Annotated in this window: 50 protein-coding genes and 1 riboswitch (2 of these 51 cut by a window edge); of the genes, 24 read left to right on the forward strand and 26 right to left on the reverse strand. The window is 73.8% G+C overall.

Annotation, left to right across the window (positions count from 1 at the left end; genetic code table 11):
• Positions 1-343, forward strand: partial view of an excinuclease ABC subunit UvrA gene (locus SHK17_RS10170; protein ID WP_322921975.1) — the 3' end only. The gene continues 2021 nt to the left of window position 1, outside the view; 343 of the gene's 2364 nt are visible here — the last part of the coding sequence; its start codon lies beyond the left edge, outside the window; it ends in the stop codon at positions 341-343.
• Positions 343-1035, forward strand: coding sequence for an alpha/beta fold hydrolase (locus SHK17_RS10175; protein WP_172273694.1), 693 nt, complete (start codon positions 343-345; stop codon positions 1033-1035). Before SHK17_RS10170 ends, SHK17_RS10175 begins: the two co-directional genes overlap by 1 nt.
• A gap of 37 nt (positions 1036-1072) precedes the next feature.
• On the opposite strand, the gene SHK17_RS10180 is transcribed toward SHK17_RS10175, so the two are convergent.
• Complete coding sequence (locus SHK17_RS10180) at positions 1073-1864, reverse strand: Fpg/Nei family DNA glycosylase (RefSeq protein WP_172272275.1); 792 nt, start codon at positions 1862-1864, stop codon at positions 1073-1075.
• Positions 1865-1936: 72 nt separating this feature from the next.
• On the opposite strand from SHK17_RS10180, the gene mmuM reads away from it, so the two are divergent.
• Positions 1937-2869 (forward strand): homocysteine S-methyltransferase, encoded by a 933-nt coding sequence (gene mmuM / locus SHK17_RS10185; RefSeq protein ID WP_322424231.1) that lies wholly within the window; start codon positions 1937-1939, stop codon positions 2867-2869.
• 45 nt (positions 2870-2914) lie between these two features.
• Here the strand turns inward: mmuM and helR are convergent, their stop codons facing one another.
• Both helR and SHK17_RS10195 read right to left on the reverse strand, forming a co-directional pair.
• Positions 2915-5134, reverse strand: a complete 2220-nt coding sequence (gene helR / locus SHK17_RS10190) for an RNA polymerase recycling motor ATPase HelR (protein ID WP_322922019.1) — start codon at positions 5132-5134, stop codon at positions 2915-2917.
• Between the two features lie 423 nt (positions 5135-5557).
• The gene (locus SHK17_RS10195) at positions 5558-5770 is read right to left on the reverse strand and encodes a hypothetical protein (protein WP_322921976.1); all 213 of its coding nucleotides are present in this window, start codon (positions 5768-5770) and stop codon (positions 5558-5560) included.
• Positions 5771-5932: 162 nt separating this feature from the next.
• Here SHK17_RS10195 and SHK17_RS10200 point away from each other — a divergent pair, with 162 nt between their 5' ends.
• Positions 5933-8341, forward strand: coding sequence for a M1 family aminopeptidase (locus SHK17_RS10200; RefSeq protein WP_322921977.1), 2409 nt, complete (start codon positions 5933-5935; stop codon positions 8339-8341).
• Positions 8342-8443: 102 nt separating this feature from the next.
• Positions 8444-8851, forward strand: a complete 408-nt coding sequence (locus SHK17_RS10205; protein WP_322921978.1) for a YiiD C-terminal domain-containing protein — start codon at positions 8444-8446, stop codon at positions 8849-8851.
• Between the two features lie 40 nt (positions 8852-8891).
• Here SHK17_RS10205 and SHK17_RS10210 read toward each other — a convergent pair whose 3' ends face one another.
• Both SHK17_RS10210 and SHK17_RS10215 read right to left on the reverse strand, forming a co-directional pair.
• A complete protein-coding gene (locus SHK17_RS10210) occupies positions 8892-9758 on the reverse strand; it encodes a carbohydrate kinase family protein (RefSeq protein WP_322921979.1) in 867 nt (288 codons plus the stop codon).
• The gene (locus SHK17_RS10215) at positions 9755-10510 is read right to left on the reverse strand and encodes a hypothetical protein (protein ID WP_322921980.1); all 756 of its coding nucleotides are present in this window, start codon (positions 10508-10510) and stop codon (positions 9755-9757) included. The genes SHK17_RS10210 and SHK17_RS10215 overlap by 4 nt, the downstream gene beginning before the upstream one ends.
• A 73-nt stretch (positions 10511-10583) precedes the next feature.
• Between SHK17_RS10215 and SHK17_RS10220 the strand changes: the two genes are divergently transcribed.
• The gene (locus tag SHK17_RS10220) at positions 10584-11210 is read left to right on the forward strand and encodes an SGNH/GDSL hydrolase family protein (protein WP_322921981.1); all 627 of its coding nucleotides are present in this window, start codon (positions 10584-10586) and stop codon (positions 11208-11210) included.
• On the opposite strand, the gene SHK17_RS10225 is transcribed toward SHK17_RS10220, so the two are convergent.
• Positions 11198-12406 (reverse strand): SPL family radical SAM protein, encoded by a 1209-nt coding sequence (locus SHK17_RS10225; RefSeq protein ID WP_322921982.1) that lies wholly within the window; start codon positions 12404-12406, stop codon positions 11198-11200. The genes SHK17_RS10220 and SHK17_RS10225 overlap by 13 nt on opposite strands.
• 71 nt (positions 12407-12477) lie before the next feature.
• Here SHK17_RS10225 and SHK17_RS10230 point away from each other — a divergent pair, with 71 nt between their 5' ends.
• From SHK17_RS10230 to SHK17_RS10240, 3 genes are read left to right on the forward strand one after another with little or no spacing between them, the layout of a single operon-like run.
• Positions 12478-12900, forward strand: a complete 423-nt coding sequence (locus SHK17_RS10230; RefSeq protein ID WP_322921984.1) for a hypothetical protein — start codon at positions 12478-12480, stop codon at positions 12898-12900.
• 35 nt (positions 12901-12935) lie between these two features.
• On the forward strand, positions 12936-13775 hold the full coding sequence (locus SHK17_RS10235) for an aldo/keto reductase (protein ID WP_322921986.1): 840 nt from the start codon (positions 12936-12938) through the stop codon (positions 13773-13775).
• A gap of 25 nt (positions 13776-13800) precedes the next feature.
• A complete protein-coding gene (locus SHK17_RS10240) occupies positions 13801-14526 on the forward strand; it encodes a peptidylprolyl isomerase (protein WP_172272256.1) in 726 nt (241 codons plus the stop codon).
• Here the strand turns inward: SHK17_RS10240 and SHK17_RS10245 are convergent.
• Positions 14513-14947 (reverse strand): OsmC family protein, encoded by a 435-nt coding sequence (locus SHK17_RS10245; protein ID WP_322921987.1) that lies wholly within the window; start codon positions 14945-14947, stop codon positions 14513-14515. The two genes, SHK17_RS10240 and SHK17_RS10245, sit on opposite strands and share 14 nt — an antisense overlap.
• A 98-nt stretch (positions 14948-15045) precedes the next feature.
• On the opposite strand from SHK17_RS10245, the gene SHK17_RS10250 reads away from it, so the two are divergent.
• Positions 15046-17115, forward strand: a complete 2070-nt coding sequence (locus SHK17_RS10250) for an MSCRAMM family protein (RefSeq protein ID WP_322921988.1) — start codon at positions 15046-15048, stop codon at positions 17113-17115.
• A 24-nt stretch (positions 17116-17139) separates the two neighbouring features.
• Here the strand turns inward: SHK17_RS10250 and SHK17_RS10255 are convergent, their stop codons facing one another.
• Positions 17140-17283 carry a hypothetical protein gene (locus tag SHK17_RS10255; RefSeq protein WP_322424241.1) on the reverse strand — a complete coding sequence of 48 codons (144 nt, stop codon included), beginning with the start codon at positions 17281-17283 and terminating at the stop codon, positions 17140-17142.
• A gap of 169 nt (positions 17284-17452) precedes the next feature.
• Here SHK17_RS10255 and SHK17_RS10260 point away from each other — a divergent pair, with 169 nt between their 5' ends.
• On the forward strand, positions 17453-18283 hold the full coding sequence (locus tag SHK17_RS10260) for a formate dehydrogenase accessory sulfurtransferase FdhD (RefSeq protein WP_322921989.1): 831 nt from the start codon (positions 17453-17455) through the stop codon (positions 18281-18283).
• 521 nt (positions 18284-18804) lie between these two features.
• On the opposite strand, the gene SHK17_RS10265 is transcribed toward SHK17_RS10260, so the two are convergent.
• Positions 18805-20229 (reverse strand): HNH endonuclease signature motif containing protein, encoded by a 1425-nt coding sequence (locus SHK17_RS10265; RefSeq protein ID WP_322921990.1) that lies wholly within the window; start codon positions 20227-20229, stop codon positions 18805-18807.
• A gap of 361 nt (positions 20230-20590) precedes the next feature.
• On the opposite strand from SHK17_RS10265, the gene SHK17_RS10270 reads away from it, so the two are divergent.
• From SHK17_RS10270 to SHK17_RS10285, 4 genes are all read left to right on the forward strand, one after another.
• Positions 20591-21775, forward strand: a complete 1185-nt coding sequence (locus SHK17_RS10270) for an exonuclease SbcCD subunit D (protein ID WP_322921991.1) — start codon at positions 20591-20593, stop codon at positions 21773-21775.
• On the forward strand, positions 21772-24753 hold the full coding sequence (locus tag SHK17_RS10275; RefSeq protein WP_322921992.1) for an SMC family ATPase: 2982 nt from the start codon (positions 21772-21774) through the stop codon (positions 24751-24753). The genes SHK17_RS10270 and SHK17_RS10275 overlap by 4 nt, the downstream gene beginning before the upstream one ends.
• Positions 24754-24834: 81 nt before the next feature.
• On the forward strand, positions 24835-26355 hold the full coding sequence (locus tag SHK17_RS10280) for a TldD/PmbA family protein (RefSeq protein ID WP_322921993.1): 1521 nt from the start codon (positions 24835-24837) through the stop codon (positions 26353-26355).
• Positions 26355-27767, forward strand: a complete 1413-nt coding sequence (locus SHK17_RS10285) for a metallopeptidase TldD-related protein (RefSeq protein WP_322424247.1) — start codon at positions 26355-26357, stop codon at positions 27765-27767. Before SHK17_RS10280 ends, SHK17_RS10285 begins: the two co-directional genes overlap by 1 nt.
• Positions 27768-27801: 34 nt before the next feature.
• On the opposite strand, the gene SHK17_RS10290 is transcribed toward SHK17_RS10285, so the two are convergent.
• The 13 genes from SHK17_RS10290 to SHK17_RS10350 form a co-directional block, all read right to left on the reverse strand.
• Complete coding sequence (locus SHK17_RS10290; protein WP_322424248.1) at positions 27802-29088, reverse strand: serine hydrolase domain-containing protein; 1287 nt, start codon at positions 29086-29088, stop codon at positions 27802-27804.
• A 31-nt stretch (positions 29089-29119) separates the two neighbouring features.
• The gene (gene gcvP, locus SHK17_RS10295; RefSeq protein ID WP_405030410.1) at positions 29120-31888 is read right to left on the reverse strand and encodes an aminomethyl-transferring glycine dehydrogenase; all 2769 of its coding nucleotides are present in this window, start codon (positions 31886-31888) and stop codon (positions 29120-29122) included.
• Between the two features lie 178 nt (positions 31889-32066).
• Positions 32067-32174, reverse strand: a riboswitch (glycine riboswitch).
• Positions 32175-32268: 94 nt separating this feature from the next.
• Positions 32269-32880 carry a MerR family transcriptional regulator gene (locus SHK17_RS10300; protein WP_322424249.1) on the reverse strand — a complete coding sequence of 204 codons (612 nt, stop codon included), beginning with the start codon at positions 32878-32880 and terminating at the stop codon, positions 32269-32271.
• Between the two features lie 212 nt (positions 32881-33092).
• Complete coding sequence (locus tag SHK17_RS10305; RefSeq protein ID WP_172272225.1) at positions 33093-33560, reverse strand: bifunctional nuclease family protein; 468 nt, start codon at positions 33558-33560, stop codon at positions 33093-33095.
• 252 nt (positions 33561-33812) lie between these two features.
• Positions 33813-34553, reverse strand: a complete 741-nt coding sequence (ftsR, locus tag SHK17_RS10310) for a transcriptional regulator FtsR (protein WP_322424250.1) — start codon at positions 34551-34553, stop codon at positions 33813-33815.
• Positions 34554-34556: 3 nt separating this feature from the next.
• Positions 34557-35069 carry an FHA domain-containing protein gene (locus SHK17_RS10315; RefSeq protein WP_172272219.1) on the reverse strand — a complete coding sequence of 171 codons (513 nt, stop codon included), beginning with the start codon at positions 35067-35069 and terminating at the stop codon, positions 34557-34559.
• A gap of 107 nt (positions 35070-35176) precedes the next feature.
• A complete protein-coding gene (gcvH, locus tag SHK17_RS10320) occupies positions 35177-35563 on the reverse strand; it encodes a glycine cleavage system protein GcvH (protein WP_172272216.1) in 387 nt (128 codons plus the stop codon).
• Positions 35564-35608: 45 nt separating this feature from the next.
• Complete coding sequence (locus SHK17_RS10325; protein WP_172272213.1) at positions 35609-36376, reverse strand: DUF881 domain-containing protein; 768 nt, start codon at positions 36374-36376, stop codon at positions 35609-35611.
• Positions 36369-36701, reverse strand: coding sequence for a DUF1290 domain-containing protein (locus SHK17_RS10330; protein ID WP_172272210.1), 333 nt, complete (start codon positions 36699-36701; stop codon positions 36369-36371). The genes SHK17_RS10325 and SHK17_RS10330 overlap by 8 nt, the downstream gene beginning before the upstream one ends.
• On the reverse strand, positions 36698-37597 hold the full coding sequence (locus SHK17_RS10335) for a DUF881 domain-containing protein (protein ID WP_172272207.1): 900 nt from the start codon (positions 37595-37597) through the stop codon (positions 36698-36700). Before SHK17_RS10335 ends, SHK17_RS10330 begins: the two co-directional genes overlap by 4 nt.
• Positions 37590-38189 (reverse strand): CDP-alcohol phosphatidyltransferase family protein, encoded by a 600-nt coding sequence (locus tag SHK17_RS10340; protein WP_405030400.1) that lies wholly within the window; start codon positions 38187-38189, stop codon positions 37590-37592. The genes SHK17_RS10335 and SHK17_RS10340 overlap by 8 nt, the downstream gene beginning before the upstream one ends.
• A gap of 20 nt (positions 38190-38209) precedes the next feature.
• Positions 38210-39271 (reverse strand): CNNM domain-containing protein, encoded by a 1062-nt coding sequence (locus SHK17_RS10345; RefSeq protein ID WP_172272204.1) that lies wholly within the window; start codon positions 39269-39271, stop codon positions 38210-38212.
• Positions 39261-40625: a CNNM domain-containing protein gene (locus SHK17_RS10350; protein WP_172272201.1), complete on the reverse strand. Its 1365-nt coding sequence runs from the start codon at positions 40623-40625 to the stop codon at positions 39261-39263. Before SHK17_RS10350 ends, SHK17_RS10345 begins: the two co-directional genes overlap by 11 nt.
• A 232-nt stretch (positions 40626-40857) precedes the next feature.
• On the opposite strand from SHK17_RS10350, the gene SHK17_RS10355 reads away from it, so the two are divergent.
• The 3 genes from SHK17_RS10355 to SHK17_RS10365 are packed head-to-tail and all read left to right on the forward strand — an operon-like array spanning position 40858 to position 44411.
• The gene (locus tag SHK17_RS10355) at positions 40858-42351 is read left to right on the forward strand and encodes a sulfatase family protein (protein WP_322424252.1); all 1494 of its coding nucleotides are present in this window, start codon (positions 40858-40860) and stop codon (positions 42349-42351) included.
• Positions 42352-42356: 5 nt separating this feature from the next.
• Entirely contained in the window at positions 42357-43442 is a 1086-nt protein-coding gene (locus tag SHK17_RS10360; protein ID WP_322424253.1) for an ArsB/NhaD family transporter, read from the forward strand.
• 42 nt (positions 43443-43484) lie between these two features.
• Positions 43485-44411, forward strand: coding sequence for a threonine/serine dehydratase (locus SHK17_RS10365; protein ID WP_322921994.1), 927 nt, complete (start codon positions 43485-43487; stop codon positions 44409-44411).
• 32 nt (positions 44412-44443) lie between these two features.
• On the opposite strand, the gene SHK17_RS10370 is transcribed toward SHK17_RS10365, so the two are convergent.
• The gene (locus SHK17_RS10370) at positions 44444-45577 is read right to left on the reverse strand and encodes a CDP-glycerol glycerophosphotransferase family protein (RefSeq protein ID WP_322921995.1); all 1134 of its coding nucleotides are present in this window, start codon (positions 45575-45577) and stop codon (positions 44444-44446) included.
• A 57-nt stretch (positions 45578-45634) separates the two neighbouring features.
• The gene (locus SHK17_RS10375; protein ID WP_322921996.1) at positions 45635-47113 is read right to left on the reverse strand and encodes a glutamine synthetase family protein; all 1479 of its coding nucleotides are present in this window, start codon (positions 47111-47113) and stop codon (positions 45635-45637) included.
• Positions 47114-47258: 145 nt separating this feature from the next.
• On the opposite strand from SHK17_RS10375, the gene SHK17_RS10380 reads away from it, so the two are divergent.
• From SHK17_RS10380 to SHK17_RS10395, 4 genes are read left to right on the forward strand one after another with little or no spacing between them, the layout of a single operon-like run.
• The gene (locus SHK17_RS10380; protein ID WP_322921997.1) at positions 47259-48170 is read left to right on the forward strand and encodes an ATP-binding cassette domain-containing protein; all 912 of its coding nucleotides are present in this window, start codon (positions 47259-47261) and stop codon (positions 48168-48170) included.
• Entirely contained in the window at positions 48167-48853 is a 687-nt protein-coding gene (locus SHK17_RS10385; protein ID WP_322424258.1) for an ABC transporter ATP-binding protein, read from the forward strand. Before SHK17_RS10380 ends, SHK17_RS10385 begins: the two co-directional genes overlap by 4 nt.
• 10 nt (positions 48854-48863) lie before the next feature.
• A complete protein-coding gene (locus tag SHK17_RS10390) occupies positions 48864-52073 on the forward strand; it encodes an FtsX-like permease family protein (protein WP_322424259.1) in 3210 nt (1069 codons plus the stop codon).
• Positions 52073-54769, forward strand: coding sequence for an FtsX-like permease family protein (locus tag SHK17_RS10395; protein ID WP_322921998.1), 2697 nt, complete (start codon positions 52073-52075; stop codon positions 54767-54769). The genes SHK17_RS10390 and SHK17_RS10395 overlap by 1 nt, the downstream gene beginning before the upstream one ends.
• A 35-nt stretch (positions 54770-54804) precedes the next feature.
• Here SHK17_RS10395 and SHK17_RS10400 read toward each other — a convergent pair whose 3' ends face one another.
• Positions 54805-55269, reverse strand: a complete 465-nt coding sequence (locus tag SHK17_RS10400) for an SRPBCC domain-containing protein (protein WP_322424261.1) — start codon at positions 55267-55269, stop codon at positions 54805-54807.
• Between the two features lie 62 nt (positions 55270-55331).
• A complete protein-coding gene (locus SHK17_RS10405) occupies positions 55332-56246 on the reverse strand; it encodes an EamA family transporter (RefSeq protein ID WP_322424262.1) in 915 nt (304 codons plus the stop codon).
• A gap of 73 nt (positions 56247-56319) precedes the next feature.
• Between SHK17_RS10405 and SHK17_RS10410 the strand changes: the two genes are divergently transcribed.
• Positions 56320-57249: a LysR family transcriptional regulator gene (locus tag SHK17_RS10410; protein ID WP_322424263.1), complete on the forward strand. Its 930-nt coding sequence runs from the start codon at positions 56320-56322 to the stop codon at positions 57247-57249.
• Positions 57234-57671, forward strand: the beginning of a protein-coding gene (locus SHK17_RS10415) for an acyl-CoA dehydrogenase (RefSeq protein WP_322424264.1). It continues 1320 nt past the right edge of the window; the window shows 438 of its 1758 coding nt (coding positions 1-438); the start codon lies at positions 57234-57236; the stop codon falls past the right edge of the window. Before SHK17_RS10410 ends, SHK17_RS10415 begins: the two co-directional genes overlap by 16 nt.

Consider the following 57671-nt stretch of genomic DNA (forward strand, 5'->3'; position numbering starts at 1 on the left):
GACCACGCTGTCGGGCGGCGAGCGCCAGCGCCTCAAGCTGGCCACGCAGATGGGGGAGAAGGGCGACGTCTACATCCTCGACGAGCCCACCACCGGCCTGCACCTCGCCGACGTGGAGAACCTCCTCGGCCTGCTCGACCGCCTCGTCGACTCCGGCAAGTCGGTCATCGTCATCGAGCACCACCAGGCCGTCATGGCCCACGCCGACTGGATCATCGACATCGGCCCCGGCGCCGGCCACGAGGGCGGCACGATCGTCTACGAGGGCCCGCCGGCCGACATGGTCGCGGCGAAGGAGCCGACGCTCACGGGCAAGCACCTGGCTGCGTACGTCGGCGCGTGATGCTGCTCCTCCACGGGCTCGGCGCCACCGGCGGGGTCTGGCGCGGCGTCCTCCGCCCGCCGCGGGCGCTGGCGCCCGACCTGCCCGGTCACGGCGGCGCTGCCTGGGACCCGCCCTACACCTTCGAGCGGCACGCCGAGGCGGTGCGACCCCTCCTCGAGTCCTTCGACCACCCGGTGCCGGTGCTCGGACACTCGATGGGCGGCGTGGTCGCGCTCGCCCTGGCCGCGCTGGCGCCCGAGCGGGTGACCGCCGTGGTGGCGCTCGGCGTGAAGGTGTCGTGGCCGCCCGAGGACGCGGCGCGGGCGGTGGCGACGGGCGAGCGTCCGGTGACGGCCTACGACACGCGCGAGCAGGCGGTCGACCGGTTCCTGCGCGTCTCCGGCCTCGCCGGGCTGGTGCCCGCCGACGACCCGATGGTGGACACCGCCGTCGTGGACCGCAGCGCCGCGGGAGAGGGGAGTGGCTGGCGGCTCGCGCAGGACCCGCGCACGTTCGCCGTCGGCGTGCCCGACATGGCCGGCCTGCTCGCCGCCGTCGCGTGCCCGGTCGTGCTCGCCCGCGGCCAGCACGACCCGATGGTCACCGCGCAGGACCTCGAAGGGCTGGTGACCGACCCGGTGAGCCTGCCGGGGCTGGGGCACAACGCCCACGTCGAGGACCCGTCGGCGGTGCTCGCCCTGGTCCCGTGAGCACGACTGACGGCCCGGGCGACTGCGCAGCAGGGCCTCAGACCTGGCAGACCGGGCACCAGTAGAGCCGGCGGGCCGCGATCTCGCCGTCCTGGACCGGCGTGCCGCAGATGCGGCAGGGCAGGTCGGTGCGGCGGTAGACGTAGTGCGCGTCCTCGCGGCGCGGCCGGCCCGAGGGGCGTTCGCGGTCCTCGGGGAGCGTCGTGACGATGCGACCCGCGCGGACCCCGGCGCGCAGCAGCACCACCAGGTCGTCCCACAGCGCGTGGAGGACGGCGGCGTCGTGGTCGCGGCCGGGCCGGAACGGGTCGAGGCGGTGGCGGAACAGGACCTCGGCCCGGTAGACGTTGCCGACACCGGCGACGACCGACTGGTCCATCAGCAGGGTCGCGATCGGGGCGCGGCTGCGCAGCACCCGGGCCACGAACGCCTCGACGTCCGGGCGTCGCCGCAGCGGGTCGGGACCGAGGCGGGCCAGGATGCGCCCGCGCTCGTCGTCGGTGAGCACCTCGCACGCCGTCGGGCCACGCAGCTCGAGCCAGTGACCGCCGCCGACCAGCCGCAGCCGCAGGGCGCCCCGGGGCGCCGGTGCGGGCAGCGTGCCGTCCCGGAACGTGCCGTAGAGGCCGAGGTGGACGTGGAGCCACAGGTCGTCGTAGCGGTGGAAGAGGTGCTTGCCCCAGGCGTCGGTGGCGCTCAGCGCGCGGCCGTCGAGCAGGCGCGCGCCGTCCTCGAACCTGCCCTGGGGGCTGTCGGCCGAGACGTGCCGGCCCCCGATGAGGCGGGCGTGTCGTCGGGCGAGTCGGTGGATGGTGTGTCCTTCTGGCACGGACCGATCGTTGCCGACGCCGACAAGCGAGCAGCCACCGGCGCCCGCCCCGGGACCTGCGAGCATGGCTGCATGAGCCCGACGGACCCCGCTCCCGGCGACACCTCCGACCTGCGGTCGACGGTGGCGACACGTCCCGTCGTCCTCGACGGCGGGCTGGCGACCCTGCTCGAGCGGCACGGCCACGACCTGTCCAGCCACCTCTGGTCGGCGCGGCTGCTGCGCGACGACCCGGCCGCCATCGAGGACGCCCACCGCGAGTTCTTCGCCGCGGGCGCCGAGGTGGCCACGACCGCTTCCTACCAGGTGTCGTTCGAGGGCTTCGGCACCGAGGGCGTGGACCGTGGCGAGGTCGAGCGGCTGCTGCGCCGCAGCGTGGCGCTGGCGGCTGCGGCGCGCGACGAGGCCGCACCGGGCGGCTGGGTGGCCGCCTCGGTCGGGCCGTACGGCGCCGTGCTGGCCGACGGCTCGGAGTACCGCGGCGACTACGGCCTGGACGTGGCCGCGCTGCGCGCGTTCCACCGGCCCCGGCTCGACGTCCTGGCCTCGACCGTCGGTGCGGGCGCCGACGTGCTGGCGGTCGAGACTGTCCCGTGCCTCGCCGAGGTCGAGGCCGTGCTGGCCGAGCTCGACGGCAGCGGCGTGCCGGCGTGGCTGTCGCTGTCCGCGAGCGAGGGTCGCACGCGGGCGGGGGAGCCGCTCGAGGAGGCGTTCGCGATGGCGGCCGACGTCGCCGAGGTCCTCGCGGTGGGCGTCAACTGCACGACCCCGGCCGACACGGGAGCCGCCGTGGAGGCCGCCGGTGCGCACAAGCCAGCCGTCGTCTACCCCAACTCGGGCCAGTCCTGGGACGCCGAGGTCCGGGCCTGGACCGGTCGCTCGGCGTTCCACCCCGAGGACGTCTCGGCGTGGGTCGCCGCCGGCGCCCGGCTCGTGGGCGGCTGCTGCCGGGTCGGCCCGGAGGACATCGCGTCGCTGCGGGAGGCGCTCGCCGGCTCCGCCTGAGCCGCCCGTCGGTGTCGCGGGAGTCGGTCCGAGGTCGGCCCGACGTCAGTCCGAGGTCAGCACGACGAGCTGCTGCGTCGCGCGGGTCATCGCGACGTACCGGTCGACCGCGCCGGTGATCCCGTCCCCGAGCCGCTCCGGGTCGACGAGCACGACCATGTCGAACTCCAGGCCCTTGGCGGTCTCCGGCGTCAGCGACCGGACCCGACCGCCGAACGCCCGCTCGAGCGTGGCGTCCCGGCTGTTGTCGCGGGATGCGTCGATGACCACGGCGGTGCCGTCGTGCGCGGCCAGCCAGCCGGCGAGGATCGCGTCGAGATCGGCGGCGGGGGAGTGGAGCACCGGCACGCCGCTCTCGCGGATCGACGTGGGGACGTTGGCCTCCGGCAGCGCGGCGCGGATGACCGGCTCGGCCTCGGCCATCACCTCAGCGGGCGTGCGGTAGTTGACGGTCAGTGGGGCGACCGTGGCGTGCGGCAGGCCGATCCGTGCGAGCCGTTCGCCCCAGGACTCGGTGAAGCCGCGGCGCGCCTGCGCGCGGTCGCCGACGATCGTGAAGCTGCGCGACGGGTTGCGCCGCAGGAGCACCTGCCACTCGGCGTCGGTCAGCTCCTGCGCCTCGTCGACCACCACGTGCGCGAACGGCCCGGCCAGCAGGTCGGCGTGGGCGGTGGGCAGCGCGCCGTCGTCCACGAGGGCCGTGCGGAGGTCGTGGTGGACGAGCATCGACACCAGCCCGTCGCCGTACTCGTCCGCACCGCTCTCGCGCGCCGTCGTGCGCAGGTCGTCGACGACCTCGTCCATCCGGGCGCGCTCGCGCGCCACGGCAGCGTGCGTACGACGCCGGCGGCGCGACGCCTCGGGGTCGCCGAGCCGCAGCCGCGCGGCGTCGAGCAGCGGCAGGTCGGCGTACGTCCACGCCTCGCCCTCGGCCCGGCGCAGCGCGGTGACCTCCTCGGGCGCCAGCCAGGGCGCGCAATGGCGGAGGTAGGCGGGGACGGACCACAGGTCGCCGACCACGTCGGTGTGCTCGAGCAGCGGCCACGCCCGGTCGACGGCGTCGCGCAGCGCGCCGTGCCGGTCGAGCACGCGCCGGAGGGCGTCGGGGGAGACGTCGTCGAGGGCATCGCCCAGCTTGTCCACAAGGATGGTGAGGACGGCGTCCCAGACGTCGTCGCGAGCCAGGTTGTGCGGTGTGCCCGGATCGGGGGAGGCGAAGGCCTCGGCCCACTCCGCGACGGTGAGCCGGACGTCGGCCCACGGCGTCTCGACCAGCATCGGTTCGGTGGGCGGCTCCTCGTGCAGCGCGACGGCCGGCTCGATGGCGGCGACCATCCTGACGTCGGCCTTGAGCGACGCCACGTGCGGGTCGGCCTCGGGGACGGCGCCCGCGGACTCGGGGACGAGGTCGCGGACGGTGCAGGTCTCCACGCCGTCCTCGCCGAGGCTGGGCAGGACGTCGCTGACGTAGGCGAGGTAGGGCTGGTGGGGCCCGACGAAGAGGACGCCACCGCGGCGGTGCCCGAGCCGGGGGTCGGCGTGGAGCAGGTAGGCCGTGCGGTGCAGCGCGACGACCGTCTTGCCGGTGCCCGGCCCGCCGTCGACCACCAGGGCGCCCCGCGAGCCGGCGCGCACGATGGCGTCCTGGTCGGCCTGGATGGTGGCGAGCACGTCGCGCATCCGTGGCGTCCGGCTGCCGCCCAGCGTGGCGATGAAGGCGGACTGGTCGTCGAGGGCGGCGGTGTGGGCGAGTCCCTCCTCGGTGAACGCCTCGTCCCAGTAGTCGACGATCCTGCCGGCCGTCCACCGGTAGCGACGGCGGCTGACAAGGCCGTGGGGCTGCGCGTGGGTGGCCGCGAAGAACGGCTCGGCGGCGGGCGAGCGCCAGTCGACCAGGAGCCGCCGGCCGCCGGGGTCGGCGAGGCCGAAGCGTCCGATGTACGTCGGCTCGTCGCGGTCGGCGTGCACGATGCGGCCCAGGCAGAGGTCGAGGTCGTAGCGCCGCAGGGCGCGCAGCCGGGCGGTCAGGCGGTGCACCTCCTGGTCGCGCTCCAGCGCGGCGGTGCCGTGGCCGGCGGGCATGCGCCGGGTCTCGGCGAGGCTCGTCTCGAGCTCGGTGACGGCGTGCGACAGGCTGTCGGCGACCGCCGCGAAGTGGGCGCGGTCCCGGTCGATGAGCGCGGGGTCCGCCTTGGCGGCGAGGGAGTCGGGGAGGGCGAACGGAGCGGTGTGCTGGTGGGGATCCGGCGAGGTCTCGGGCTGCATCACGCCGTGCAGTGTGGGGGAGCGACGGGGTCTTGCGGCAAGCCCCCGGATGGCCTATACGTTGAGAGTGGAGGCGGTCGCCTCCACGTCGTCGTGTTACCGCCGCGTTACTTTTGTGGCACGCGCGAGTACGTGTCGGGCGATTCCGCCCACGCCCCCGGTCCTCCGCCACTACGTTCCAGGAGCGGGGCATCGGGCCCCGCACCGACGAGTGAGGGAACGCATGGCGACGAGTGACGTGAACGGCCGGTCGACGTGGTGGCGGCGGGTCGCCGCCCGAGCCGTACCGGTCGCGATGGTGGCGGGCAGCATCGTCGTGACGGCCACCCAGCCGTCCTTCGCGGCGGACCCCGTGGACGGCGCCCGGACCGCCGGGGACCCCATGTTCCCCCACGTCGGCAACGGCGGCTACGACGCCCTGCACTACGACGTCGTCCTGGACTGGAACGCGACCGGCGTCGTCGGCACCTCCATGACCGGCGTCCTGGACTCGGCCAGCACCACGATGCGGGCCAGGACGACGGGCGCTCCGCTGCGGTCGTTCTCGCTCGACTTCGAGGGCCTGACCGTCGACTCCGTCACGGTCGACGGGGTGCCGGCGACGTACGAGCGGGTCGTCGACCCCGCGACCACCACCTACAAGCTCGTCGTGACACCGGCCGCACCCTTCGAGGGCGACTTCACGACGGTCGTCACCTACCACGGCGTGCCCAACCACCACGTGGACCCGGACGGCTCGTGGGAGGGCTGGGCCGCGACGTCGGACGGCGCCACCTTCATGGGTCAGCCGGTGGGGCCATGGCGGGCATCCCGCACAACAACATGCCGGGGGACAAGGCCACCTGGAGCTTCACCACCACGATCCCCAGCACCATCACCTCGGCGACCGGTCCCGGCGACAGCGCCGTGGTCGGCAACGGCGAGCTCGCCTCCAGGACCGTCAGCGAGGACGGCACCCGCACCACCTGGCGGTGGGTCCAGCAGGAGCAGATGGCCAGTGAATTGATCATCATCTCGATCGGCAAGTACGACGTCATCGAGTCGCAGGTGACGCTGTCCGACGGCCGCGTCATCCCGGAGTGGTCGTTCATGGACTCGTCGCTGTCGGCGGCCAACAAGACGACGATCACCAACCGCCGCGCGCTGCTCGGCACGATCATCACCCGGCTGGAGCAGCTCTACGGCCCCTACCCGGGCAACAGCACCGGCGTCGTCGTCGACACCGTGCCGAGCGGCATCAACTACGCCCTCGAGACGCAGGACCGCTCGTTCTTCCCGAGCACCGGCTCGGTCAACGGCAACACGCTGATCCACGAGCTCGCCCACCAGTGGAACGGCGACAACGTCACGCCGCAGCTGTGGACCGACATCTGGATGAACGAGGGCATGGCCACCTGGGGACCGAGCTGGCACACCAACGTGCTGGCGCCAGCCACGCCCAACCCGGGCGCGACCGAGACGACGTACTTCAACAGCTGGAACAACACGGCCTCGACGAGCGCGAACTGGGCCACCCCGCCCGGCGCGCAGACGAATCCCGCGAACATCTACGGCTACCAGACCTACACGCGCGGCGCCCAGTTCTGGGAGGCGCTCCGCACGGCGCTGCGCAACGACGACTTCCTCGAGGTCGTCCGGGAGTGGCAGACCCGGTACGCGGGCGAGAGCCGCAGCGGTGAGGACCTGAAGGCACTGGCCGAGGAGGTCTCGGGACGCGACCTCGACGCGTTCTGGCAGGACTGGATCCTCGACGGCGACAAGCCGGCCTGGCCGAGCAAGTACGACCTCACCCTGGCCGGCGAGCCTGCGTCGACGCCGCAGCCGGGAGGCACGCTGACCTACCAGCTCACCGCGGCCAACGTCGGCAAGGTCGCGCTGACCGACGGCATCGTGGAGGTCGACCTGGCCGACGTCCTGGACGACGCGAGCCTCGGCACCCTGCCCGACGGCCTGGTGCTCGACGGCACCACGCTGACCTGGACCATTCCCCCGACTGCGGTCGGGTCCTCGGCCACCGCGACCTTCGACGTCGTCGTCGACGGCGACGTCTCCGACGAGACGCTGCGGGCGACCGCGGTGCCCACCGGCCTCGGCGGCCTGTGCTCGACCGCAGGCTGCGCCAGCGAGGCAGCCGTCGGCGTGCAGCCGCTCACCCCGTCGGGCACGCCGGAGGTCACCGGCACGTTCGCGGTCGGTGGCACGGTCACCGTCAGCACGCCCGGCTGGCGTGACGGCACGAGCTTCTCCCACCAGTGGCTGGTCGACGGCACGCCCGTCGAGGGCGCCACCGCGTCGAACTTCACGCTCCGCCCCGACGACGTGGGCAGGACGGTCTCGGTCGCGGTCACCGGCAGCCACCCCGACTACTCGCCCGTGACCCGGACCAGCGCTGCGGCGACCGTCGCTGCGGGCACGCTCGCCAGCACCCCGACGCCGACCATCCAGGGCGACGCGGTCGTCGGCGCCACCGTCACGGCGCAACCGGGTGCCTGGGACGACGGCGCCGCGCTGACGTACGAGTGGTTCCTCGACAGCGAGCCGGTCGGCGCAGGCGCCAGTCGGACCCTCGGCGCGGCCGACGTCGGCAAGCAGCTCGAGGTCGCGGTGACGGCGACGAAGGCGGGTTACACCGGTGTCACCCGGCGGAGCGCCGCGGCGACGGTCTCCGAGGGCCGCCTCCTGGCCACTCCCGCACCCGTGGTGTCCGGGACGGCGAGGTTCGGCGAGACGCTGACCGTCAGCCCCGGCACGTGGGACGGGGGAGTCTCGGTGGGCTATCAGTGGCTGCGCGACGGCGTCCCGGTCGGCGGCGCCACCGGTGCGTCGTACGTCCTCGGGCTCGACGACGTGAGGACGCGCATCAGCGTGGCGGTGACGGGGACCAAGCCGGGCTACGCCGCGGTGACCACGAGGAGCGCCACGACGTCGGCCGTCGCCCGGGCCCGGTTCGGCACCGTGGTGGCGAAGATCGCCGGGAAGGCACAGGTCGGCCGCACGCTGAAGGCGCGGGTCCGGGGCATCGGCACGGATCCGACCGTGCGCTACGCGTGGTACGCCGGCACGAAGAGGCTCGGCAGCACGCCGACGCTCGAGCTGCGCAGGGGACTCCTCGGCAGGAGGGTGACGCTGCGCGTGACCGTCCGCGAGGCGGGCTTCATCACCACGACCGTGAGGAGCGAGCCGACCACGAAGGTCACGCACAGGTGATCCGCGTGTGTCCCCCGGGCGCCCGTGGGTGCCCGGGGACACACGGTTCCCCGCATCGTCCACACATTGCCGCACGCCGCCGGATGGCCTATACCTGCGTGGGTGGAGGCATCCTCGTCCCTGGCATCGGTCCCGATCCTCGAGGCGATGGGGATCCGGGTCGTCGAGCTGCGGCCCGGCTTCGCCGCCGCCGAGCTCCCGCCCGAGCCCAACACGAACCACTTCGGTGTGACCTACGCCGGCTCGCTGTTCAGCGTCGCCGAGATGCTCGGCGGCGTGCTCAGCCTCGCGACCTTCGACCTGGAGGGTGAGCTCGCGGGGTTCGTGCCGCTGGTGAAGGAGTCGACGATCCGGTTCCGGCGACCCGCGCTGGGCGTCGTACGCGCCACGGCGTCGCTGGCCCAGGACGAGGTCGACCGGGTCCGCCGCGACGCGTGTCGGGACCTACCAACTGCGGCGCTGCTGAACGGTCCCGGGAGGTCTCCACCCACATCGGAATATCGCCGATAACTGACATTATGTCAACAAGCGTCGATCGAGGACGCCCAGGTCAGCCCTCCTCCAGTCCCCCCACCTCGCCGGCCAGGTGCGGACCACTGAGGCAGACGACAGCCCGCGCTGCTCCCGCGTCCAGCGACGCACGCAGGTCGGAGCCGTTCCACCGGGCGACGAGGAATCCGGCGAAGAACGCGTCGCCGGCGCCGTTGGCGTCGACGACCTCGACGTCCTGAGCCTCCGCATCCACCCACGCGCCGTCCGGGCCGACCGCCGACGAGCCGTCCGCGCCGTGCGTCACGACGACGGTCCTGCCGTCGGCGGCGACCCGCTCGGCGTACGCCCGCCAGTCCGGCATCCGCTCCGACGACAGCTGCAGGTGGTCCGCGTGGCTGAACGGCTCGTGGAAGGCGGACGCGCCGTCGTAGTCGTGCAGGTCGCTCCACGTCGGCACGCCTGCATCGCGCGCCCATGCCACCCACGGCGCGGACGCCTCGGACAGGTCGACGACGACGAGATCGGCGTCGAACAGGTGTTCGTCCGCGTCCCGCGTCGTCCACGGCTCTGCCGGCGAGGGCAGGTGGGTGTAGATGGAGACGCGCTCCCCCGCGTCGGTCATCAGGTTGACGTGCCGCTCGCACCGCCCGCTGCGACTCGGTCGCGCGACCACGCGGACCCCCGCCGCCTCGAGGCTCCCCCGCACCCGCGCGCCCACGTCGTCGGTGCCGAGCACCGTCAGCAGCGCCACCCGGGCACCGAGGGCGGCGAGGTTGAGCGCCTTGCCCGCGGACGTGCCTCCGAGGGTGCTCCAGGAGCGCTCGGCGAAGTGCGTGCCCGGCACGGGGTCCGGGAGGGCGGCGAGGTGGATGATCTCGTTGGCGCTGGCCGGGCCGACGACCAGCACGCGCGGCGCGGTGGTCACCGGACCTCGCGCCGGGCCGCGAGCGTACGGCGGCTCACGACCGCTGCTCGCCAGAGGATCACCAGGAAGACGATCGTCACCGCCCGGACGAGCCACGCCAGCCACGGCTCGCGCGGCTCGGTCGTGCCGACGACGACCCCGATCCACTCGGCCAGGTGGTCCCCCCGCGTCATCGGCTCACCGGTGTCGGGAACCGCCCCTGCCAGCGACGACGCGAGCACGGCGACCCACGGCATCAGGGCCGTCATCGCCGCGACGTCGTACCACCGCGCGTCGACTCCGGGCCGTCGCACGTCGGTGAGGAGCACGACCGGCCCGACGACGAGCAGCAGGGTCGGGATCGGGAGCAGCATCGTGCCGATCCCTGCGCTGATGAGGAGCACGCTGCCCCACGACGTGCCGTCGGTGAACAGGCTGGCGATCGTCAGGACGACGCCGATGGCGAAGACGAAGAGGAGCTGCCAGCACGCCCGGAGCCACGCCGCACCCTCGACCGGTGCGCGGTCCTGACGACGCGGCCACCACGCGGCGACGATTCCCCCGGCAAGTGCGATCACCGCGCTCGCGGCTCCGGCGACGTCGGCCCACCACGGGGCGTCGAGGCCGTCGTCGTACCAGTCCGACCACAGCACGGCGGCTGCAGCGACCGCTGCCAGCTGCAGCGCCAGCCCGCCCCACAACGCGGGGTGCCACGGCTCGCGTGCGACGAGGCCGAGATCGGTGTCGCTCGCCGTCGTGGTGGTCTCGTGCATGCTCTCCCCCGCCGACTTCCGGAGGCGCCAGCGTGCCACAACGGGCCTTGGTCGCGTCTGCTGTGCTGGGGCCATGACGGCTCGGCTGGCGCTCCTCGGTGACTCCATCGCGTGGGGGCAGGGCGCTGCCCGCGAACGGGACCGGCTGGGGCCCCGCCTTGTGGAGGGCCTGGCCGTGCGCGCGATCGACGTCGAGCTGCGCACCTTCGCCGTTCCCGGGGCGCGCAGCTCCGGGCTCGCCGCCCAGGTCGACTCGGCCCTCGGGTGGGCCCCCGACGTCGCCGTGGTCGTGATCGGTGCCAACGACCTCACCCACCGCGAGCCGGTCGCCCGGGCCGTGCGCGCGCTCGCGGACGCCGTACGACGCCTGCGTGCGGCCGGCAGCGAGGTGGTCGTCGCCCCGGCTCCCGACCTCAGCGCCGTCCCGCACGTCCCCGTGGCGCTGCGCGGGGTGGTCCGTGCCGCGGGCGACGCCTTCCGTGCCCAGCAGGCCGCGGCCGCGACCGCTGAGGGCGGCCTGGTGGCCGACCCCGACCAGCGCGCGTCGCACGCCTTCGCCGCCGACCCCTCCCTGTTCTCGGCCGACCGCTTTCACCCCTCGAGTGCCGGCTACGCCGTGATCGCCGACGCGCTGCTGCCGGCCGTCGTGGGCGCCGCGTCGGAGGTGGGCGCCGGCGGCGGTCGGAGTCAGGTCCAGTAGAGGACCCGGCACTGCGGCAGCCGTTGCGCGAGCTGGTCCTCGAACCACCGGCGCAGCTCGCTCATGACCTCCTTGGGGTAGACGTGCTTGCTCGTGCCGAACCGGCCCCTCTTGACGGACCTCCGGGCCTCGTCCATCTCGAGGGTGGTGCGGGGGTACCAGCCGAGCAGCACCTCCTTGCTGCTGGCGGTGAACCGGTGCGTGATCAGCTCGGCGGTCAGGTCGAGCTCGGGCACCTCCGCGACCGCGGCTTCCACGAGGTCGAGCAGGTGGCCGTAGTGCGCGCGCCAGCCGTCGAGCGGCATGATCGGTGCGATGGTGAGCCCGACCGGGTAGCCCGCGGAGGCGAGCCGGCGCAGCGCGGCGAGGCGCTGCTCGAGGGTGCTCGTCCCGCCCTCCCACCGACGTGTGACCGGCAGGCAGTTCACGCTGAACCGGACCCGGGTGCGGCCCGCGTGGGGCAGGTCGACGAAGCGGTCGACGTCGCCGTACTTCGTCGTCCACCGCAGCTGCACCGGCGCGTCCCAGGCGCCGAAGTACTCGACCGCACGCTGCCAGCTGCCGGTGAGGTGGTCGAGCGCCAGGGGGTCGGTGTAGCAGGACGCCTCGAACGTCGTCCCCTCCGCGATGCGTGCCCGGGACCGGCTGGTCACCGTCCCCGTGCCGACGTAGTCGGTCAGGCCGGCGAGGATCCCGTCGAGGTCGGCGTACACGCGGGTGACGGGTGGACCGGACAGCGAGCCGGCCAGGTAGCAGTACTGGCAGTGCGCCGGACAGCCCTCGGCGAGGTCGACGCGCCAGTCCGCGCTGGGGGCGATGGGCTGCAGCGTGCGACGGCTCGGCGGGCTCACGACCACGGCCAACGTCGACTTGGCCCGCGCGTACGTCTCCCGGTCCGTCTCGCCGCGCACGCCCGTCAGCCGGTTGGCCTTGAGGCGCTCGACCTCGATGCCGAGCGCCTCCACGCGCTCGACGATCCGCCGTCCGTGCTCCTCGTCGAGGGCTGCGGGGGTGACCACCACTCGCTTGGGGGTCCAGCGCCGCGCGGGGCGGCTCGGCGGCGCCAGCGCCGACAGGTCCGTCTCCGCCGTGACCTCACCGCTCGCGCTGTGTGGCAGCGGCTGGTCATCGCGCGCCAGTGGCTCGGTCAGGTCCACCTCCGCGTCGGTGGCGGGAGTCACTGCGTCGTCGGGCATGTCCGGGCCGTTCCCCTCCGCGGGCTCGGCATGCCCCCGCGTGATCGTCGCGCCACGGGGTACCGGGCCCCATGTCGACGCTCGTGATGATGCTCCTGGTCGTGCAGGTCGTCGGTGGCGCCTACCTCTTCGGCGCCGTCTCCACGGCGGGTGCCAGCTTCAGCACCGCACGCGCCACCCGGCTGCCACCCCTGCTCGTGTTCGGCCACGCCATGCTCGGCCTGGCCGCCCCGACGTTGTGGATCGGCTGGATGGTCACCCGCGCAGACCCCATGGTGTGGGTGACGCTCGGGTCCCTCCTGCTGAGCATCGCCGGTGGCCTCGTCATGCTCTCGCGCACCGCCGGCCACTCCACGACGCTGGAGCGACCCGCGACCGATCCCGCCGACGTGGCGGTCGTCGAGAAGCAGATCCCCAAGCCGGTGCTGGCCGGCCACGGCCTGCTCGCGGCGGTGCTGGTGGCCTGCGTGGTGGCCGTCGGCCTGGGCGTCTGACCCTCCTCCTCGCCTGTCCCCCTAGGTTGGGGCGCATGGCTGAGATCCCGACCCACACCCTCAACGACGGCACCACGCTGCCCGCTATCGGCTTCGGCACCTACCCGCTCCGCGGAGAGGACGGCACCGCCTCGATCGTAAGTGCGCTCGAGGCCGGCTACCGGCTCGTCGACACGGCGGTCAACTACGAGAACGAGACCGAGGTCGGCGAGGCCCTCCGCCGGTCGGGGCTCTCCCGCGACGAGGTATTCGTGACCAGCAAGATCCCCGGTCGCCACCACGGCTACGACGACGCCGTCGCGTCGGTCAGGTCCTCGCTCGAGCGGCTGGGGCTCGAGCGCACGGACCTCCACCTCATCCACTGGCCGAACCCGGGCCAGGGCAGGTACGTCGAGGCGTGGCGGGCCCTGGTCGCGCTCCGGGACGAGGGCCTCGTCCGATCCATCGGCGTCTCGAACTTCACCGAGGAGCACCTCGAGCGGATCATCGACGACACCGGTGTCACGCCGGCGGTCAACCAGGTCGAGCTGCACCCCCGCTTCCCGCAGGAGCACATGCGGGCGGTCCACGACCGGCTCGGCATCCGCACCGAGGCGTGGAGCCCGATGGGCAAGCGCCGGGCCCCGCTGGAGGAGGACGCCGTCACGTCCGCGGCGCAGTCGCACGGTGTCTCCCCGGGCCAGGTCATCCTCCGCTGGCACGTGCAGCTGGGGTCGCTGCCGATCCCGAAGTCGGCGGACCCCGGCCGGCAGGCGCAGAACCTCGACGTGTTCGGCTTCGAGCTCACTCCCGAGCAGGTGGCGGCGATCTCCTCGCTCGCCGAGCCCGACGGCCGGCTGTTCGGCGGGGACCCCGACACCCATGAGGAGATGTGACCCGCGGCTCGTTACGATCGGCGCCATGCTGAAGCGACTTGCCGCCGTGGCGACCTGCCTGTCCGTCCTCGCCCTCGCCGGGTGTGGCACCGAGAACGACGTGGCGGACGACGTCGCGGAGGACACCTCGAGCGCCTCGCCGTCCGAGAGCGAGTCGCCGGAGGCCTCGGAGACCGCCGCCGGTGAGACCGCGACGTGCGACTACCCCGCCGACGGCCAGCAGCCGGCGCGCGAGGTGGAGGCTCCCGACACCGAGGCGCAGGCCGAGGGCACGGTGGCAGCGACCATCACCACGAACTTCGGCGACATCGGCCTCACCCTCGACGCGGCGGCCGCCCCGTGCACGGTGAACTCGTTCGTCTCGCTGGCCGAGCAGGGCTTCTACGACGACACCCCGTGCCCGCGCATCGGTGACCAGGAGGGCTTCGGGATCCTGCAGTGCGGCGACCCCACGGGCACCGGCTCGGGCGGCGCGGGCTACTCGTTCGCCGACGAGCTCACCGGCGACGAGACCTACCCCGCCGGCACCCTGGCGATGGCCAACGCCGGGCCGAACACGAATGGCTCGCAGTTCTTCCTGGTCTTCCTGGACTCGCAGTTCCCGCCGAGCTACACCGTGTTCGGCACGATCGACGAGGCCGGCATCGGCGTGATCGAGGACATCGCAGCGGAGGGCAACGACGCCTCCAGCCCGGCCGGTGGCGGTGCGCCCAACAAGGACGTCACCATCGAGAAGGTCACGGTCGGCTGACCGGGTCGTAGACGACCTCCTCGCCGAGCTGCACGGTCCTCGAGACCGAGCAGAGCCGGTCGCGCGACATCTCGATCGCCGCCTGCACGCGGTCGCAGGCGGCGTCGCCCTCGGGTCCGTCGGGGAACCGCACGTCGAAGGACACGCGCAGCCCGGTCATGTGGTTGCCGAGGTCGTCGCGCACCTTGTGGCCCTCGGCGTGCACCTCGAACGTCGTGCTGGTGGTCCGCTTGTGCGTGATCGCCTCGACGTCCAGCGCGCTGCACCCGGCGATGGCCGCCAGCAGCAGCTCGACCGGCGTGAAGTCGGGGTCGTCACCCCCGGTGCCGAAGAACGTCTCCCCGCCGCGGGCGTTCGTGGCCTTGAACCGGGCCGGTCCGATGCGGGTGAGCTCGATGCTGCGCAGGCTGTCGTCCGTCATGGGCGCCACCCTGCCAGAGCCGCGGAAGCGCGCGCTTCTCGCCACGGCGGTGCCTCGCTACCCTCCTCGGGAGGCAGGTCCATCGGGGGGAGCCGCACATGGCACGCAGGTCCGCATCGCTCCTGGCTGCGCTCCTCGCCGGGCTCCTGGTCGTCCTCGCGGTGGGTGCACCCGCGCTGGCCCTGACGGACCGGTGGGCTGCCTGGGCCCCCGTCCAGGGGTCGTCCAACGCGTTCCGCACCACGATGACGCAGCAGTCGCCGGGCTTCCCGGCCGCCGCCGTCGCGTCGGACTCGCGCTCCCCCGTGTCGCTGCCCGCCGGCACCAGCGCCGTCCTCGGCGCCGGCACGCCGCCCGGCCAGAAGTACGGCACGAGCAGCGGCAACCCCTACCTGCTGCTGCGACCGAGGGCCGACACGGCGACCTCCCCCTCCACGACGACCTACACCTTCGACGCCCCGACGCCCGACACGGGCTGGGCGTTCGTGCTCGGGGACGTCGACGCGGACGCCGTACGCGTGGGCGCCACCGACGCCGAGGGTGACGCCGTGCCGGCCGCCGAGGTCTCCTCGTGGTTCGCCGGCGCCTTCAACTACGCCGGCGGGACCGACGTGCCGACCTGGGACCCCGCGACGTCCACCCTCGGCGGCAACGCGGCGGCGACCGACACCGACGGTGCCAGCGGCTGGTTCGAGCCCGACATCCGGCTCACGAGCCTCACGCTCACCTTCACCCGACGCGCGGGGTTCCCGGTCTACCAGACCTGGTTCGTCAGCCGTGCCCGTCCGGTCGGCGGCACCGTGACGACGCCACCCGGTGACGCCTGCACCCCGGACCGGACCACGCTCACCCTCCTCTCGTCGTACGGCGAGGTGCTCGGCACCACGACACCCGCTACCGGCGGGACCTACTCCTTCGGGGAGGTCGCGACGCAGGCCGGCTACGTCGTACGCCTCGACGCGCCGGACGACTGCGCGGTCGTGGGTCCGGCGGAGCGCACGGTGTCCAACCGGGGCAACGACGACGATCCCGCATCGCGCGCGGCTTTCGCCGTGCGGGACATCGTGCCGCAGCCCGTGAGCGGCACCGTCCGTGACGCCGCCGGCGGGGTGGCGGGTGTCGTCGTCAGCCTCACCGCACCCGGGGGCGGCGTGGTCACCACCACGACGGGCGCGAACGGGACCTACCTCTTCGACGCCAACGCCGTGGGCACCGGCTACACCATCTCCGTCGGCGTGCCGGCCGGCTACGGCGCCGGTCCGGCCGGGACCAGCATCACCGGCGTCGAGGTCGCCACCCAGCCGGTCGAGGACCAGGACTTCGTGCTCGTCGACCTGCCGTCCGTCACCGGCACCGTGACCGGCGGCGGCCAGGGGCTCGGCGGGGTGCAGGTCGTGCTGACCCCGGCCGGCGGAGGACCTCCGTTGACGGTGGCGACCGCCGGCGACGGCACCTACGAGCTCGACGGCGTGCCGCCGGGCGACTACACCCTGGCGGTCGTCGCACCCGCGGGGTACGACGCTCCTCCCCCACGCGCGATCACCGTCCCGGCCGGCGGCCTGGCCGCGCAGGACGTCGCCCTGACCCGACCCGGTGCCGTGGGCGGCACGATCACGCGCGACGGGACGCCAGTGGCCGGCGTCGAGGTGGTCGTCGACGGCCCCGGTGGGCAGCAGGTCCTGGTCACGGACGCGGCGGGCGGCTACTTCCTCGACCAGCTCGGGGCCGGCACCTGGACGGTGACCGTGCGCGCCCCCGACGGCACCGTCGTGACGGGCGCGTCGGCGCAGACCGCGTTGATCACCGCGGCGGGCGAGGTGCGCGGCGGGCTGGACTTCGTCCTCGCGACCGCTCCGACGACGTCTCCCTCCCCCACGACGTCGCCGACGCCCACGCCGAGTCCGACGACCGCCGGCCCGTCACCGACCGCATCTCCGACTCCCACCCCGGAGCCGACCCCGGAGTCCACGCCGACCGTCGATCCCACCGACGAGCCCACTGACGAGCCCACGGACGAGCCCACGGACGAGGACGGCGGCGACACCGACCAGCCGGTCGTGCTGCCGGACACCGGGGGCCCCTCGCGGTGGCTGGGGGTCGCCAGCGCCGGGCTCGTCCTCCTCGGGCTCGCCCTTCTGGTGGTCAGCCGACGCGGGCTGCGTCCCTGACCTCCGTCGCTTACCTCCCCAGGATCAGCGGGTGGCGCGGCGTGCGGCGCGGCGGGCGCGACGCTCCTCGCGACGGGCGAGCTCCACGTCCCGCAGGAGTGCACGGTCCTCGGCCGAGCGAGCCCGCGCGTCGACGAGGCTGAGGGCGAGGTGCACTTGCGTGGTCATGGAGGTCGATCCTTCCGAGGGCTGGTGGCCCTCGCGTCGTGAGCGGAGATGTAAGAAGCGGCCGCACCGTTGCGGCTCTTACATCCTAGGAGTGCCGCTCCGCCCGACCGGCATCCCCGACGGGGTGACGTCGACCACCACCCACCGCCCCACCGGATAGTCTCGTGGAGTGACGAGCGAGCGTGGGCGGCGGCCGGGACCGTCGGTCCGGACGCGCGTCGTGGAGCACACGGCCGACGCGGAGATCCCGCGCGAGGACCGGCTCATCACCGAGGAGCCCCTCGAGATCCGCGTGCGCGCCGGGGTGCTGGAGCCGCGTCGCGCATGGGTGACGATGCGGACGCCGGGACACGACTTCGAGCTCGCTGCCGGCTGGCTGGTCAACGAGGGGCTCGCCACGGCGGACTCGCTGGCCCAGGTCGCCTACTGCACCGACGAGGACCTCGCCCCGGAGCAGGAGTTCAACGTCGTGACGGTGTCCGTCACCAGCACCGCCGCCGACCTCCCCCACCGCCACGTGGCCGCGTCCGCCGGGTCGTCGGCGTGCGGCGTGTGCGGCAAGGACAGCGTCGCGGAGGCGCTGGAGACCCGGTCGGGGACGGCCTGGCCCGGCCCGCGTCCCGGTGCGGACGTCGTACGACGCCTGCCGGAGGCGCTGCGGGAGCGACAGCAGCTGTTCGCGAAGACGGGCGGCGTGCACGCGGCCGGGCTCGCCGCAGCGGACGGAAGCATGTTGGTGGTCCGCGAGGACGTCGGGCGCCACAACGCCGTCGACAAGGTCGTGGGCGCCCGGGTGCTCGCCGGCGAGCCTTCAGCGGCCGCCTGCTTGGTCCTCAGTGGACGGGTGGGCTTCGAGCTCGTGCAGAAGGCCGCGGCCAGCGGCATCGGGTCCATCGTCGCCGTCGGCGCCCCCACCAGCCTCGCGGCCCGGCTGGCCGCCGAGGCGGGCATCGACCTGTGGGGCTTCACCTCGCCGGGGCGGACGGTCCGCTACTGCTGAGGGACCGGTCGGTCGGCTGGCTCTCGGCTGATGCGCGGCCGCTTTGGCCGCCACCATCGACTTGGCGGCTCGGTCGTCAATCTCACCGACGCGTGTCGGCGCGCCAGGCGCCAACGCTGTCCGCCAGCGCTGCGAGCTGGTCCTCCCTGTGACCGCCTCCCACGACCGGTGTCGACCGCGTCGAGGCGTGCCGTCGCCGGCGAGAACGGTACGGCTGCCGTCCCCATCACCGCGTTCGTCTTCCGCGCGGCTGTTCCGCCGGTTGGCGGCGAAGGCGCCGATCGTGCTGCCGTACCTCACTTGACGTCTTCGAGCGTCACCAGAACGGTCTCTGTTGGTTGCGTTGGCGAGCCGGACCTCGACAATCGCGACTACAACGACCGCCACCCGTGCTGTGGTCCAGCAGGCAAGAAGTGCACCGCTGTCTTCGGCCCGCGTTGTGTCGCCATGCCGGACTTCGGGCGGATCAGAGCGCCACGAAGCCCCCGCCGGCAGGTTGCTCGGCGGGGTGTGGAGCGGGGTCATGGTCGGTCGGGCGGGTCGGCCCCAGCAGCAGCGCCACTGATCCGGGTGGTCCCGGTGCGGTCGCGTCGGTAGCGATTGCCGTGGGGGCTGGTCCACTCGTAGACACCTATTCCGGTCACCTCGTAGCGCCAGCCAGTGTGGGTCTTGAGCCGGTGGTGCCAGCGACACTCCGGGGCGAGGTTCGAGCTGACCGTCGGACCCGGTTGTGGGCGGCCCTCGGCGGCGGCGTCGTGGTCGTAGGGAACGACGTGGTCGATGTCGCAGGCTCGGGCTGGTCGGGTGCACCACGGGAAGACGCACGTGCGGTCGCGCAGGGTCACCTGTTCGCGGATCCGGTCGGGGATGTCGTAGCCGGGTGCGGTGAGCTCGGCGGTGAGGTCGATGACCGGCTTGACGGTGACCGTGGTCCGGGAGTCGCCGCACCAGTCCTGCACCTGCTCGAGGAGGACGAGACGCTGGCCCTCCTCCATCCGGCCGGTGGGTCCGAACACGGTGTCCGGCCCGTCGAGCCCGTCGAGGCCGGCGTCGGAGTGGGCGTGCAGGACGACTTCCCGGGCGATGGGCAGGCCGTCCTCGCTCCGGGTGGCGGTCGAGCCTTGCGCGTGGAGGTCGAGCGCGGTCTGGGTGCGGGCCAGGTCGCCCAGCGCTTGCGAACGGCGGGAATCCAAGGGTGCGACTGATCCCAACGCCGCGAGCGTCTCGGCGCCGTGGGCGAGGGCTCGGTCGAGGTCGAGGGCGTCGGCGATGTCGAGCTCGGCCTCGAACCGCATGGTCCCGGCGTAGTGCACGTCCTCGGAGTGGAGGGTCGCGTGGCGCGGGTCGACGTGCTGCCAGCCGTCGTCGAGATCACTCGTGGGGTCGTGGGCGTCGAGGTGGTGGCGCTTGATCGTCTCCGCGACCAGCCGGTCGAGCTGCGCGGGTCCGATGCGTCCGGCGACGGCGGCGACCTGGGTGTCGACCCACCGCGCTGCCTCGACCGTGAGGGACGGGGTGGCGTGGATGGTGGCCTCGGCGACCGTGCGGGCGCGCCAGGCCGGGACCTGACCGGCGTGGACCTGAGCCCACAGGCGTGGGAGCCGGTGCCGTAGCTCGAGCGCGTGCCCGATGAGCCGCTTCGCCGAGGTGGAGGAGATGCCAAGGACGGCGCCGAGCTCGGCGACGCAGAACTCCGCCACCGCCGGACAACCCTCGCCGGCGATGGGCTCCTCGTGCTCCAGGCCGTAGCGGCCACCGTCGGTGAAGGTCGCGGCGGCGTGGATCGACTCCGGCGGGTGGAGGTCGGCCCACCGCGCGGCGAGGTCGAGCTGTCGTGCAGCCGCGGCCGCTTCGTCACTGCGAGCGGAGCGGATCGAGGCAAGCAGCGCCGAGGCGGAGAGGTCCTCGACCTCAGCTCCGGGTGCCGCTGCCAGCGTCTCGATCATGTGTTCGATTCTACGGACTACCACCGACAACGGCCCGCCGTCCTTACACCTGTTAATGCACCCGGATCGAACCCGCGGAACATGCGGGAGACGTCCAGCACAAGCGGTCCCGGGCGGCCGCTTGCCACCCGAGCGGGGCGTCCAATGCCGGTCTTCGGAACACGTCGATCACGGGTGGTGGACAGCCCCGATCGATGGCACTGAAGCGCATGCGTGCGGCACGCAGGACTCGGGACAACCGGGTGGCTGCTGCACGCAACACGACCCGGCGCAGGCGAGAGTGAGCCGGCCCTCCCACACCACACCCCCGGCCCGGCGTGGTGAGCCGACGGGTGTCGGTGCGGCGATCTACGGTCGGCGTGTGCGCATCCTCCACACCTCTGACTGGCACCTGGGGAGGTCCTTCCACCGCGAGGACCTCCTGGGGCACCAGGGTGCGTTCATCGACCACCTGCTCGAGGTGGTCGAGTCCGAGAGGGTGGACGTGGTCGTCGTGTCCGGCGACGTCTACGACCGCGCGCTCCCCCACGTCGACGCCGTCACCCTGGCCGACGAGGCGTTCTCGAGGTTGGCCGCCTCGCGTGCCCGGGTCGTGGTGAGCAGCGGCAACCACGACAGCGCCCGGCGGCTGGGCTTCGGGTCGCGGCTGATGGACGCCGCCGGTGTCTTCGTGCGCACCGACGCCTCGACCGTCGGCACGCCGGTCGTACTGGGCGACCGTCACGGCGACGTGGCGATCCACGCCATCCCCTACCTCGATCCTTCCGCGCTGCTCCACCCGTGGGGCCTCGGGCACCGCAGCCACGAGGCCGCGCTGAGCGAGGCGATGACCCGCGTACGCGCTGACCTCGCCGCGCGTCCCCCGTCCACCCGCTCGGTCGTCCTGGCTCACGCGTTCGTCGCCGGCGCCACCCCGTCGGAGTCCGAGCGCGACATCAGCGTCGGCGGCGTCTCACGGGTCGCCACGAGCGTCTTCGACGGCATCCACTACACCGCACTCGGGCACCTCCACGGTCCCCACGTGCTCTCCGACGCGCTGCGCTACTCCGGCTCCCCGCTCGCCTACTCCTTCTCGGAGGCCGACCAGGCCAAGGGCACGTGGCTCGTGGAGCTCGACGCGACCGGCGTCTCGTCCGCGACGTGGATCAGCGCGCCGGTGCCGCGCCGGTTGTCGCGGATCACCGGCACCCTCACCCAGCTCCTCGAGGACGCCTCGCTCGCCGACGTCGAGCAGCACTGGGTGCAGGCGACGCTCACCGACGAGCGCCGACCGGCGCGCGCCATGGAGCAGCTCCGCCGCCGCTTCCCGCACACCCTCGTCCTGCAGTTCCCCACGCCCCCGGCCGAGCCGCCGGAGCCGACCCGGCCGGCCACCGGCACGAGCGACCACACCATCGCGCTCGACTTCGTCCGCCACGTACGTGGGTCCGCGGCGACCGACGCCGAGACGGCCCTCCTCCAGGAGGCCGTCGACGCCTGCTGCCACGACCCCGACCAGGACGTGCTGGTCGGGGCGCCGAGTCGTCGCGCGGGTGAGGCGACATGAGGCTGCACCGCCTCGAGGTCGAGGCGTTCGGGCCGTTCGCCGACCGCGCCGAGGTCGACTTCGACGCGCTCTCCGACGCCGGCCTCTTCCTGCTCAGCGGACCGACCGGTGCCGGCAAGTCCAGCGTGCTCGACGCCGTCTGCTTCGCCCTCTACGGCGACGTGCCGGGCGACCGCTCGGCGGCCAAGCGGCTGCGCTCCGACCACGCGGCAGCGGACGCCGTCCCCCGGGTGGTCCTCGAGGCCACGCTCGCGGGCCGACGGTTCCGGATCGACCGGTCGCCCGCGTGGACCCGCCCCAAGAAGCGGGGCGTCGGCACCACGACAGAGCAGGCGCGCGTCGTCATCTCCGAACGGCGTCCCGCCGCCGACGGCGCCGTCGAGTGGCAGCCGCTCAGCACCCGGCTCGACGAGACCGGCCACCTGGTCACGCGCCTGGTCGGGATGACGCTCCCCCAGTTCTGCCAGGTCGCACTGCTCCCCCAGGGCCGGTTCCAGGCCTTCCTCCGGGCCCGGTCCGAGGAGCGCCACGCCCTGCTCCAGCAGGTGTTCCAGACCGAGCGCTTCGACCGGATCGAGAAGTCGTTGCGCGACCGTCGGGTCGAGCTGCGGCGCGCGTCCGAGTCCCACCACACCACCGTCGCCGACCTCGTCAGCCGGGTCAGCGAGGTCGGTGGTGACGACGCACCGGCCGAGTGGCCCACGGACCCCGAGCTGCTCAGCGGCTGGATCGAGGCGCTCGGGGCCGCCGCTGGCGCGGCCTCGGCGGCGCAGGCCGCCGAGGTCGAGCGAGCCGCCTCGGCCGAGGTGGCCGCGGCCTCAGCCTCCGCCGCCGGCATCGAGCTCGCCGGGCTGCGCGCCACGCACGCTGCCGCCCACCGTGCCCGGTCCGACCTCGAGGCCGCCGCTGCAGGGCACGCCGAGCGCCGACGACGCGTCGACCGGGCGCACCGGGCGCGCGCGGTCAAGCCCCTCCACGAGCTCGCCGTCCGCGCCGGGGCGGACGTCGCCGACCTGCAGATGCGACAGTCGACCGCACACGCCGCGCTCGAGGAACTGGTCGGCACGTCCCTCGACGACCAGCAGGTCGCCGAGCACCGGACCGCGGCGGCGCGCACCCTCGCCGAGGTCGTACGCCTCCGACCGCTGCAGCGCCAGGCTGCCGACCTCGAGCGCGAGCTGGCGCGTTGCACGCGCCGGAGTGCCGAGACCGACGCCGAGCTCCTCCGGGTCGCGGCCCGGGCCGACGCCGTCCCGATCGAGCTCGAGCTCGCCCAGCCCGCACTGACGGCGGCACGCGACGCCGAGGTCCTCGCCGCGGCGCTGGCCGGTGAGCTCGAGGTGGTCCGCACCCGGATCCGGGCTGCGCGGTCCGCCGAGGCCCTCGACTCCGAGCTGCGCGCCGCCGAGCGGTCCCTCGCCGAGGCGATCGAGGCGCGCCTGCTGGCCCGTGAGGCGCTGGTGGAGATCCGCGAGCAACGCCTCGACGGCATGGCCGCCGAGATCGCGGGGCGGCTGGCGGTCGGCGCGAGCTGCCCGGTCTGCGGGTCGGCCGACCACCCCCACCCCGCGGCGCCCGCGCCGGGCGCGCCCGACGAGGCCACCGAGCGCGAGGCCCGACGGGAGGTCGACGACCTCGAGGTCGTGGTGGAGGCCCACGCCCAGCAGGTCCGCGGCATCGAGTCCCGGCTGGCGGCCCTGCGCGCCGAGGCGGGCGCGACGGCCGCGCACCTCCTCGCCGAGGAGGAGGACGTCCGCACCCGTGTGCAGCGCGCCCGTGCCGAGGCATCGCGGGTCGGCGACCTCGCGGCCCGCGTCGAGGCCCTCCTCGCCGAGCGCGAGTCCCTGGCCCGGGACCGCGAGTCGCTGGGAGCGACGGCGGCAGCGCTCGAGACCGAGGCGGCGGTCATCGCGTCCCGCCAGGCGTCGCTGCGCGACCAGCTCGCCCGGGTCGTTCCGGACGGGTCCGACCTCGACCGCGTCACCGCCTTCCACCAGCGGGTCGAGGCACTGGCCCACCAGTGCGCCGACCTCGCCGCCGACCTGACGCGGGCCCGGTCCACGTCCGACAGCACCCAGCTGGCAGCCGACGAGACGGCCGCGCAGGCGGGTTTCGAGTCCTCGGTCGCAGCAGCCGCCGCGTGGCTCCCCGACGACGCGGTGGCGGACCTGCAGCAGCAGGTCGAGCGACACGAGCGTGAGGCCGCACGACTGGCCGAGGTGCTCGCGGACCCTGAGCTGACCCGGGCAGCGGCTGCCGAGGAGCCCGACCTCGAGGCGCTCGCCCGGGCCCACCACCGGGCCAAGGAGGAGCTGGCCACTGCTCGCCTCGAGGAGCTCGGACTGCGCGAGCGCGTCGAGCGGCTCCGCGGGCTCGCGGCGATGGTCGAGGCGGCACTCGCCGCCTGGTCGCCCGTCCGGTCCGAGCTCGACCTGGTCGCCGACCTCGCCGCCCTGGTGGAGGGCAAGCACCCCGACAACCGGCTCCAGATGCGGCTCTCGGCCTACGTCCTGGCGCACCGCCTGGGGCAGGTCGTCGACGCGGCCAACCTACGCCTGTCCTCGATGAGCGACCAGCGCTACTCCCTCGTGCACACCGGCCGCCGCGGCGCCGGGGAGACGCGCGGCGGGCTCAGCCTGCTCGTCCGCGACGACTGGACCGGCGACACCCGCGACCCGGCGACCCTGTCGGGCGGTGAGACGTTCGTCGTCTCGCTCGCCCTGGCGCTCGGGCTGGCCGACGTGATCACCGACGAGGCGGGAGGCACCGACCTCGACACCCTCTTCGTCGACGAGGGCTTCGGGTCGCTCGACGCCGAGACCCTCGAGGACGTCATGGACACCCTCGACACGCTGCGCGACGGTGGTCGGGTGGTCGGTGTGGTCAGCCACGTGCCCGAGCTCCAGACCCGCATCCCGACCCAGCTGCGGGTGCACCGGGGCAGGGCGGGCAGCCGGACGACGCTCAGCCTGGCCTAGCGCCGACGGCCCACGGCAGTCCCGCACGACACCCCGGCCACCCGTCGTGCGGACCACGTGGCTCGGGATAGGTTCGTCCGCATGAGTGCGCCCGGGCTCGACCCGACCTTCAGCGACCTGCCGCACCGTCGCCTCGGCGACGTCGCCCTGGCCCGAGCGCAGGAGCTCGGTGCCAGCCACGCGGACTTCCGCCTGGAGCGCAACCGCTACCAGTACCTCGGCGCCCGCGACGGCGTCCTCCAGACCGCCAGCGACGCCGAGGACCTCGGCTTCGCGGTGCGCGTCGTCCACGACGGCGCCTGGGGCTTCGCCTCGGGCGTGGTGCTGACCGACGACGAGGCCCGCCGCGTCGCCGAGACGGCCGTCGCGGTGGCCAAGGTGGCCGCGGCGATGACCACGACGCCGGTCGAGCTCGCGCCCGAGCCGGTCCACGACGACGTCACCTGGATCTCGGCCTACGAGACCAACCCCCTCGACGTACCCACCTCCGAGAAGGCCGCCCTCCTCGTCGACTGGACGCAGCGGCTGCGCAGCGGTGCCGCCGTCGCCCACGCGACGGCGTTCCTCCAGCAGGTGCAGGAGAACAAGTACTACGCCGACCTGTCCGGCACGCGCACCACCCAGCAGCGCGTCCGCCTGCAGCCCGGCTTCGAGGCCACCGGCGAGGACGCCGAGAGCGGGATCTTCGACTCGATGGCCTCCATCGCCCCGCCGGTCGGGCGCGGCTGGGAGTACCTCACCGGCGGGCACTGGGACTGGGACGCCGAGCTGGCCGAGGTGCCCGAGCTGCTCGCGGAGAAGCTGAAGGCGCCCAGCGTCGAGGCGGGGACGTACGACCTGGTCGTCCACCCCTCCAACCTCTGGCTCACGATCCACGAGTCGATCGGCCACGCCACCGAGCTCGACCGCGCCCTGGGCTACGAGGCCAACTACGCCGGCACGTCGTTCGCGACCTACGACAAGCTCGGCACCCTGCAGTACGGCTCCCCCGTCATGAACGTGCAGGGCGACCGCACGCAGGAGCACGGCCTGGCCACCGTCGGCTACGACGACGAGGGCGTCCAGACGCAGAGCTGGGACATCGTCCGCGACGGCGTCCTCGTCGGCTACCAGCTCGACCGGTCGATGGGTCACCTCAAGCCGGAGCTCAACGACGGCCGCTCCAACGGCTGCGCGTACGCCGACTCGCCGGGGCACATCCCGATCCAGCGGATGGCCAACGTGTCCCTCGTGGCCGGTGCCGACGACCTCACCACCGACGACCTCATCGGGCGCGTCGAGCGCGGCATCTACGTGGTCGGTGACAAGTCCTGGTCGATCGACATGCAGCGCTTCAACTTCCAGTTCACCGGCCAGCGGTTCTACCGCATCACCGACGGCAGGCTCGACGGGATGCTGCGCGACGTCGCCTACCAGGCGACCACGACCGACTTCTGGGGCTCGATGGAGGCGGTCGGCGGTCCGGACACCTGGGAGCTGCACGGGGCGTTCAACTGCGGCAAGGCCCAGCCCGGTCAGGTCGCCGCGGTCAGCCACGGCGCCCCGACCGCGCTCTTCCGGGGCGTCAACATCCTCAACACCATCGACGAGGCAGGCCACTGATGTCCCCCTCCCTGCAGCCCTCCGCGCACCTCACCGCCCAGCAGCTGGTCGAGCACGCGCTCGCGACGTCGAGCGCCGACGACTGCATCGCCATCGTCCGCGACACCACCAGCGCCAACCTGCGCTGGGCCAACAACACGCTCACCACGAACGGCGTGATGACCGAGGTCTCCATGACCGTCGTCAGCTTCGCCGCCGTCGGCGGAGGCGTCGCCACCGGCTCGGTCTCCGGCAGCGCCTCCACCCTCGAGCAGGTCACCGCCCTCGTGACCGCGGCGGACGCGGCGGCGCGCGCCGGCTCGCCCGCCGAGGACGAGGCGGAGCTCGTGGGCGACGTGACGTCCCCCGACTGGGAGACCGGGCCCGAGACCACCGACATCGGCGTCTACGACGCGTTCGCCCCGGCGCTCGGCGAGGCGTTCGTGCAGGCCACCGCCGAGGACCGGCTCCTCTACGGGTTCGTCAACCACGACGTCGCCACGACCTACCTCGGCTCGAGCCGCGGGCTGCGGCTGCGCCACGTGCAGCCCACGGGCCACTACGCCTGCACCGGCAAGGACACCTCGTTGACCCGCAGCGCCTGGACCGGAGGTGCCACCCGCGACTTCCGCGACGTCGACGCGGCGGCGATGGCCGCCACCGTCGCGCAGCGGCTCCGGTGGGCCGAGCGGCGCATCGACCTGCCCGCCGGTCGCTACGACACCATCCTGCCGCCGTCGTCGGTGGCCGACCTGATGATCGACGCCTACTGGGGCGCCGGCGCCCGCGTCGCGCACGAGGGCGAGTCGGTCTACAGCCGCCGCGGCGGCGGCACCCGGATCGGCGACAAGGTCGCCGCGCCCGGGGTGAGCCTGTTCTCCGACCCGGCTCACCCGGGACTGGAGTGTGCGCCGTTCGTCATCGCCGGCGCCTCGGACAACACCGACTCGGTCTTCGACAACGGCCTGCCGCTCGGGCGGACGGACTGGATCCGCGACGGGCTGCTCACGGGCCTCCTCCAGACCCGTCACTCGGCCGGGATGACCGGACAGCCCGTCACGCCGATGGTCGACAACCTCGTCCTCGAGGTCGGTGACGGTGCCGGCACGATCGGCGACATGGTCGCCGGCACGCAGCGCGGCCTGCTGCTCACCTGCCTGTGGTACATCCGCGAGGTCGACCCGCAGACCATGCTCCTCACCGGCCTGACCCGCGACGGCGTCTACGTCGTGGAGGACGGCGAGATCGTCGGCGCAGCCAACAACTTCCGGTGGAACGAGAGCCCGATCGACCTGCTCAACCGGTTCAGCGCCGCGACCGAGTCGGTGCCCAGCTTCAGCCGCGAGTGGGGCGACGACTACTTCTCCCGCACCGCGACGCCGGCGCTGCGGATCCCCGACTTCAACATGTCGAGCGTGTCCCAGGGCGTCTGAGGCAAGCGTCCCGGCCGGGGCCTCCCACCGCGCGTCAGCGTGGGTGGCCGCCCGGGATGTCGACGTCGGGGTCGTAGGGCGTGCGCGTGTAGACGAACGTCGCGCACTCGAGGTTGCGGATGCTCCCGTCCGGTCGGCGTGCGACGTCGAGGCGCTCGCCGCGGTGGTAGCCGAGCACCCCGACCAGGGCTCCGTCGACGAGCTCGAACCGGTCAGTGACGACCCCGCCCCGCGCCATCGCGCGCAGCTCGAGGCCGTCGTTGTGCCAGCGCACGTCGTAGGCCGTGTTGCCCCAGAACCAGACGCCGGGCAGGCCGTGCACCGGCCCGGGCAGCACCACCGTCGGCCGCCACGGCGCGGGCCGCTCGTCGTCGGCGTCCGGGTCGCCCTCGATGAGCGACACCGCCAGCTCGCGCGGGTCGATGCCGGTCGTGGCATTGGTGAGCACCACCGAGCCGATGCCGCTGTCCGGGTCGACGTGGAGGGCGGCAAGGAACCCCGGCATCGAGCCGTTGTGCCCGACCAGCCGGCCACCGGGGTGCAGTCCCAGCATCAGGCCGAGACCGTAGTCCGGGGTCACCGGGCGGTGCATCTCCGCCAGCGTCGCCGCGGCGAGGACGTCGGGGCGGCTGCCGCCCAGCACCTGCCCCCATGTGACGAGGTCGGCCAGGGTCGACCACAGCTGACCGGCCGGCGCCATCGCGCCGGTGTCGGTCAGCGGCTCGTGCACGCGGATGCCGGTGAAGTGGTCGACGCTCCACCCCGCCTGCGCGCCCGGGCGCGGGAGGTACGACGTCGTACGCATCCCCAGCGGCCGGAGGAGCCGCTCGGCGACGAGGACCCGCCACGGGGCGCCGAGCCGGCGCGCGACCACCTCGCCGAGGAGTGCGTAGCCGAGGTTGGAGTAGTGGAACCACTCCCCCGGGCCGGCGACCCGGCCCGCACCGTCGTTGGCCGCGACCAGCGCTGCGAAGTCCCCACCGCGGGTGCGTTCCCACCACGCCCCGCGCGGCTCGCTCTGCATGCCCGAGGAGTGCGCCAGCGCCTCACGGATCGTCGCCTCGCCGTAGCCGACGTCGCCGAGGTGCGCCGACAGCGGGTCGTCGAGGTCGAGCAGACCGGCGTCGCGGGCCTGCATCACCAGGACCGCCGTCATGGTCTTGGTGATCGACCCGATCCGGTACTGCCCGTCGAGGCCCGGCGCGTCCCCGGCGCCACCGGCCCACACGGCGCCGTAGCGGTCGAAGACGGCACCGACCACGGACGTCAGCCGGCCCTCGGCCTGCGCGACGTCCAGCAGGCGCTGTCGTTGGTCGCTCACGGGGAGACCCTAGACGGCGCCTGCCGCACGGTCAGTCCTGGGCGAACGCCTCCGGCGGCGGGCAGGCGCAGACGAGGTTGCGGTCGCCGTAGGCCTGGTCGATGCGCGCCACCGGGGGCCAGTACTTGTCGGGGTCGATGCCCTGCGGGAAGACGCCGAGCTCGCGGGAGTAGGGCCGCTCCCATTCCCCGACCAGCGCGCGGGCGGTGTGCGGGGCGTGGCGCAGCGGCGAGTCCTCGGGCGTCCACTCGCCCGCCTCGACCCGCGCGATCTCGCCGCGGATCGCGATCATCGCGTCGCAGAACCGGTCGATCTCGGCCAGGTCCTCGGACTCGGTCGGCTCGACCATGAGGGTCCCGGCGACCGGGAACGACATGGTCGGCGCGTGGAAGCCGTAGTCGACCAGGCGCTTGGCGACGTCATCGACGCTCACGCCGCTGGCCTTGGTGATGCCGCGCAGGTCGAGGATGCACTCGTGGGCGACGAGGTCGCCGTGCCCGCGGTAGAGGACCGGGAAGTGCTCGCCGAGGCGGTGCGCGACGTAGTTGGCGGACAGCACCGCCACGGCGGTGGCCCGGGTGAGGCCCTGCGCGCCCATCATCCGGATGTAGGCCCAGGTGATCGGCAGGATGCCCGCGGAGCCGTACGGCGCCGCGCTGATCGGGCCGATGCCCTGGCGCTTCTCCGCCTCCGGGTGCCACGCGTGCGAGGGCAGGTAGGGGGCGAGGTGGGAGCGCACGGCGACCGGCCCCACACCGGGACCGCCACCGCCGTGCGGGATGCAGAACGTCTTGTGCAGGTTGAGGTGGGAGACGTCGCCGCCGAACTCGCCGGGACGCGCGTAGCCGAGCAGCGCGTTCAGGTTGGCGCCGTCGACGTAGACCTGGCCGCCGTGGTCGTGGACGATCTTGCACAGGTCAGTGATGGTGTCCTCGTAGGCGCCGTGCGTCGAGGGGTAGGTCACCATGATCGCGGCCAGGGACTCGGCGTGCTGGTCGCACTTGGCGAGGAGGTCGTCGAGGTCGACCGACCCGTCGTCGGACGCCTTGACCACGACGACCTTCATGCCGGCCATCACCGCCGAGGCGGCGTTGGTGCCGTGCGCCGACGACGGGATGAGGCATACGTTGCGGTCGGTGTCGCCGTTGGCACGGTGGTAGCCACGGATGGCGAGGAGGCCGGCCAGCTCGCCCTGCGACCCGGCGTTGGGCTGCACGGAGACCTTGTCGTAGCCGGTCACCTCGGCGAGCCAGCGCTCGAGGTCGTCGACGAGCTCGCGGTAGCCGGTCGCGTCCTGTGCCGGCGCGAACGGGTGCAGGTCGGCGAAGCCGGGCAGGCTCACCGGCTCCATCTCCGTGGTGGCGTTGAGCTTCATCGTGCAGGAGCCGAGCGGGATCATGCCGCGGTCGAGCGCGTAGTCGCGGTTGGACAGCTTCGCGAGGTAGCGCAGCATCTGCGTCTCGCTGTGGTGGGAGTTGAAGACCTCGTGAGTCAGGAAGTCCGTGGTGCGGCGCAGCGCCTCGGGGAGGCCGGCCGCCGTCGCGTCGGTCCCGGCCGCCACGCCGAAGGCGCGGAGCACGGCCGCCACCGTCGAGGCGCTGGTGCGCTCGGAGGTGGACAGCCCGACGTGGTCCTCGTCGACGAGCCGCAGGTGGAGCCCGACCGTGCGCGCCGCAGCGACGACCTCGCCCGCGCGGCCCGGCACGGCGACGGTGAGCGTGTCGAACCAGGTGTCGTTGACGACCTCGAGTCCGCCGGCGCGGAGGGCGGCGGCGATCCCGTTGGCGTGGTCGTGGGTGCGCTGGGCGATCCGGCGCAGGCCCTCGGGGCCGTGGTAGACGGCGTACATCGACGCGACCACCGCGAGCAGGACCTGAGCGGTGCAGATGTTGGACGTGGCCTTGTCGCGGCGGATGTGCTGCTCGCGGGTCTGCAGCGCGAGCCGGTAGGCCGGACGGCCCTCCGCATCGACGGAGACGCCCACGAGCCGACCCGGCAGGTGCCGCTCGAGCCCGGCGGAGACCGCCATGAAGCCGGCGTGCGGCCCGCCGTAGAAGAGGGGTACGCCGAAGCGCTGGGACGAGCCGACGACGACGTCGGCCCCGAAGGTGCCCGGCGCCTCGAGCAGGGCCAGGGAGAGGATGTCGGCGGCGACGACGACCAGGCCGCCCCGCTCGTGGGCGGCCTCGATCACCGGGCGCGGGTCGGGAACGGCGCCGGACGCGCCGGGGTACTGCACCAGCACGCCGCACAGGTCACCCTCGGGCAGGCCGTCGCGCAGGTCGGCCACGACGACCTCGATGCCAAGACCCTCGGCGCGCGTGCGGATGACGTCGATCGTCTGGGGCAGCGCGTCGGCGTCGACGACGAAGGGCCCGGTCGCGGTGCGCTGCGCGCGGCGTACGAGCGTCATCGCCTCCGCCGCCGCGGTGCCCTCGTCGAGCAGCGACGCGTTGGCGGTCGCCAGCCCGGTCAGGTCGGCCACCACGGTCTGGAAGTTCAGCAGCGCCTCGAGCCTGCCCTGGGAGATCTCGGGCTGGTAGGGCGTGTAGGCGGTGTACCAGGACGGGTCCTCGAGGACGTTGCGCCGGATGACGGGCGGGGTGATCGTCGCGTGGTAGCCGAGCCCGATCATCGCCTCGGCGGGGCGGTTCTGCGAGGCCAGCGTGCGCAGCGCGCGGGCGGTGGCGTCCTCGTCGAGCGCGTCCGGCAGGTCGAGCGCCGCGGCGGTGCGGATGCCGCCGGGGACGGCGGCGGACATCAGCGCCTCGAGCGACTCGTGGCCCACGGCCTCGAGCATCTGCGCGACGGCCGCGTCGTCAGGGCCGATGTGGCGGGCGACGAACTCGCCCAGCGTGGTCGCGGTCGAGTCGGTCGAGCTGTGGGTCGAGCTGTCGGTCGAGGCGGCGTCCGGCACGGGCACTCCTTGAGGTCACTCGGATGACCTCCCATCTGTCGGCCCGGTGGCCTCCAGAGTGCCAGCCCGTGCGGTCCTGGTGCCTGAGAGGTTCCGGGAGGAATTGCCCCTTCGGCGCACTGCGACCTGCCACGGGGACCGGCCGCAACGACTCTCCCGCACGGGATGTCGGCATCTGCAGTTTAGCGATACGCAACACGAATGGGCGAAGCCGCCCGGGGTGCGGGCGGCTTCGTCCGAGGTTCTGCAGTGCTGGGGAGCGTTCAGCCGGTCTGCCGTGCGGCGCGGCGGGCGGCGAGCTCGTCACCGGCGACGGTGGAGCCGGGCTCCTCCGCGGTGCGCTCGCTGGGCAGCTGGGCGAGGGTGCCCTCGATCTCGCGCCAGACGCCGCCGATGGCGATGCCGAACACGCCCTGGCCGCCCTGGAGCAGGTCGATGACCTCGTCGTTGCTGGTGCACTCGTAGACCGAGGCCCCGTCGCTCATCAGCGTCACGCGCGTCAGGTCGTCGGTGCCGCGCTCACGGAGGTGGGCGGTGGCGGTGCGGATCTGCTGCAGCGAGATGCCCGCGTCGAGCAGCCGCTTGACGACCTTGAGGATCAGGATGTCGCGGAAGGAGTAGAGCCGCTGCGAGCCGGAGCCGGCGGCGCCGCGGACGCTCGGCTCGACGAGGCCGGTGCGGGCCCAGTAGTCGAGCTGGCGGTAGGTGATGCCGGCCGCGTTGCAGGCCGTCGGGCCGCGGTAGCCGGTGTCGCTGGGGAGCGGCGAGACATCGTCGGCGAAGAGCAGGCCCTGCTCCTCGGCGAGGTCGGCCGCCTCGGCCGCAGCCTTGATCCCGGCCGCGTCCGCGCCCTGCTCGTTCTCGTTGCTAGCCACTGTGACCCTCCAGGTCAGTTCCTCCGCTGAGCGGTAACTCCTGGGGGAAGGGCCCGCCCGGCGCCGGTCTGACCGACAACCACAGCGGTGGAGTTACAACAGAGACAGTTCACCGTAAGCCCGCGCGGACGGGTTGTCCATCCACACGAGCGGCGTGTCGCCAACCCTCAACCTCAGGTCGAGGGTGAGAGTTTCCGGCGGTGCCGCTGGGGCTAGTGGGACTCGAAGTCGTCGGGCGAGACATGGTCGAGGAACTCGCGGAACCGCTCGACCTCGTCCTCCTGCTCGGCCGGGACGGCGAGGCCGGCCTCTTCGAGCACCGCCTCGGCGCACACGATGCGCGACCCGGTGCGCAGGGCCAGGGCGATGGAGTCCGACGGGCGGGCACCCACCTCGGCACCGCCGTCGAAGACCAGCTGCGCGAAGAAGATGCCGTCCTGCATGTCGACGATGCGTACCTCGTCGAGCCGCTGCCCCGTCGCCTCGAGCACGTCGCGCATCAGGTCGTGCGTCAACGGACGCGGCGGGGTGACCCCCTGCTGCGCGAAGGCGATGGCGGTGGCCTCGACGGCCCCGATCCAGATGGGGAGGTAGCGCTCCCCCGTCACCTCCCGCAGCAGCACGATCGGCTGGTTGGAGGGCATCTCGACGCGGACTCCGACGACGTCCATTTCGCGCATGTCCCCACCCTACTCACGGCCCCTGATCTCGGAGGGGGTGCGGGGCTGGTCCTGCCGAGCGGTGAGTGGTGCAGGTTTCCTGGGCGCAGAACCTTGTCTCACGCACCGCTCCCGGTCAGAGCGGCGCCCGGTGGCCGCGGCCTGTCGGACAGGACAAACCCGCGGTTGCGCGGCCAGCCCAGCGGCGTACGCCCCCACCGTCGGACTTCGTCCTGTCCGACAGGCCGTACGGCGACTGCGGCGGCCGGCGGGTCAGCCCCGGTCGAGCCCCACCTTGACGAGCGTGGCGTGGAGCCGGACGGACAGGGCGGCGATCTCGGCGGTGGCGTCCTCGGCGCGGCCCTGGGCGGCGGCGTCGCGACCGCGCGCGAGCGGCGCGACGACCTGCTGCACGAGCCCGACCTCACGGTCGGCGGCGGTCTTGAACGCGCGCAGGTGGCGCGGCTCGAAGCCGAAGTCGGCGAGCTCGCGGGCGGTCTGCGCCACGACGAGGGCGTCGCTGTCGAAGTGGCCGGTGCCCGTGCGGGCCGACACCAGCCCGTACTGCTCGAGCTGCGACAGCAGGTCCTCGGAGATGTCCGCGACCTTGATCAGCTCGCGCCGCGAGAGGCGCAGGTCGCTGGCGCGCCGGAACGACTCCGGGCTGGGCAGGCCGTCGGCGCTCAGGGCCACCTTGGGCACGGTCGGGACGACGCCGTCGATGGCCGGCGGCTCGAGCCCGCGGTCGATGGCGTCGAGGTGCTCGCCGATGACCTTGTGCGGCAGGTAGTGGTCGCGCTGCATCAGCAGGATGTAGCGCAGCCGGTCGACGTCGGCGCCGGAGAACTTGCGGTAGCCGGCGGGCGTGCGCTCCGGCTTGACCAGGCCCTGGTCCTCGAGGAAGCGGATCTTCGAGATCGTCACCCCCGGGAAGTCGGGGCGGAGCTGGTCGAGGACCTGCCCGATGTTGTAGCGGGCGCCGCGACTCGATGCCGAGGGCGTCGGGGCACTCACGGATCAGCTGTCCGGGTGGGAGGAGAAGAACACCAGGCGGTACTTGCCGATCTGCACCTCGTCGCCGTCGTTGAGCTCGACGGAGTCGATGCGGTCGCGGTTGACATAGGTGCCGTTGAGGCTGCCGACGTCGCTGACGGTGTAGCCGGCGCCCGAGCGACGGAACTCCGCGTGCCGCCGCGACACGGTGACGTCGTCGAGGAAGATCTCGCTGTCGGGGTGACGGCCGGCGCCGACGACGTCGGTGTCGAGGAGGAAGCGGCTGCCGGCGCTGGGGCCGCGCTGCACGACGAGGAGGGCGTGGCCCTCGGGCAGCGCGTCGACCGCCGCGGCGTCGACCGGGCTCAGCTGGCGGTCGGAGGACTCGCGCTGGTCCGGCGCGCCGAAGGTGATGGTGGCCGTGGTCTCGACGGGGGTCGGCCCGGCGTCCTCCCCGCCGAGCAGCTTCGTGCCGCACTGGGCGCAGAAGCGGGCGTCGTCAGGATTCTGCTTCCCACAGTTGGTGCAGAACGGCATGTGAGCTCCTCGACGGATCGACACTGAACCCTCAGCCGAGGGTTGAGGTTGATGGTTCGTCCGAACCTACCAGCCATCTGTCGGGCGGTGCGGACGATCGTGCGCGGTCAGCCCTCGAGGCCGGCCTGGTAGGCGGCGGCGTCCATGAGGCCGTCGACCTGCGAGGCGTCGGAGACGCTCACCTCGAACAGCCAGCCGGCCTCGTAGGGGTCGCTGTTGACCAGCTCGGGCGTCGAGTCGAGCGCCGAGTTGGTCGCCACGACCTCGCCGGTCACGGGGGCGTAGATGTCGCTGACCGACTTGGTGGACTCCAGCTCGCCGCAGGTGTCGCCGGCGGTCACTGCGTCGCCGACCTGCGGGAGGGAGACGTAGACGATGTCGCCGAGCGCGTCCTGGGCGAAGTCGGTGATCCCCACCCGGACCGAGCCCTCGGCGTCACCGGGGGTGCGGACCCACTCGTGCTCGCTGGTGTACTTCAGGTTCTCCGGATACACGTGGGGTCTCCTCGGGGACGCAGGTCTGGTGGGGTGATCGGCAGGCTACTGGCCCGTCCCGAACTCCGCATACTCAGGTCGGGACGCCTCGCGGACGCTGGTGATCTCCACCGTCTCGAGCTCCTCGATCGTGACCGTGGCGCCGTCGAGCGTCTCCAGGGTCTCGACCGGGCCGGTGGAGAAGGTGAGCGCGGTCCGCAGGATGTGCGGGTCGCCGATCACGTCGAGGACGTACGGCGGCTCCAGCAGCTCGCCGTCGAGCTCGATGCCGCCCACGCCGTCCTCGAACGAGCTGTCGGCGCCGAGCCGGATCGAGTCGTTGAACTCCATCGCCTCCGCGCCGGCGGTGCGCAGCTCCTGGATGGTGTCGAGCAGCGACCCGACGCTCACCCGGGTCTCGGACTCGCCGATCGTGACGCGAAGGCCCTGGCCGGACACGGGCACCAGCCCCGCGATGACGTTGAGGGTGCGCAGCCGCTGCTCGGCCTCGTCGAGGGCGGCCGAACGGGCCTGGTTCTCGTCGCGCAGCTCGTCACGGCGGGCCTCGAGCCGGTCGACCTCGCGGCGGGCCCGCTCGGCGGTGCCGGTCAGGCCGTCGAGCACCTGGATCAGCTCGCTCTCGCGCAGCCCGGCGTAGGTGTCGTTGGAGTTGGTGTCGCGCACCTGGACGACGAAGGCGAAGCCCAGCACCGCCAGGAGCACCCCGACCACGGCCTGGCGGCCCGAGGGCCGCATCAGCGCGTCGCGCATCCGCTCGCGACCGGGGCTCTCCTCGGTCGCAGGCTCCTGCGTGGTCGGGTCCTGCTCAGGCATGGAAGACGTGCCTGCGGATCGCTGCGACGTTGGAGAAGATCCGGATGCCGAGGACGACCACCACGCCCGTGGTCAGCTGTGCGCCGACCCCGAGCTGGTCGCCGAGGTAGACGATCGCCGCGGCGATCACCACGTTGCTGACGAACGAGACGACGAAGACCTTGTCGTCGAAGATGCCGTCGAGGTAGGCCCGGAGCCCGCCGAAGACGGCGTCGAGCGCGGCCACCACGGCGATGGGCAGGTAGTTCTGCAGGCTGAGCGGGACGTCGGGGGCGAAGACGAGGCCGGCGACGATGCCGAACAGCAGCCCGAGTGCAGCGATCACGGCGAGCTCGCCTCCCCTTCCGTCGCGCCGTCCGGATCGGCGTTGAGCTCGATCACATCACGCAGCGCCCGCTCGGGCGCAGACGGCAGCCGGATGTCGTCCACATTCTCCGCCGAGTAAAGGAAGCCGAGACCGTTGACCAGCGTGAACCACTCCTGGCCGGTGCTGGTCTGCACCAGCCTGGCCTGCAGCGTCCGGGGGTCGCCGATCGCCGAGACGACGTAGGGGGCGTTGACCGGGCGACCGTTGACGTGGATGGCGCGGTTGGTGTTGCGGATGCCGCCGAGGACGTTGATCCGCTGGTCGTTGACGGCGATCGCCTCGGCACCGGCCTCGAAGAGCCCGTTGACGAGCAGGGCGAGGTCCTCGTCGCGGATCTCGTCGTTGATCTCGACGTCGGGCCGGTTGTCGACGGTCATCCGCACCCCGGGCCCGTGCACCGCGGAGTAGCCGGTGGTGAGCTCGGCGCGCCGGATCCTGGCCTCGCTGTCGTCGAGCTGCGCCTGGACCTTCGTGTTGTTGCTCGCCAGCGCCTGGTTGGACTCCGCGAGCTCGGCGACCTGGGACTGCACACCGCGCAGCTGGTCGCGCCGGAGCTCGACCTGCTCGATGAGGGCGGCCCGGCTGAGCTCGTCGACCTCGGCCTGCCGGTCGGTCTGCGCCGCGACCACGGCTGCCCCGACGCCGAGCACCGCGACGGCCGCGAGGCTGGCCCAGTGCGGACGCCGCGACGACGGAGCGGGCTGCTCCCCCGCCGCCGCCCGCTTCTGGGCGACGTGGGCGTAGTCCTCGTCCATGGAGCGCGCGGTGATGAGCGTCAGCAGCGGCGTCGTGACGTGGTCGGGGAGCCGCCGGGCGGTGTCCTCACCCTGCTCGGGCGCGCGGGTGTCAGCCATGGTCCGACACCGGCGTACGACGGCGCGGGGTCTCGCGCAGCAGCGTGCGGACCTGCCAGGCGTAGAGCAGACCGGCCCACCAGTAGAGGCCGATCCCCCACCAGGCGAAGGCCCAGCCGAAGGTGCGGGCCAGGGTGGCGACGATGCCGTCGCCCTCGCCGAGCAGCAGCAGCGGGAAGGCGTAGAGGAGGTTGAAGGTCGCGGCCTTGCCGAGGAAGTGGACCGGCAGCGCCGAGAAGCCGCGGGTGCGCAGGATCGGCACCAGCCCCCAGAGGAAGAGGTCGCGCAGGGGCAGGGCGAGCGCGACCCACCACGGGATGATGTCGCGCAGGTAGAGCCCCACCACGACGGCGAGGATGTAGAGCCGGTCGGCCACCGGGTCGAGGATCTCGCCGAGCTGGGAGTACTGGTCGAGCCTGCGGGCCAGCCAGCCGTCGAGGAAGTCGGTGAAGCCGGCGACCATGAGCACCACGAGGGCGATGGCGTCCGCCTCCGGGCCGAGGACCAGCCAGAGGAACAAGGGCACGCCTGCCAGCCGCACCACACTGATGATGTTGGGCACGGTCCAGACACGGGCTGCTCCCTCGGACACGAGCAGACCCTACCGAGCGCTCAGGCGTCCACGCCCGACACGTCGTGGTGTGCCGCGTCGCGGATCTCGCCGACCAGCTCCTCGAGCACGTCCTCCAGCGTCACCAGTCCGACGACCTGGCCGTCGCGCTGCACGACGCGCGCCATGTGGGCGCCCTTGACCTGCAGGCTCTCCAGCGCGTCGTGGAGCAGGTCGTCGGGGGCGACGGTGGCGAACGGGCGGATCCACTTGTCCTCGATGACCCGCGAGCGCTTGTCGTCGTCGGACTCGAGGGCGTCCTTGATGTGGAGGTAGCCCAGCAGCGTGCCGTCCGAGGCGGCGACCGGGAACCGGCTGAAGCCCGTGGCGGCACAGACGGCCTCGACGTCGGCCACCGTCGACCCAGGGGCGACGGTGGCCAGGGTGTCGGGCGCCATGACGATCGACAGGACGGACTTCTCGGTGAAGCCGAGGGCACCGGCGAGCCGGTCGTACTCCTCGGCCTCGATCAGCCCCTCCCCCCGCGACTCCTCCACCAGCGCGGCCACCTCCTCGCGCGTGAAGCTGGAGTGCACCTCGTCCTTGGGCTCGATGCGGAGCAGCCGCAGCGTGGCGTTGGCGACGAGGTTCATGCCGGCGATCACCGGGCGCAGGACGGTGACGACCACCATCATCGGCGGGCTCAGCACCATGGCCGCGCGGTCGGCGCCGGCGAGGGCGATGTTCTTGGGCACCATCTCGCCGAGGACGACGTGGAGGTAGACCACGATCGACATCGCCACCACGAAGGAGACGGGGTGGAGGAAGTCGTCGGGGACCCGGGCCAGGTGGAAGACCGGCTCGAGGAGGTGGGCGACGGCCGGCTCGCCGATGGCGCCGAGGCCGAGCGAGCACACGGTGATGCCGAGCTGGGCGCCCGCCATCACGAGCGAGACGTTCTCCATCGCCCGCAGCGTCGTGCGCGCGGCCCGGGAGCCCTCCTGCGCGCGCGGCTCGATCTGGCTGCGCCGGGCGGCGAGCAGGGCGAACTCGGCGCCGACGAAGAACGCGTTGAGGGCCAGCAGCACGACCGCGAGGGCGACGCCGAAGAGGTCACTGTTCACGGCCGGCCCCCTCCCCCGGCTCGGGGGAGACGGCGCGCAGGTCGAGCCGGTCGATCCGCAGACCCTCCATCCGCTCCACGGTGAGGGTGACCAGGCGCTCGCGCAGCTCGCGCGGGTCGCTGCGGTCGGGCACCGGGACCTCGATCCGGTCGCCGGGCTCGGGGATCTTGCCGAGCCCGCGCATCACCAGCCCGGCGACGGTGTCGTAGTCCTCGTGGTCGGGCAGCTCGATGTCGGTGGCGTCCTCCACCTCGTCGGGACGCAGCAGGCCCGACAGCGTCCAGCTGCCGTCGCGCCGCTGGCGGATCCGCGCGCCGAGGCGGTCGTGCTCGTCGGAGATGTCACCGACGATCTCCTCCACGACGTCCTCGAGGGTCACGATGCCGGCGTGCCCGCCGTACTCGTCGAGGACGACGGCCATCTGGAAGCCGTCCTGGCGCAGCAGCGCGAGGAGCGGGTCGAGGCGCAGGCTGTCGGGCACGACGACCGGCCGGACCATGACGTGCTTGATCCGGGTCGTGGCCCGCTCGTGCACCGGCACCGCGACGGCGTGCTTGACGTGGACCGTGCCGACGACGGTGTCCTCGGCGTCGAGCACCGGGAAGCGGGAGTGGCCGGTCTGGCGGGCCAGCTCGACGACGGCGGAGACCCGGTCGCCCTCCTCGACCGTCGTGGTGCGCACGCGCGGGGTCATGATCTCGCCGGCGGTGCGGGTGCCGAACTCGACCGACCGCTCGACGAGCTCGGCGGTGTCGGCGTCGAGGGTGCCCTGGTCGGCCGAGCGCTGCACGAGGGAGGCGAGCTCCTGCGCGCTGCGGGCGGACCGGAGCTCCTCCTGCGGCTCGATGCCCAGGCGCCGCACGATCGCGTTGGCCGAGCCGTTGAGCACCTTGATGGGTCGCGCGGTGAGGGCGGTGAAGCCGCGCATGAACCCCTGGGTCGCGCGGGCGGTCTCCAGCGGCCGGGCGATGGCGATGTTCTTGGGCACCATCTCGCCGAAGATCATCGTCACGACGGTGCCGAGGACCAGGCCCAGCGCGAGGGACAGCGGCGACACCGCGCCGTCCGGCACCCCGGCGGCCGCGAGCGGACCGTCGATGAGGTCGGAGATGGCCGGCTCGGCGAGGAACCCGATGGCCAGGTTGGTGACCGTGATGCCGACCTGCGCGCCCGAGAGCTGGGTCGACAGCGAGCGCAGAGCGAGCTGTACGCCGCGCGCGCCCTCGTCACCGGAGGCGGCGGCGCGCTCGACGCTCGGCCGGTCGACGGTGACGAAGGAGAACTCGGCGGCGACGAAGAGCCCGCACGCGGCGACGAGCGCCAGCGAGACGAGGAGGAGCACCAACGGGGTCACGACGCGCGCCCGGAGCCGAGTGCGGTCGTGCGGGGACTTTGACTATCGTCCATGGTCGGCGCTGGGGTTCCTTCTCTGGGCGGTTCTCGGCGTCGGCAAGGGTCAAGCGTAACGGTTGCGGCTCCCCCCGTCCCAGTCGTCGTGTCGCTTTGGGAAGGCGCCCCCGCGACCCCTAGTCTGGCCGCCACACTGGGGAAGATCAGGACCTTCGGGGTCTCGGCGGGGGATGTGGATGCGAGCGTGGGCACAGTCGGTCACGGCTGCACTCCTGGTGGTGCTCGTGGCCACCCTCGCGACGGTCACCGCCAACGGTGACTCGGCCGATCCCGGCTCGGTCCGGATGGCCCAGGGCACCCAGTCGCCCGGCAGCGCGCCGGGCGCCGACGGGCGCCGTCCCAACCTCGTCTTCGTCATGACCGACGACATGCGCGACGACGACCTCGACCACATGCCCCTCACCCGCCGGCTCCTCGTGGAGCAGGGCATGGAGTTCACCGACGCGATCTCCCCCCACCCGCTGTGCTGCCCGGCGCGCGCCCAGCTGGCGACGGGGCAGTACGCGCAGAACAACGGCGTCCAGCACAACAAGGGCGTCCACGGCGGCTTCGAGGCGCTCGACCCGACCGAGGAGGCGAGCAGCTGGTTCCGCGACGGGGGCTACAGCACCGGGTTCGTCGGCAAGTTCCTCAACGGCTACGGACCCGACGACGTACGACCGGCCGGCTGGTCGCGGTGGGACGCGCTGACCCGGGGCGTCTACGACTACGTGAACTTCTCGATGACCGGCGACGGGGACCCGCGCCACTACACCGGCAGCTACGTGACGTCGGTGATCGAGGAGCGCACCAACCAGGACATCCGCGACTTCGCCCGCGCCGGTGACCCGTTCGTGGTCTACGCCTGGCACCTCGCGCCCCACTACCGGATCACGCCGGAGGGCGGCCGCGGACTGCCCCCGGCAGCGCCCGGCGACGAGGACGTGCTCCTCGACGAGCCCCCGGCGTCCTTCGACGACCCCGCCTTCAACGAGGCGGACGTCTCCGACCAACCGTCCTACCTCCGCCACCTCTCCCCCGCCTCGCGTGACGACGTGCGGGCCGAGAACACCGCCCGGCTCCAGTCGCTGCAGGCAGTCGACCGCGCGGTCGGCTCGATGGTGGCCACCCTCGAGGCGCAGGGCGTGCTCGACGACACTTACATCGTGTTCACCTCCGACAACGGCTACTCCCTCGGCGAGCACCGGTTCACCGGCAAGGACGTGCTCACCGAGGAGGCGATGCAGGTCCCGCTGGTGGTGCGCGGCCCCGGCATCGCCCCGGGCAGCACGTCGGACCTGCCGGTCACGCTGGTCGACCTCCCCGTCACCTTCGCCGGGCTCACCGGGGTCGCCCCGCAGTGGCAGGTCGACGGGACCTCGCTGGTGCCGACCCTCCTCGGTGCCGAGCAGTCGTTCCGCGACACCACCCTGATCCAGACCGGCCGCAAGCTGGAGACGGGGTGGTCGCACCGCGGCGTCCGCACCGAGCGCTACCTCTATGGCACCGACGGTCGCGACGCCTTCCTCTACGACCGGCTCGTGGACCCCGACGAGATGGTCAACGTGGTCGACGACCCGCGCTACGCGGAGGTGCTGGCCGCGCTCGAGCTGCGCCGCACGCTGCTGGTCGGGTGCGCGGGCTGGACCTGCAACCAGGTCTTCGGCCCGCTCCCCGAGCCGGCGTCCTGACGCACGTGCCCGAGCTCGCCGGGACAGTCCTGGCGCAGGTGCTGCCGGTCGCGGTGTTCCTGCTGGCCATCACGGTGACGGCCGAGGTCGCCCAGCTCGCCGGTGTCTTCGACGTCGCCGCGCACGCCCTCGCGCGGCGGGCCCGGCACCGCGTGGTGCTCCTCTGGCTGACGTTCGCCGTCCTCGCGGTGGTGTGCACGATCGTGCTGAGCCTGGACACCACGGCCGTGCTGCTGACACCGGTCGGGCTGGCAGTGGCGCAGCAGACCGGCATCTCGCCGATGCCCTTCGCCCTGACGACGCTGTGGATCGCCAACACGGGCTCGCTGCTGCTGCCCGTGTCCAACCTGACCAACCTCCTCGCCGTGCACCGCTTCGAGGAGCTCGGCGCGGGACACGGCGACTACGTCCGCACGGCCGCGCTGCCGGCGGTGGCCGCCGTCGTGGCCACGCTGGTCCTCGTCGCCGTCCTGCAGCGCCGGGCGCTGCGCGGGACGTACGCCGTCGACCCGCCCGCGGAGCCCCACGACCGGGTGCTGCTGGTGGTCGCGGCGGCGGTCTGCCTGCTCGTGGGTCCGCTGTTCGCCGTGGGTCTCGAGCCGGCCGCCGTGGCCGTCGGGTCGGCGCTCGTGCTGCTCGCGGCGCTGGCGTGGCGGGCTCCCGGCCTGCTGCGCGAGGTCAGGCCGCCGTGGCTGATGGCCGGCGCCTTCGTGCTGGTCGCCGGGCTGCTGCGGCTGGCGCAGGCCGAGGGGCTCCTCGACTGGCTGGCCCCGGCCGTCGGGACCGGCACCCGCACGCTCGACCTGCTCCACCTCGCCGGGGCGTCGGCGGTGGCCGCCAACCTGGTCAACAACCTGCCGGCCTACCTGCTCGTCGAGCCGTCGGCGGCCGACGACACCCGTCGCCTCGTCGCGACGCTCGTCGGGGTCAACGCCGGCGCGCTCGTCACCCCGTGGGCCTCGCTGGCGACGCTGCTGTGGCTCCAGCGGTGCCGCGCCGCCGGCGTCCGGGTGCCGCTGCTGCGCCTCGCCGGGTGGGGCGCCGTCTGCGCCACCGTCGCCGTGGTCACCGCCACGCTCGCCATCCGCTGAGCCGCGGCCCGCCCGGCGCGACCGGTCGCCGATACTGGCGCGGTGACGATCACCCGCGACGACGTGCTCACCGCCCAGCAGCGCATCGGAGGCCGGATCCGGCGCACGCCCCTCCTCGCGCCGGCCGACGGCGACGGCGTCTGGCTCAAGTGCGAGCACCTCCAGCACTGCGGCGTCTTCAAGACCCGCGGTGCCTTCAACCGGCAGCTCGCGGCACTGGAGTCCGGCGAGCTCGGCGAGGCCGGCATCGTCGTGGCGTCGGGGGGCAACGCCGGGCTGGCCCAGGCCTTCGCCGCCCGCGCCCTCGGCATCCGGGGGACGGTCTTCGTCCCGGAGACCGCGCCCGAGGTGAAGGTGCAGCGGATCCGTCGGTACGGCGCCGACGTGCGTCGCGCCGGCACGGAGTACGCCGAGGCCTACCGGGCCGCCGTCGCGTTCGCCGAGGAGCGGGGCGCGGCCTTCGCCCACGCCTACGACCAGCCCGAGGTGGCCGCCGGCGCCGGCACGATCGGCGAGGAGGTCCTCGAGGACGAGCCGGGCATCGACACCATCGTGGTCGCCGTGGGCGGTGGCGGTCTCTACGCCGGGATCGCCGCGGCGGTGCGCGGGCGCGCCCGCGTCGTGGCGGTGGAGCCCGAGCGCATCCCGACCCTCCACGCCGCCCTGGCCGCGGGCCACCCGGTCGACGTCGAGGTGTCCGGCATCGCCGCCGACTCGCTCGGCGCCCGGCGGGTGGGCGACCTGGCGTTCGCCGCCGCGCAGGCCGAGGCGCCGGTCTCGGTCCTCGTCAGCGACGAGGCGATCGCGGCGGCGCGGACGCACCTGTGGGACGAGTACCGCATCGCCTCCGAGCACGGCGCCGCCACTGCTCTCGCGGGCCTGCTGTCGTCGGCGTACGTGCCCGGCGCTGGCGAACGGGTCGCCGTGGTGGTCTGCGGCGCCAACACGGACCCCGGCACGCTCGCCTAGCGCGCCGGCGACCCGGCTCAGGCGGTGATCATTCAGGCGGTGATGGCGCCCCCCGCCTCGCCGAGGAGGCGGTCACGCAGGGCGACGAGCTCGGACACGGCGCCGAGGAAGCGCACGGTGCTGTCGCCCACGTGCAGGTCGTCGAAGTAGTGGTGGCGCATCGCGGTCCGGGCGAGGCGGTGCTCGTCGTGCTGGAGGCGGTCGCGGAGCAGCTCGCTCAGCCCGTCGACCTCGCCCGGGCGTACGACGTCCGAGCACCGGCTCAGGGGGACGTGCTGGCGCAGCCGATCGTCGTCCTCGTGGCGGTCGGTGAGGACGATCGGCTTGTCGGTGTGGAGGTAGAGCCAGTCGAGGCCGACCGACGAGACGTCGGTGACGATCGCGTCGCACACGGGCATGACTGCGAGGATGTCGCCCTCGACGACCGCGGTGTGCCCGGCGCCCGGCTCGCGTCCGGCCGCCTCCGCCACGACGTCCAGGACCTCCCGGTGGGCCGCCGCGACGGCGGGGGTGCGGCTGGTGACGACCTTGGGATGCGGCTTGTAGACCAGCCGCACGCCCGGCACGGCGAGGACGGCGCGGACGATGGCCGGGCCCATGACGTCGACCGAGGTGTAGTCGTTGTAGGCCGCGTCGCCCTCCCAGGTCGGCGCGTAGAGCACCGTGGAGCGCTCGCTCGGCTCCAGCAACGGCGTCCGCCGCAGGTCGAGCTGCGGCCGGCCGATGCGCACCAGCCGTCGGGCGTCGAGCTCGAGGAGCTCGGCGACGTAGCGCTGCACCGCCGCCTCCCCCGCCACGAACACCCGGTCGTAGGCCTTGGCGTTGTTGCTCGCCATCGACTGCTTGTCGCTCTCGCCGTGGTTGACGTGCACGTGCAGGCGACGGCTGTCGAGCAGCGAGTCGAAGTTCTGCACGGAGTTGTTGCAGTAGAGGACGACCTTGGCGTCGAGCTCGGCGTAGACCGCCGACAGGTCGGCCAGCGTCGGCGCCGTGACCACCCGGAGCCGCGTGCGGGCCGCGACGAGCTCCGCGGCCTCGGGATCGCGCAGGACGAGGCACACGCGGTGGACGTCGTCGAGCACCTCGAGGACCTCGAGCCACTGGACGAGCTGGTAGGTCCGGCTGGGGTCGCCTGCGAAGTAGGCGACGACGGGGACGGCGTTCACGACGGAAGTCTAGTGCGGCGACCACCCGCCCGATGACGAGTCCCGGAGGTCGGCTGGTCAGCCGACGTGCCAGTGGCGGCGGACGAGCTCGTCGCGCGCGGCCTGGTCCTTGCCCATCTTCGTCACGAGGTCCGCGTCCGCGTCCGAGCGGAGCCGCTCGAGCACCGCGTCGACGAGCTCCGCGGGGAACACGCCGTCGGCCTCGAACAGGTCGCGCCGCTCCTCGAGGGCGTCGGCGGACTCGGCGCACGAGGACGGCAGCTGCTCGAAGTCGTCGTGGTCGGCGGTGCTGAGCCGCTCGGCGACGTCGAGGCTGTCCGGGTCACCGAGGCCCTGCCGGGCGGCGACCGCCATCCCGGCCAGGAGCAGGTGGACGTCGGCCGAGCCGTCGGCCAGCCGCAGCTCCACCGTCTGGGCGTGGACGGCCGGCTCGGGGACCGGTCCCGAGCGGCCCGGGTTGGCGTGGGCGACCATGGCGGGCAGCACGTCGCCGTTCCAGGCGAGCGGGTCGCGGACCAGCCCGGTGCGGTCCGTCTCGCCCCAGGAGATGCCCTCCGGCGACTCGTCGCCCTCGGTGAAGCGCAGGTAGGACGTGGGCACGGTGTTGCCGAACGCGGTGAGGGCCCTGGCCGACGAGAGGTAGCCGGCGATCAGCCTGCGGCCGGTGTCGTCGAGCCCGGAGGGCCCCACGATCGCGTTGGCCCCGTCGCGCACGAGGCGGCTGTGCACGTGCAGGCCGCTGCCTGCCCCGTCGCTGCTGACCGAGGGTGCGAAGGTCACCTCGAGGCCGTGCGCGTGGGCGACCTCGCGCACCACCCACTTGGCCAGGACGAGCACGTCGGCGGCCTGCTCGACCGGGACGGGCAGGAACTCGATCTCGTGCTGCACGAGTTGCCGCTCCTCCTCCCGGATGTTGCCGACCTCGCCGTGGGCGTACTTGAGCTGCACTCCCATCGAGGCCAGGTGGCCGAGCACCTGCTCGCGCACCCGCTGGCCCTTGGAGAACGGCGCCGACTCCTGGTAGCCCCGCTCCTCCTCCACCGCGAAGATCTCCTCGACCGGCCCCACGAGGTAGTACTCGAGCTCGCCGAACGCCTCGAGGACCATGCCGGTCTCCCGGGTCAGCGCCTCGGCCGCCCGGCGCACGACCTGCTCGCCGGCGTACGGCAGCGGCTGGCCGTCCTCGCCGTAGAACGAGCAGATCACGTCCAGGGACGGCCGCTCCCCGAACGGGTTGACGAATGCGGTGCGGTGCCGCGGGACGATGTAGACGTCGCTGGTGGCGGCGTCGGTGCCCTCGAAGATGCTGGAGCCGTCGACGCGCTCACCGATCGTCAGCACCTGCTCGAGGTGGTCGCGCGAGCTGATCGCGAACGCGATCGTCTTGAGGCGCCCGTCGCCGCCCACGTAGCGCAGGTTCGCCTGCCGCAGCTCGAGCTCCTCCGCCGCCCGGACCAGGTCGTCGGTGGTGAACTCGGCGGCGGGCTTGTCGAGCAGGCGCACCAGGGGGTGGGGCTCGAAGGCGTCGGTGGTCATGCCCATTCCTACCAACACCGCCCTGATGTCCGACCTGATGCCCGACCTGATGTCCGCCCTGATGCCCGATCGCCCCGGCTGTGACCCGGCTCACTGCTAGCATCGCGCCGGCGCGCGACATCAGGGGGAAGCAGGTGGTGGACCGGTGCTGAGGCTCCCGGCAGCGCCTCCGCGCGAGCAGGAGTTCGGCCACGACGCCCTCGTCGTGTGCGACAACCTCGTGCGGATCTACCAGTCCGAGACCATCGAGGTGCAGGCCCTGCAGGGCTTGGACCTGCTCGTCCACGAGGGCGAGATGGTGGCCCTGGTGGGGGCCTCCGGGTCGGGGAAGTCGACGCTGCTCAACGTCCTGGCGGGTGTCGACGCGCCGACCGCCGGCCGCGCGCGGGTCGCCGGGCACGACCTCGCCGACATGTCGCGCACCGAGCAGGTGCGCTACCGACGCCACGTCGTCGGGTTCGTGCGGCAGCAGGCGTCGCGCAACCTCGTCCCCTACCTGACGGCCGGCCAGGTGGTCGACCTGCCGATGACCATCGCCGGGCTCCCCCGCGCGCGGCGCGGCGCGCGCACCGAGGAGCTGCTCGAGCTCCTCGGCGTCGCCCACTGCACCGACCGTCGTCCCCTCCAGATGTCGGGCGGCGAGCAGCAGCGCGTCGCCATCGCCGTCGCGCTCGCCAACGAGCCGCGTCTCCTCCTGGCCGACGAGCCGACCGGGGAGCTCGACAGCGCGACCGCGGCCGAGGTGTTCGCCGCCCTGCGCACGGTCAACCGGGAGCTCGGCGCCACCGTCGTGGTGGTCACCCACGACGCCGCGGTGAGCGGCCAGGTCGCCCGCACGGTCGCCATCCGGGACGGACGCACCAGCAGCGAGGTGGTCCGCAGCGACGCGGACGCCGGCTCGCCCGCCACGGCCGAGGAGTACGCCGTGATGGACCGCGCCGGCCGGGTGCAGCTGCCGCGCGAGTTCCGCGAGGCGCTCGAGCTCACCCGCCGCGTCCGGCTGGCGCTCGCCGACGACCACGTCGAGATCCGGTCCGACCGCCGCGAGGACGGGTGAGCGCGCCCACCGAGCCGATGGTCGCCGTGCGGGGGCTCGTCCGGACGTACGGGACCGGCGGCACCGCCGTGCACGCGCTGCGCGAGGTGTCCTTCGACGTGGCACCCGGCGAGATGGTCGCCGTGGTCGGCCGGTCCGGGTCGGGCAAGACCACCCTGCTCAACGTCGTCGGCGGGCTGGACCGGCCCGACGCGGGGACGGTCCGCGTGGACGGCACCGAGGTCACCGACCTCGACGAGCAGGGGCTGAGCCGGCTGCGGCGCGACACGATCGCCTACGTCTTCCAGACCTTCGGCCTCGTCCCGGCGCTCACCGCCGCGGAGAACGTCGGCGTCCCGCTGCGGCTGCGGCACACGCCCGTGCCTGAGCGCGAGGAGCGGACCGCCCTGCTGCTGGACCTGGTCGGCCTGCGCGAGCACGCGCTGCAGCGGCCGGCGGAGCTCTCCGGCGGACAGCAGCAGCGCGTGGCCATCGCCCGCGCGCTCGCCGGCTCCCCCCGGCTCCTGCTGGCCGACGAGCCGACCGGCCAGCTCGACACGGAGACGGGCCTAGCCGTGATGGCGCTGCTGCGCGCGGTCGTGGAGTCCGAGGGCGTGACGGCGGTCGTCGCGACGCACGACGCGGTGCTGATGTCGCTCGCCGACCGGGTGCTCACGATCTCGGACGGGCGGGTCGACGGCTGATGGCCCGGCCGTGCTGACCCTGGTCCTGCGCCGCGCGTACGTCCAGCGACGGCTGCTGACCGCCGTCGTCCTCCTCGTCGCCACCGCCGCCACGCTGGTCGGGGTGTGCGCCCTCATGCTGGGCGCCACCGCGGACCGCGCCTTCGCGGTGGAGGTCCGGCGGGCCCCGTCCGCCGACCTGGGCGTCACCGCCTTCCTGGTCGAGGTCGCGGGGGACGACGTGCCGGCGGCCCGCGCCGAGGCGACCGCCGTCGTCGAGGACGTCCTCGCGCCGATGCGCCCCTCGCTCGACGTCACGGCCACGTCCCGGCTGCGCCGGCTCGACGGGGACGACGGCCGCCTGGCCTACCTCACGGGCACCGACGCGCTGCCCGCCCGGGCCGACCTGGTGGCCGGCCGCTGGCCGACAGCAGCCACGATCGGGGCCGGTGGTGGGAACGGCGCAGGCCCCGACGCGGTGCTCGAGGCCGCCGTCCCCGCCACGACGGCGCGCCTGCTGGGGCTCGCCCCGGGTGACGAGGTGGTGCTGGGCCGCGAGGTCGGGCTCGACGGCAGCGACGTGCCGGTCACGGTCGTGGTGGTCGGCACGTTCCGGCCGCGTGCGGACGTGGAGTGGGAGCGGGACCCGCTGGCCGGGGCCGGGTTCGCGGCGGCATACAGCGACGGGCTGGAGGCGGCCCCCACCTACGGCCCCTTCGTGCTGCGGGAGGCGGCGTTCGCGGCGTCCGGCTCGTTCGCCAAGGGGCTCCGGGTGACCGGCCACCCCCGGCGCGCGCTGGCCGGCGACGAGCCGCTGCGGGCGTCCGCGGGGTCGCTCGGCGATGCGTCCCGCCGGCTGGCCTCCGGGGTCGGCGACCGCGCGCGCATCACCCGGCTCGCCTCCGACCTGCCCACCACGCTCGAACGCGTGCACGCCCAGCAGGCGAGCACCCGGGCGACCGTCGTGGTGGTGCTGCTCCTCGGGACCGCCCTCTCGCTCGCCGCGGCGCTGCTGGCCGGGTGGCTGGTGGCCGCGGTCCGCGAGGACGAGCAGGACCTCCTGCGGGCGATGGGGCTCGACCGGCGCCAGCAGGTGGGCGCCGCGACGCTCGAGGCGCTGCTGCTGGCGTGCCTGGCGGCAGCAGTCGCGGTGCCGGTGGCGTCCGTGGTGCACTCCCGGCTGACGCACCTGCCCGACCTGCGCGCAGCGGGGCTGGAGCAGCCGCCCACCGTCTCGGCGCTGCTGCTGCTCTCGGTGCTCGGAGCGGCCGTGGCCCTGACGATGGCCCTCGTCGCGACGAGCGTCGGCACCGCCCGCGGTCCCGACCCCGTGTCGCGGCCCGGCGCGCTGGTCCGGCTGGGACTCGCCCCGCTGCTGCTGCTCGTCGCGGTGGCCGCCTGGTGGCAGCTGCGCTCCCAGCCGGCCACCGTCGCCCGTCCCGGCGACGTCACGCTGGCCCTGGCGCCCGTCGTGTTCGTCGCCGCGTCGACCGCGCTCGCCGTACGCGTCGTGCCGGTGCTGCTGGGGTGGGCGGCGCGAGTCGGGATCCGCTCGCGCTCCTTCGTCCTGCCGCTGGCCGCCCAGCAGGCCGCCCGGCGGCGCCACACCGGCACGGCGATGGTGCTGGTCGCCGCTGCGGCGGCGTGCGCGGTCTTCGGGGTCGCGCTGCGCACGACGTGGCACCAGTCCCAGGAGGACCAGGCGGCACTGCGCGTCGGCACGGACGTCGCCCTCGCCCTGCCGGCCCCGGCGGGGCTGCAGGAGGCCCGCGAGGTAGCCGCCGCCGTCCCGGACGGGTCCCCCGACCCGGTCGTCTCACCGGTCATCCACCGTCCGCTGGCGCTCGGTCGCTACGTCGGGCAGGAGGGTCGGCGTCCGGTGCTCGTGGCGGTCGACACCCGGCACGCGGGGGCGCTGCTGCGGGGGCGCACCGAGCCCGGGTGGGACTGGGCCGGTGTCGGCGAGGCACTGGCGCCCGAGGGGTCCGTGGCGGGGGTGTCCCTGCCCGAGGACGGGGAGGGCGTCCGGCTCCGGGGACGGAGCCCGCGAGGCGCCGCACTGACGGTCGCGCCCACCGCGGTGGTCGAGGACCCGTCCGGGTTCCGCGCGTCCGTCGGTGCGCGACCGCTCGCGCTGGACGGACGCCCGCACCCCGTGGAGTGGACCAGCCCCCTGGGCTCCGGGCTGCGGCTGGTCGGGCTCCGGCTCGAGCTCGACGGCGACCCCGGCGCCGCCCCGAGCACCGACGCGGACGTCGAGGTCGTCGTGACGGTCCCGGCCGCCGGCGACGGGCTCGACGACGGTCCGGCCTGGCAGCTGCTGCCGCTGCAGCAGGACAGCCCGGTCGCCGGTGCCGCCGTCTCCGTCGCGCCGACCGGGGCCGGCACCGAGCTGCGGGCGAGCCTGGGGATCAACCTCGCCTACTACGCCTACACGGGTGCCGACGTCCTGGCCAGTGCCTTCCCCACTCCCCCGCACGTCCCCGTCGTCGTCTCCCAGGACCTGGTCGACGCGGTCGGTGCGCGGGTCGGGGACGAGCTGTCCGCCCTCGTCGGCGACGCGGTCCTGCTGCTGCGGGTGACGGCGGTCGTGCCCACCGTCCCGTCCGCGCCCGGCCAGGTCGCCGTCCTGGCCGACACCGACATGCTGTCGCGCGCGTTGATCGACGTCGGCAGGCTCGACCCGGTCGTGGACGGCTGGTGGGTGGGACGTCCGCCCGCGGCGACGGCACCGGCCCTGCGCTCGCTCGGCCTCGGGGAGGTCACCGTCCGGCAGGACGTCGCCGACCAGCTCGCCCAGGGCCCGCTCCGGGTCACCGTCCCGACGACGCTGCTGGCGCTGGTGGCGGTCGCCGTGGTGATGCTCGCCGCCGCCGTGGGGCTGGTGCTCAGCGCCGAGCGGCAGCGCCGCTCCTCCGAGGTGGTGCGCCTCCGGGCGCTGGGACTGTCGCGCCGGGACGCGCGACGGCTCCTGGTGGCCGAGCACCTGGCGTTCTTCGTCCCCCTCGTCCTCGTCGGGACGCTCGTCGGCCTCCTGGCGGCCGTGTCGCTGGGGCCGCACCTCGTCCGCTCCGACCTCGGCGCCGCTCCCGTCCCGGCTGCCGTCGCGACCTGGTCGTGGGCGACCGAGCTGCTCCTCGTGGGCGGGCTGCTGCTCGTCACCCTCGTGCTGACCGCCGGCCTCGCGGCGGCCCACGTCCGCCGGTCGGACCCCGCCCAGCTGCGAGCCGGTGACCTGTGATGCGTACGCCCCGCCTGCACGTCGCCACCCTGCGGGGTCGCTGGCGCGCGGACCGCGGCCTGCTCCTCCTCGCCGGCCTCGTCGTGGCCCTGACCACCGCCCTGACCGCGGCCGTCGCGCCGCTCGCGGAGCGCACGGCCGACCGCGCCATGGCCGCGACCGTGGGTGACGCCGGGTCGCGCAGCGCCGTGGTCGCGACGATGCCGGAGTGGTACGACGACCCCCGCGGCAAGACGCGCGACCCGACCACGGCCGTCCAGGTGCGCCAGGACGCCGACTACGCCGACGAGGCCCTGCCACCGGAGATGGCGTCGGTGCTGCGCCCCGGCGTCACGACCATCACCACGCCCGACCTGCAGCTGCTCGACGCCGGCCCGGGACGCTTCCTGGAGCTCGTCCACCTCGACACCCCCGCCGGCCCGCCCGCCGTCAGCTGGACCCGGGGAGGTCCGCCGCGGGCGAGCGTCGGACCCCGCCGGGCCGACGCCGCCGTGGGGGCCGGTGCCGGCCCGTGGACGGTGCAGGTCGCCGTGTCGGAGACCGTGGCCGACGCGCTCGGCCTGCAGGTCGGGGACCGCCTGCCGGCCCGGGACGAGCAGGGCCGGGAGGTCCGGATCCGCGTCAGCGGCACGTTCGCGCCGGTCGACGAGGACGACGGGGTGTGGGGGCTCGCGCCCCGCGTCCTGCGGCCCGCCCAGGGGAGGTCCGACGGCGTGCCGTTCACCTCGGCGTCCGCCCTGGTCTCCACCGCGTCGCTCCCGGACCTCCGCCTCGGCCTCCCGGCCGACGACCTCACCCACCGGGTGGTCTTCGGCCCCGAGCCCGAGCGGGTGCGATGGGACCGGTCCGCGGCGCTGGGGCGGTCGGTGGTGGGCCTGCAGTCGTCCGCCGGGCTCGCCCGGGGCGACATCTCCTGGGACAGCCTGCTCGGCGGGGTCCTCGACGACGGCCGGGCGCAGGTCGCGTCCGCCCGCGGCCAGGCCCAGGTGCTCCTGGTCGGGCTGGTGACCTGCGCGCTGCTGGTGCTCGTCCTGGCGGCGCAGCTGCTGGTGCGCCGGCGCGCGGGCCCGATCGCCATGGCCCGGCAGCGCGGCGCCGCGGTGGTCGACGTCGCGGGCGAGCTGCTGGTGGAGGCGGTGGTCGTGGCGGTGCTCGCGGCGGCCGCGGGGCTGGGCGTCGTCGTGCTGCTCACCGGGTCCGCCGGATGGGGCTGGGCCGTGGCGGTAGTCCTCGCGGCCGCGTCGGCGGCGCCCGTCCTCGGTGCCGTCGCCGCCGTCCGGGCCGCCGGAGGCCGGCGGGCGCCGGCCAACCGCGCCGCACGTCGTACGGCCGCCCGGGCGGTGCGACTGCGGCGGCTCGCCGTCGAGGCAGCCGTGCTGGTGGTGGCCGCGACGTCCTACGTCGCCCTCCGTCAGCGCGGTGTGGTGGGCGTCGACGGCACCGACGGTGACCTCACCGCGGCCGGCGCGCCGACCTGGTGGGCGCTCGCGGTCGCGGTGGTCCTCCTCCGCCTGCTGCCGCCGGTGCTCCGGCGGGCGGTGCACGCCGCGCGCCGCTCCTCGGGGGGCTCGCTGTTCGTCGTCGCCGCGCGCCTGACGGAGACCGGCAGCCGTGCCCTGCCGGTGCTGGTGACCACGGTCGCGGTCACCCTCACCACGCTGGGCGCCGCGCTGGCCGCGACCGAGCGCGAGGGGCAGGCGGAGGCAGCCCTGGCGGCGGTCGGGGGCGACGCCCGCCTCGACGCCTCCCCCACCGCTTCGCTGGACGAGGCCGCCCGCCGGCTGTCGGACGCCCCGGGGGTCCGGGCCGCCGTCGCCGCGCGGGTGGAGGACGGGGTGCAGGTCTCGTCCCGCGGCCTGACCGAGACCGTGCGGGTCGTCGTCGTCGACGCCGCGGCCTACCAGCGGCTCCTGGAGCGCAGCGACCTCCCCGACGCCCCCGACCTGGCGCGGCTGGGGACGGCACCGGACGGCACGCTGCCGGCGCTGCTCCTCGGCGACGACGCCCTGCGCGACGACCCGGTGCTGCGCTGGGAGGGCGCCAGCGTCCCGTTCGAGGTCGTGGGCACGGCCCCGGACGTGGGTGCCTCCGTCGATCCCGTCCTCGTGGTCGACCGCGACGACCTCGCCGACGCCGGCGTCGGAGCAGCACCCGGCACGGTCTGGGCGGTGGGCCCCGGCGCAGAGGGAGCACTTCGTGCCGTCGACACCGGGAGCATTCCGGTCGACACCGTGGTGGGCCTCCACGACGAGCTGGACCGTCGTCGGGACGCCCCGCTCCCCTCCGCCCTGCTCCGGCTCGCGGTGGTGGCGTCGCTCCTGGTGCTGGCCCTGGCGGCGCTGGGAGCAGTGCTCGCCGCGGCCGCCGAGGCGCCGGCCCGCGCGGAGTCCCTCGGACGGCTCCGCGCCCTGGGCATCCCCGACCGTGACCTGAGCAGGATCGTGGCCGCCGAGCTGGCGGTCCCGGTCGTCGTCGCCGGCCTGGTCGGCGTCGCGTCGGGGATCGCGTGTGCGTACGCCGTCCTCGGCTCGCTGTCGCTCGAGCGGCTCACCGGCCAGTCCGGGCCACCCGCGGTCGTCGTGCCGTGGTGGACGGTCGTCGCCGTGGCCGTGCTGGTCGCCACCGTCGTGGTGGTGGCCTCGCTCGAGTGGCGCCGACTCCGAGGACGGCCGCTGGCAGAGCTTCTGCGGAGCTGACGCGCCGGGCCCCCGCGTCGCCTGCCCGCTGTCGCTCAGGTGCGACGAGAGACGTACCCGTCCAGGTTGCCCAGCGTGGAGGCGAGGGCAGCTGCGTGGTCTGCGCTGGAGATGCCGTCGGGGACCCCCGTCGCCGTGATCGCGACGCGCGTGCCGCCGTCCACCGGCTCGAGCGCCCACGTGAGCGTCATGGTCCCGGCGAAGCGAGGGTCGTCCGAGACGAAGTCCGCCTCCTCGACCAGCCGACGCGGCGCGTCGACGCTGACGAACCGCACCTCGACCACGTCGGTGTTCCCGCCCGACTTGCCGGGAGTCGCCTCGTCGTCGTACGTCAGGACGAGGCCGTAGCCGCCACCGGCCCTGGCATCGAACCGGGTGAACCGGCCGGACATGCCGGCAGGGGGCAGCCACACGGTCCTCGCGTCCTCGTCGACGATCGCAGCGAAGACGTCGTCGCGTGGCGCCGTCACCACTGCCTGTGCCTCGTCAGTGTGGCTCATCCGTGCAGTGTGGCAGGCCGAGACGGACTCCCGCCCCTGTTGCCGGACGTGGCAGCCGCGGATCACGGCGTCGCGACAACGTCGTCCGCTGGCGCCTCGCGGGCTGGACGTACGACCGCGGTGGCCCGCGGTGGGCGCAGCGCGACCAGCACGCCGACGAGCAGGATCACTCCCCCGCCCACCTCCGCCGCGTTGGGCTGCTCGTCGAGCAGCGCCCACGCCGAGGCCATGGCCACGACCGGGGCGAGGAGCACCCAGGGCACGACGGCGCTGGAGGGCCACCGGGCGAGCAGGCTGTTGAAGATGCCGTAGCCCACCAGCGAGGCCAGGCCGGCGGTGTAGAGCGTGGACACGACCGCGGTCCACGACAGGCCCGTCAGCGCCGATCCGACCGCGGCCGGACCGTCCACCAGCAGCGAGAGGCCGAGCAGCGGCACCGGCACCACGAGCGCCGACCAGACCGTCAGCGACAGCCCGCCGGAGACCCGGGCGGCGCGGGCCACGACGTTGCCGACGCCCCACGACAGCGCTGCCATGAGGCACAGGAGCAGGGCGAGGAGGGGGACGTGACTGCTCCGCCCGAGGCCCACCACGACCAGACCGACGACCCCGAGCGCGACGCCCGCCGCCTGTGCGGGCGTGGGGGCCTCCCGCAGCACGCCCGCCGCGATCGCCACGGTGAAGACGACCTGGGCCTGCAGCACCAGCGCCGCCAGGCCGGGTGGCATGCCGACCGCGATGGCGACGTAGAGGAAGCCGAACTGGCCGAGCGACATGAACAGCCCGACCGCGACGATGGTGCGCCAGGGCGCGTCGGGGCGCGCGACGAAGAAGATCGCCGGGACCACGACGGCGGTGAAGCGCAGGGCCACGAAGAGCAGCGGCGGCACGTCCGCCATGCCCCAGTCGATGACGACGAAGTTGAAGCCCCAGATGGACGCGACGAGCGCGGCGAGCAGGGAGTCACGGGTGGTCACCGTCCCAGTCTCGGTCCCGACGACGATGAAGCACCAGCGATGCCTGGTGCACGTCACTGTGTAGCATCGCTTCATGATCGACCTCGGTGCGCTCGCCAGCCTCCGCGCCGTCGACACGCACGGGAGCGTCGTGGCCGCGGCAGAGGCGCTCGGGTTCACACCCAGCGCGGTGTCGCAGCAGGTCAAGCGCCTGGAGAAGCAGACCGGCGTCGCCCTGCTCGAGCGGGTCGGGCGTGGAGTCATGCTGACCGCGCACGGCCGGTTGCTCGTCACCGACGGGTCCCGGCTCCTCACCGACCTCGAGCAGCTCGAGTCGGGGCTGCACCGCGACTCCGGGCGGGTGGCCGGGCGCCTGCGGGTCGCCGCGTTCTCCACGGCGATGCGTGGGCTGCTCGCCCCCGTCGTCCGCGACCTCCTGCTCGGCCACCCCGACCTCACCCTCGCCCTGACCGAGCGCGAGCCCTGGGACACGGTCGACCTGGTGGCGTCCGGGCAGCAGGACCTCGGCATCGTGCACAGCTGGGGCGACGTGCCCCTCCACGTCCCGAGCCACCTCGTCGGGGTCACCATCGCCCACGACGTCGCCGACGTCATCGTCCCGCGCGACCACCGCCTGGCCCGACACACCCGGGTCTCGCCGCGCGACCTGGTCGACGAGGCGTGGGTCGCCACGCCCGAGGGCACGATCTGCCGCCAGTGGCTGAGCCGGATGTACGACGGCACCGACCGCACCCCGCGCATCGCCCACGTCGCGATGGAGTTCGACTCCCACCTCGCGCTCGTCGGCGCGGGCCTCGGCATCGCGCTCGTCCCCCGGCTCGGTCGCCGACCGCTCTCCGACGACGTCGTCGCCGTGATGGCCCACCGACCCACACCGACGCGGGAGATCACCGTGCTGCACCGGGCGTCGATGGTCGAGTCGCCCGCCGTGCGCGCCGTCGTCGAGGCCCTCCGCCGACCGTCCACCGACCCGCACCGAGGAGACCCATGCCGTCGCACCTGATGTCCCGCCGAGACCTCGACTTCCTGCTCCACGAGTGGCTGCGGGTGTCGGAGTCGCCTGAGGGGACCGTCGACCGGGAGACCGTCGACGCCGTGCTCGACCTCGCGGAGCAGGTCGCCACCCGCTGGTTCGCACCGCACAACCGCCGCAACGACAGCGAGGAGCCGCGGTTCGACGGGACGCGGGTGCACGTCCACGACGAGGTCGCGCCGGCCCTGGCGGCGTACTTCGAGGCGGGGTTCGGCGGGATGACGATGCCCGAGGAGCTCGGCGGGTCGGACCTCCCGGTGGTGGTCGCCCAGGCTGCGGACCTCTGGTTCAGCGCGGCCAACGTGGGCACGGCCGGCTACCCGTTCCTCACCAAGGCCAACGCCAACCTGCTCCGCGCCCACGCCACCCCCGAGCAGGTCGCGACCTGGGTG

Origin of the sequence: Nocardioides renjunii, from assembly GCF_034661175.1 — a bacterium.
GTDB lineage: Bacteria > Actinomycetota > Actinomycetes > Propionibacteriales > Nocardioidaceae > Nocardioides > Nocardioides renjunii.

Bases quoted from the DNA above. Each gene is read 5' to 3' on its own strand.
- helR (WP_322922019.1), bottom strand. From the start codon at position 5,134: ATGCAGCCCGAGACCTCGCCGGATCCCCACCAGCACACCGCTCCGTTC.
- SHK17_RS10235 (WP_322921986.1), top strand. From the start codon at position 12,936: ATGGCTGAGATCCCGACCCACACCCTCAACGACGGCACCACGCTGCCC.
- SHK17_RS10245 (WP_322921987.1), bottom strand. From the start codon at position 14,947: ATGACGGACGACAGCCTGCGCAGCATCGAGCTCACCCGCATCGGACCG.
- SHK17_RS10240 (WP_172272256.1), top strand. From the start codon at position 13,801: ATGCTGAAGCGACTTGCCGCCGTGGCGACCTGCCTGTCCGTCCTCGCC.
- SHK17_RS10230 (WP_322921984.1), top strand. From the start codon at position 12,478: ATGTCGACGCTCGTGATGATGCTCCTGGTCGTGCAGGTCGTCGGTGGC.
- SHK17_RS10355 (WP_322424252.1), top strand. From the start codon at position 40,858: ATGCGAGCGTGGGCACAGTCGGTCACGGCTGCACTCCTGGTGGTGCTC.
- SHK17_RS10395 (WP_322921998.1), top strand. From the start codon at position 52,073: ATGCGTACGCCCCGCCTGCACGTCGCCACCCTGCGGGGTCGCTGGCGC.
- SHK17_RS10280 (WP_322921993.1), top strand. From the start codon at position 24,835: ATGAGTGCGCCCGGGCTCGACCCGACCTTCAGCGACCTGCCGCACCGT.
- SHK17_RS10325 (WP_172272213.1), bottom strand. From the start codon at position 36,376: ATGCCTGAGCAGGACCCGACCACGCAGGAGCCTGCGACCGAGGAGAGC.
- SHK17_RS10275 (WP_322921992.1), top strand. From the start codon at position 21,772: ATGAGGCTGCACCGCCTCGAGGTCGAGGCGTTCGGGCCGTTCGCCGAC.
- SHK17_RS10315 (WP_172272219.1), bottom strand. From the start codon at position 35,069: ATGCCGTTCTGCACCAACTGTGGGAAGCAGAATCCTGACGACGCCCGC.
- SHK17_RS10175 (WP_172273694.1), top strand. From the start codon at position 343: ATGCTGCTCCTCCACGGGCTCGGCGCCACCGGCGGGGTCTGGCGCGGC.
- SHK17_RS10335 (WP_172272207.1), bottom strand. From the start codon at position 37,597: ATGGCTGACACCCGCGCGCCCGAGCAGGGTGAGGACACCGCCCGGCGG.
- mmuM (WP_322424231.1), top strand. From the start codon at position 1,937: ATGAGCCCGACGGACCCCGCTCCCGGCGACACCTCCGACCTGCGGTCG.
- SHK17_RS10410 (WP_322424263.1), top strand. From the start codon at position 56,320: ATGATCGACCTCGGTGCGCTCGCCAGCCTCCGCGCCGTCGACACGCAC.
- SHK17_RS10400 (WP_322424261.1), bottom strand. From the start codon at position 55,269: ATGAGCCACACTGACGAGGCACAGGCAGTGGTGACGGCGCCACGCGAC.
- SHK17_RS10285 (WP_322424247.1), top strand. From the start codon at position 26,355: ATGTCCCCCTCCCTGCAGCCCTCCGCGCACCTCACCGCCCAGCAGCTG.
- SHK17_RS10220 (WP_322921981.1), top strand. From the start codon at position 10,584: ATGACGGCTCGGCTGGCGCTCCTCGGTGACTCCATCGCGTGGGGGCAG.
- SHK17_RS10255 (WP_322424241.1), bottom strand. From the start codon at position 17,283: ATGACCACGCAAGTGCACCTCGCCCTCAGCCTCGTCGACGCGCGGGCT.
- SHK17_RS10265 (WP_322921990.1), bottom strand. From the start codon at position 20,229: ATGATCGAGACGCTGGCAGCGGCACCCGGAGCTGAGGTCGAGGACCTC.
- SHK17_RS10250 (WP_322921988.1), top strand. From the start codon at position 15,046: ATGGCACGCAGGTCCGCATCGCTCCTGGCTGCGCTCCTCGCCGGGCTC.
- SHK17_RS10215 (WP_322921980.1), bottom strand. From the start codon at position 10,510: ATGCACGAGACCACCACGACGGCGAGCGACACCGATCTCGGCCTCGTC.
- SHK17_RS10305 (WP_172272225.1), bottom strand. From the start codon at position 33,560: ATGCGCGAAATGGACGTCGTCGGAGTCCGCGTCGAGATGCCCTCCAAC.
- SHK17_RS10375 (WP_322921996.1), bottom strand. From the start codon at position 47,113: ATGACCACCGACGCCTTCGAGCCCCACCCCCTGGTGCGCCTGCTCGAC.
- SHK17_RS10200 (WP_322921977.1), top strand. From the start codon at position 5,933: ATGGCGGGCATCCCGCACAACAACATGCCGGGGGACAAGGCCACCTGG.
- gcvP (WP_405030410.1), bottom strand. From the start codon at position 31,888: ATGCTCGAGGCCGTGGGCCACGAGTCGCTCGAGGCGCTGATGTCCGCC.
- SHK17_RS10225 (WP_322921982.1), bottom strand. From the start codon at position 12,406: ATGCCCGACGACGCAGTGACTCCCGCCACCGACGCGGAGGTGGACCTG.